Consider the following 46856-nt stretch of genomic DNA (forward strand, 5'->3'; position numbering starts at 1 on the left):
CCGAGGATTTCCAGGGCCCGGTTGGCGATGACCTCGTTGGCGTTCATGTTCGAGGAGGTCCCGGCGCCGCCCTGGATGACGTCGACGACGAATTGTTCGCTGAGTTTGCCGTTCATGACCTCGGTGCAGGCTTGCCCGATGGCGGCGGCGCGCCCGGCGTCGAGCAGTCCGAGCTCGTGGTTGGTGCGGGCGGCGGCGAGTTTCACGGCGGCCAGGCCGCGGACCAGGTGCATGTTGGAGGACAGTGGCTGGCCGGTGATGGGGAAGTTCTCCACGGCCCGGAGGGTGTGGACGCCCCAGTAGGCGCCGGCGGGAACATCCCGGTCGCCCAGGAGGTCGTGTTCGGAGCGGAATTCTGCGCGTTCGTCGAGCGAGGTCATGGCGGTCCCTTACAGGTCTTTGGGGGCGGGGGAGATCTTGGGGTCAGCGAGGAAATCGGTGGCCTGCAGCAGCCCTACGGGCCGGCCGCCGCCCAGCACAGGTGTGGCGGCGAGGCGCGCCAAGGGGGAGGTGTCGACGTCGAGCGCGGCCAGGACCCGGACGGTGACGGGCATCCGGGCGCGGTCTCCGCCGTCGGAAACCTTCACGGCGAGGGCGCGGCCGTCCGGGAGGCCTACCAGCTGGACGCCCTCGAAGCCGTCCTTGGCGAGCAGGCCGGGGACCAGGCGCATCAGCGCGGTGACGTCCCGGTCCTCGCCCGCAACCATCTCGGGGTGGCGGCGCATGGCGCGGCCGACGGCGGCTTCCGCTTCGGCGGCTTCCGCTTCGCCGGATCCGGTCGCGGCAGCCGCGGCCAGGCGGCCAAAGGCGCGGGCCATGCCGCGCAGCGTGAGCGCGAAGAGCGGGGTGCCGCAGCCGTCAGTGGTGGTGCGCTGGGGGTCTTCACCGGTGAGGTCCGCCACGGTCTGGGCCACCAGCTGCTGCAGCGGGTGCGCCGGGTCCAGATAGCCCTGGACCGGCCAGCCGTTGATGACGCAGGTGGCCGCCATGGCGGCATGCTTTCCGGAACAGTTCTGCGTCAGTTGGGTGGCCCGGCCGCCGCCGCCGAGCCAGTCTTCGCGTTCGCGGGCGCCGTAGGGGAGATCGGTGCTGTTCTCGAGGTCCGCTGGCGTCAGGCCGTGCAGCTCCAGGATGCGCCGGGCGCCGTCACGGTGGCTGGCTGCGCCGGAATGGCTGGCGGCGGCGAGGGCGAGCAGTTCGTCCGGGAGGTCCAGCCCGGCGCGGACCATGGCGACGGCCTGCAGGGGCTTCAGGGCGGACCGCGGGTAGAACGGGGCGAGGGGCTCCCCGGCAGTGAGTAGGATCTGGCCGTCCGCTGCGGTGGCGATGACCGAGCCGTAGTGGACACTCTCGACCAGCCCGTCCCGGGTCTGGACCGCAAGCGGGACGTGCTGCGGCAGCCACTCCGGGGCGAGCGGGGTCGGGGTGTTGTCGAGGGCAGGGGAAGTCATTGCGTCCTTTGGCGGTGGCGGTTTATGCGGTTGTGGTGGCTGGTCACTGTGTTGGTGCTGGTTTTGCCGGTGCTGACCAGATTGCTTCCGGCATTGCTGACGGAACCAGGCACCAGGCGCCTGACGTCAGGCGTTGAGGATCGAGTCGAGGGCAATGCCGACGGCGTGCAGATGCTGGCTCATGGCGATGCGCGCCGTCGCCGCGTCGCCGGCTTCGATCGCGGCCAGGATGCGCCGGTGCTCCTCGTCGGACGCGTGCTGGCGGTCCGCCACCATGTTCAGGGTCTCGGACTGGTGGGCGAGGGCGTCCCGGATGTCCGCGACGACGTTCTCGAAGACCTTGTTGCGGCTGGCCCGCGCGATCAACGCGTGGAAGCTGGAGTCCAGGCTCACCCACACTTCGGGGTCGTCCTCGCCGCTCATCGCGGCGACGATGTCGCGCAGCGTTGCCAGCTCCTCGGCCGAACGGCGTTCTGCAGCCAGTCCGGCGGCGGGAACCTCGATATGGGGACGCGCCTCCGTGAGGTCGCGGGCCGAGTAGTGGCCCAGGACCAGGTCCTTTGCCACGCGGTTGGCGACGACGAACGTGCCCCGCCCGGTCTTGGTGACCGTCAGGCCCAGGGCGGTGCAGGAGCGCAGGGCTTCCCGGACCACGGAGCGGCTCACGCCGTACTGCTGGGCAAGAGTGGCCTCGGAGCTCAGCTTGGCGCCGACGCCGAGCCTGCCGGATTCGATCTCGGTGCGGAGGACGTTGAAAACGGCTTCGGCGGCACTGAGGCGAGCCAATGGCTGTCCTGCTGTCCGGCTGTCTGACAGGTTCACGCTTTAAAATATGGCAGGGATCACACCGGGGTGTCAAGTATGACGGCGGCCCCGGGGGTCCGGGGCCGCCGTCGCCGCTCGGGCCGGAGTTCCGGCGGCGGCCTACTTGCCTGGGTTTGTGTCCGGGCTGCTGGCCGGGACTACTGGACCTTGGACGGGCGGGTGCGGACCAGCGCGGTGACGCCCGCGGCCAGTCCGATCAGCCCTGCGGCCAGCCCGATCCAGCCGGCGGCGGATCCGCCGTCACTGGACATGCCCGCTGCCGCTGCCGGGGCCGCCGAGGGTGCGGTCGTCGTGGCTGCGGCGGGGACGGCTGCGCCGTGGGCGTCGGCGTCCTTGGCCGTGGTCACGAAGGAGGGTGCCGGGTGCCCGGGTTCGGCCTGGCCCTCGACCGTCTTCTCGTCCCACTTGACGACGGTTCCATCGGTGTAGGTCTGGGCCGTCGGCAGCGTCACCGTGGTTCCCGCGTCCGGCAGGACGCCGACGGACAGTGAGAAGGCCTGGTACTCGTCCGGTCCGATCTGGTGGGCCTCGTCCGCGGTCCAGACCACGGAACTTGGGGCCTTAGTGACCGTGGCGCCGGCGATCGTGATCGGCTTTGGCAGGTCGCTTGTGGTGATGACGGCCTTCCAGCCCTCGACAGGCTTCACCGACACCGAAGTAAACGGGGTGTCCGTGGGCAGCGTGACTTCGATTTTGCTGGTCTTGGCCGACTCGGACTCGCTGGGGACATTGAACGTCAGGTGGCTGTAGCCGCCCGCGGCCGGATCATCGGTGTCGACGTGGACGTGGGCGGAGGCGGCTGCTGCGCCGGCGGCGAGCAGGCCCGCGGTCATCGTGGCGGCAGCGGCGGTTTTGAGGGTACGGCGAAGGGAGGATTTCATGGCAAGGGTGCCTTTCACTAACGGATATCAGGTGGGGAGCCGTCCGGTGCGTTGTCCTTCCGGCGGTAGCAGTGGGGTGGCCGCCTGCTGTCCCCGTCCGTATGTGAAAGGGATTGATGTCAGGCGGCGGGCGACAGCTCCGGAGGTCCGCGCCTGGTCGGCAGGCGGAGGCCAGCCCGGGCTTTGGGGAGGACCAGGTTGACCGCGCGGGGGCGGGGGACGTGCACGGGCGCGGCGGCGGAGGGCTGGGGCAGCTGCACGAGCGGGCGCAGCCAGGAAGCAAGTCCGGACAGGGCACGCTCGCTGTGGGCGAGCAACAGTGCCGTCCCGAGCGTCGCCACCGCGTGTGCGGCGAACATGGCTCCGCCCATGTCGGCCGCCGAAACCGCCATGGAAGGGTCGGACATCGCCGGGGCAATGGCAGCCGCCGAATGGCCCGGATGGCCCGGATGACCCGCAGCCATCCGGGCCTGGAGGGCCGCGGGCGCCCCTGAGGACAAGGTGCCGAAGGACCAGTGCAGCCACAGCTGCCCTGCGCCAAGCAGGCCGGCCAGGGCCGGAAAGGACAGGCGGACGCGGGTCAGTACGGCCACGGGGACCATCGCCACGGCACACAACGCCGTCACGATCGCCGGCTCGGGCAGCCGTCCGCCGCCGGCCAGGTGGCCACCGGCTGCCAGCGCCACGATGATGGATCCGATCAGGCCGGTGCGGAACAGCCGGAAGGAAGCGCGCGTCATCGTGTGCAGTCCTTTCCGGATTCCGTGGGGTCTGGTTGTCGCTTAAGTCCCTTAAATCCTACGGGCCATTGCGAACCGTCACGCCCGCGCGCGGCTGAACCGCCCAATCTGTGGAGGCAGGGCTGCGCCAGCCGTGCAGTGATGGCGGGTGCCTTCGGTCGCCGGCAGTTGCCTCTGCCTGCCCAGTGCGCCGGTACGTACGTGCCGTTATAGCCCTGTGCAGGCATCTTGGCCCGTCCTATACTGGAAATGCCTGCAAAGCGGCACGTTCGTACCGCCATGGTTCGATCCCGCAGGGTTCGATCTCACAGGTTGGTACGCACACAGGTTCGATCCCGCAGGTTCGTACGCACGAACGCCGGACCCTCGGACGTATCTTGATCAACGGGAGGTGGCCATGGGGAACGCATTTCCGGGCGAACTCGCTGCCGAGGCCCGGGCCCGGCGCGGGTCGCTCCGTCTGAGCCAGCGTGAGCTGGCCGAACTGGCCGGAGTCTCAGAGCGCTTCGTCCGGTTCGTCGAACAGGGAAAACGCACGGTGCAGCTGGACTCCCTGCTGGCGCTCCTGGACACGCTGGGGCTGGAACTCCGGGTCCAGACCCGGACCAGCGCCGCAGCCCGTGCCCTCGCAGGCCCGGTGGCCGGCCTGCGGGCCGACGGTGAACTGCGGGACGGGCCGGAAGCCCGGCCATGAGGCACCGGATCGCGGATATCTACAAGGCCGGCGTGCTGGCGGCCCGGCTGGAGCGGCACGACGGCGGCACCAGGTTCAGCTACCTGCCGGCCTATCTGGCGTCCGGGGGCCCCGCCGTCGCGAGCTCCCTGCCGCTAACGCCGGAACCCGTACTGTCCGCGGCGGGGGCAGCCCCGCCGTATTTCACCGGGCTTCTGCCGGAGGGCCGGCGGCTGAATGCGTTGCGCCGTTCCATCAAGACCAGCGTGGATGATGAGCTGTCCTTGCTCATCGCGGCCGGTGCCAACCCGGTGGGTGACGTGCAAATCGTTGGCCATGGCGAGAAGCTGGACCCGGACGAGCACGCCGTCGAGCTTGACCCCGCAACGCCCGTGGATTTCGATGCCCTGCTGGGCGACTCCGGGCTGATCGACCCGGTGGCCCTGGCGGGGGTGCAGGACAAGCTGTCCGCTGGAATGATCTCCATGCCGGTGGCCAGCGCCGGCCGGCGCTACATCCTCAAACTCAACGCGCCCGAGTTCCCGCACGTCGTCGAAAACGAGTACGCGATGTTCCGGTACGCAGCGCGGCTGCGGATCCCTCTGAGCCGGGTCCAGCTGATCCGCGACGTCGCCGGGCGGCCCGGGTTGCTCGTGGAACGCTTCGACCGGGTGCCTTTAGCCAGTGGCACTGTAGCCGGTGGCACTGTATCCGGTGGGCCTGTCGCCGGCGCGTCGGGGCCCAAGGCGGCGGCCAGGTCGCCGCGGGCCGTGCAGCGGCTCGCCGTCGAGGACGGTGCGCAGGTGCTGGGCCTATACCCTGCGGACAAGTACAACGTGGGATACGGGCAGGTGTGCCATGCGCTTGCGGCGTATTGCGCGGCACCGCTGCCCGCGGTGCGGAATTTGGCCCTCCAGGCGGCATTTGCGTGGCTGACGGGCAACGGCGACCTGCACGCGAAGAACGTTTCCATGGTGCAGCAGCCGGCCGGAGAGTGGTCCATCGCGCCGGTATACGACATCCCGTCCACGGTCGTCTACGGGGACAAGACACTCGCCCTGACCCTGGACGGCAAGCGCACAGGGATTTCCCGGAAGCACTTCCTGGGCTGGGCCGCGGGGATGGGGCTGACTGAACGTGCCGCCGTCCAGGTGCTGGAACTGGCGCTGAGGGCCTCTGAACCGCTACTGGCGGATCTTCAGGCGGGCACGGCGTTCGGCTCCATGACCGACGACGGCGCCTCGCCGTTTTCAGCGATGGTCACCCGCGACTGGGTCAAGGAACTCAAACACCGGCGCAGGCTGCTGGCCGGGTGATGCCGCCGGCGCCGGCTCGGCTTGCGCCGGATGCCGTTGCCGGACGGCGTTGCGTGGAGCCTCAGAGGTGCTGGATGCCCGCCCGCTGCATGGCGTCTTTGTAGACCTCGACGTTCTTGGCGAGGAGCTCTTCCTGCTTGGCCGGAGATACCGCGAAGGCGCGGCCGCCAAGTGCGGTGGCCTTGTAGATCTTGACACCATGATTCTTCAGCGAGGAATGGTAGGTCTTCTCGAAAAGCGTCAGGAAGGAGTGGGCGTCCGCGCCGTGGGCAATAACGGCCGAGACGCGCTTGTTGATCTTGAGGAACTGGCGGAAGGGCCGGAGGCCGTCCGTCTTCTCCTGGACGTTCAGGGCCGAGGATGCCTCCGGATCGCGGATCCACGGGTAGGCGTTCCACGGCATCACATAGCGGGGGTCCAGCTCTGCGGCCTCGTAGATGGAGGTGGCGCGGCGGGCGGCTTCATCATCGTTGAAGTGCGAGACAAAGCCCGATTCGGTGCCCTTGCCCGGGCTGATATGCAGGCTGACGATCCGGCATTCGTCCTCGTCGTGGATGGGGTCGATGTACGGGACCACGGATCCAGGCTTCTTTTCCATGAGTTCGTCACACAGCTGCGTCACGGCGGCGATGTTCGGCTCCTGCAGCAGGGTCTTCTTTTCGTCCCAGTCAATCGTCACGATTTCTCCCTCAGCACTTGGCGTCCAGAATCAGGCGGCTTCCTCCACTCTACGCTTTCGCGGCAGGGGGTGTTTCGGCCGGGACCTATTCGGCCGGGGCTGCGCGGGGGTTTGCCCTGAGTCAACGCGCCCTCTGGTGACGGCCGTGAGGCGGGCGTAGGCTTAAAGCGCCTGCAGGTAACCATCTGATGACTCCGGGTTGTTCGGGACACGGAAGTGTCCGAGCCGTCTCTTAGCGAGATCGCGAAGGTACCTGCAGGCCTGACGTCCGCCGCCGCCCATGTGGTCGGGCGCTTTTCTTTGCCGCTGACATGCTGGATGCGATGAAGCGTGGCGGAGCCGAGGGCAAGAGCCGCGAATCGAGTGCTTCGAATAGCGGCCCGTCGCCCGGCAACTGTGCCCCGAGGCCGAGCCAATGTTAGTTCGGGCCTGCACGGCAGCCAGCGGACTGGTCCCTATGCCGCCGCCCCAACTTTGGGCTTTCCACGCCTGAGCGTTTTGGCTTGGTGCCGGAGCTGGCGCCGATGGCGGGAGCCCGGCTGGGACCTCGGCTGGTCTGTGGCCGTTAGGCGAAGCGGCGTGCCCGGCAGGGGTGGCGCCGTGGAGTAGTAGCTGTGGCCTGTCGGTGTCGTCAGCTGGAGCGTGTGGCGGGGGCCGGGGGCCGGGCGTGCTTTCCAGCCGGGGGGTTTCCTTGGTGTGGTTGCAGGCTTCGCAAAGTCCGGCGGCGTTGTCCGTGGTGGTCGGGCCGCCGGTGTGCCAGGGAATGATGTGGTCCAGGTGGCGGATGGGCGCGTCGCAGTAGGGGGTGCGGCAGGTGTCGTCGCGGGCCTTGATGAAGCGGCGGTGCCCGGGTGGGAAGAGCCGGGCGCGGGAGTCCATCCCCACGAGCTCCCCGCTCCCGGGGTGGGTGTAGAGCCGCCGGAGCCAGAGGTTGAACGCGGGGTCATCGCCGCTCCCTCCGGTGCCACCCGGTCCAGGGCGACCACTGTGCCCCGGACCGCCGGACTGGCCGTCACCGTTTCTGTCCGTGTTTCTGTCCGTGTTTGGGGCCGCGGCGCCGGGTGCAGGGGGACCACTGTATCCCGGGGGACGGCCGGGTCCGGGGGGACGGCCGCCTTCACCTCTGTGTGCACCCCTTGTGCCGTTGATGAGGGTGCGGGCCCAGCCGGCGGGGACGGTCCCGTAGCCGGGCAGGACGGCCGGTTCGGAGTCTCCCTGGAAGAGGGTGCGGTCGGTGATGACGAGCTGGATCTCGACCCCGGTGATCCCGCCCGGGGTGCCGGTGGTGCGTTCGACCAGGGCATCGGCCATCAGCTGCCCGCGGCCCCTCGGGTCCCCGGCGGCACGGAGGGTGTCGGCGTGCCCGCTCAACGCCTTGTAGACGGCGACGCCGGCGGTCACGGGCAGCAGCGCGGTCAGGCAGGTCATCGCATCGGGGGCCGGGCGGAGACTGACACGCCGCTCACTGGCGGCGTGGGCGGCGCGTTCGGTGACGGAGCGGGGGTCACGCCGGTACGCGGCGGTGCGGGCCGCGGCGACCAGGGACCGGTCACCGGCCCCGGCGAACGTCCCGGCGTCGGGCGCCAATTCCTCGTCGACGGCGGCCCGGTCGGCGGCGGTCAGGCAGGCGGTTTCGCGTACGAGCAGGGTGGCGCGCCATTCGTTCAGCTGCCCGGTTTCCAGGGCGGTGAGGGTGTGCGGCATCTCGGTGATCAGGGCTTTGGCCAGGCCCAGGAGCCGGCCACCCCTGGCGGGGGATTCGTGCCGGGCCAGGGCGATCTGCGCGCCGACACCGGCGCCAAGCCTCTCGGCCGGCACGCCGAGCCGGGCTTGTTCGCGGCGCTGGAGCAAGTCGAAGGCCACGGCGTGCCGGGCCTGCCGGGCTGCCATGGCGGACTTCAGGTCCTCCAGGTCCCGGATCTCGTCGATCAGTGCGGCAGCGCTGTCCGGGGCCGGGAGGAAGGCCAGGATCCGGGCCAGTTCAGCGACGGTCCCCGCAGTTGCCGGTGCCGGGTCTGCCGGAATCGTCTCGGGCCCCTGATTGCCGTCCATGAGTTAAGTGTCCCTGCGGGCTATGACATTTATGGCCCTCCGGAGCCGTTCCACCGCTTCGGAAGCCATCGGCGACCTTCCAGATCCCAACGTCACTCCCGAAACGCTGCCCAGGAAAACGTCGAGCTGAAGACGCGTCCGCAACGCGTCGAGCGCAGAGTGAAACTCGTCAAGCCGTCGGTATTGCTCGATCATCCCGGCGCAATCTTCGGCCTGACGCAGGTCCCGGAGTACGCGGGAGCAGAATGCGAGCAAATCCTGGACGCCGCCGTCACTGCTCCCGGCGCGGCCGAGCCCGTAGTCGCCGTCTCCCGCCGGAACCACTTCGGGCCCCTGATTGCCGTCCATGAATCCAGTCTCCTCCGGGGATCGGACATTAATAGGGCAACCAGAAGGAGGCCGCGAGGTTAGCGGGATTGGTGGGATTCGTTGGCGGTTGTGGAGGTGCGGCCCCGAGATCCCGGCGTCCGAGGACCCACACCCGAGCGCACCGCCCCTGTCTCAAAAACGGGCACGGGTCCATCATGGGAGAGGGCGTTAGCTCTGCGCCCCAGGCGGAACCGGGCGGAGGATTGTCCATGAACCAGAGGGAATCTATCGCGACGAGTATCAGCTCGCTGCCTTCGGACCGCCGCTCGTTACTTAAAGCCGTCGGCGTCGGCGCCGCGGGTATAGCGGGCATGCCGCTGCTGGCCGCCTGCACGGCCCAAAGTGCCCCCGCCGGTACCGGAAGCAGTGCCTCCGGCGGCTCCGGTGTGCCGTCGGCGTCTCTGCTTCCGGCGCCGGAACCGCAGGTCAAACCGCTCCTGGACCAACAGAAGGTCAACGCCGCCTTGGCAAAGCTGGACGGGATGGTCCAGGGCGTGATGGAGAGTACCGGTGTTCCCGGAGTCGCCGTGGCCGTGGTCTACCAAGACCAAATGGTGTACGCCAAGGGCTTCGGCGTGCGGGAATCGGGCCGGCCCGAGACAGTGGACGCGGATACCGTCTTTCAATTGGCCTCGGTGTCCAAACCCTTGGCCTCCACGGTGGCGGCCGTGGCCGTGGGCCGCAAGGCCATCTCCTGGACGGAACCGGTGATCAACCACACCCCCGGCTTCGCCCTGAAAGACCCCTACGTCACGCGGAACGCCACGGCGGCCGACCTGTTGTCACATCAAGGCGGCCTCAGTACGGGGGCGGGCGATCTGTTGGAAGACCTCGGATTCGACCAGTCCTATATTCTCAGCCACCTCAACCAGCAGCCGCTGGACTCCTTCCGGTCGAGCTACAACTACAGCAACTTCGGCTACACGGCTGGTGCGCAGGCTGTCGCCGATGCCATGAACAAACCCTGGGCAGACCTCGCCGAAGAAGTCTTGTTCAAGCCCCTGGGCATGTCATCCACGAGCTATCGCCACGCGGACTACCAAAAGGCAACGAACAAGGCACTGATCCACGTCCCAGCCGGTAACAAGACCTGGGTGGCCAAATACACCCGGGATGCCGACGCCGAAGCACCCGCCGGCGGGGCCAGTTCCTCCGTGCGCGACCTGGCCCGCTGGATCCGCCTGCAGCTCGCCAACGGCAGCTTTGAGGGAAGCGAGGTCATCGACCCGGACGCGCTTGGTGTCACGCATGTCCCGCACGCCGTGTCGGGCCCACCGGCGACGCCGGGCGCCCGCACCCGCTTCTACGGCTTGGGCTGGAACGTCTCCTACGACGACCACGCCCGGCTCATGCTCGGGCACTCGGGGGCCTTCAACCTTGGTGCCGCGACCGCCGTCTCACTGCTCCCCGGCGAGCAGCTGGGCGTTGTGGCCCTGACCAATGGCCGGCCGCAGGGCATCCCCGAAGCGATCTGCGCCGCATTCCTGGACACGGCCCAGAACGGCGCCCCGACAGTGGACTGGATCGGATTCACCTCGGGCGTCTTCCAGAAGATCGATGAGTCGGAGAAGCCAAAAGTTGACTATTCCAAGGCACCGGCCCAGGCCAAACCGGCGCAGGGCAACAATTTCTACATCGGCAGTTACGCGAACTCCTACTACGGCCCGCTCACCGTCGCGGTGGAGAACGGCGTGCTGACCCTTGAGCTGGGCCCGGCCGGCAGGACCACCAAGTTCCCGCTCACTCATTTTGACGGCGACACCTTCAGCTTTGAATCAATCGGCGAGAACGCCAACGGTCTTGCCGGGGCAATCTTCGCCCCCGGCGCGGCTGCAGCCCCTGGTGCGGACGCCGCAGCCCGAGGCGGCACGGCTCCGAGCGTCAGGCTTGATTTCTACGATCAGACCGGGCTGGGCACCTTCACCCGCAGCTGAGCCCGGACTTCAGTGAGTGAGCTTCTTCCGTAAGCTTCAAAGAAACGCCACGAGCCCCGATCCAAGGAACCCATGCCCATCAACACACAGTCGCTGAAACAGGACGGCTTCACCGGTTTCCGGCCGCTCCAGGACCTTGACATCAACCGGATCCCGCAGAAGCCCGGGATCTTCGCGGTACTGCGGCCCGAGGGCTTCCGGCCCCAGTTCCTGGCCAGGAGCACCGCCGGCATCTTCAAGAAGAAGAACCCCACCCTCAAGGCGGACGCTCTCGACGCCGAATGGGTGGACGGCGCCGATGTCCTCTTCGTGGGCAAAGCCGGCCCCGGAAGCAAGGGCAACCGCGGACTGCGCCGGCAAATCCAGGAATTCGTCGACTTCGGCGAAGGCAAGCCGCCGGGCCACTGGGACGGGCGGCTCATCTGGCAGCTCGCCGTGCCCGGGGCCCTGATCATCGCGTGGAAAGAGTTGCCCGTTGAGCAACTCAACGCGGCCGAAGCCCGGTACCATGCCGCATTCATCGAAGAATACGGCCGCCTGCCGTACGCCAACTTAGTCCAGGCGCGCGTCAAAGGTGCTTAGCCGCCGTACGTGAACCGTCCCGCCACTAACGTGGCGGCCACCGGTATGGCCGCAAACTCCGCATCCGACACGGTCAGCGGGTCGGCGTCGAGCACTGCAATATCGGCGGGGTCCCCGACCCGGAGACGGCCGCGACCGCGGGTCGAGGCCGTGAGGGCCTCCTGCCGCGTGAGGGCCTGCTCGGCATGCCACGGCCCGCGGCCATCCAGCCGGGCCCGCGCCGTGGCAGCGGACATGGCAATCCACGGATCCAGTGGGGCCACCGGAGCGTCCGAGCCCAGGGCGAGAGTCGCCCCGGCGGCCAGCAATGAACGGAGCGGGAAGGACCGGTCCGTTCGCCCCGGCCAGTTCGCCTCGGCGGCGTCCCGGTCATCGAGGGCATGCGCAGGCTGGACGCTCGCGGTCACGCCCAACCGGCCGAAGCGGGCGAAATCCTCGCTCCGGACAAACTGGGCATGCTCCACCCGTCCGGCGAGGCCCGCCGCCTCAAACGCATCCAAGGCGACTTGGTTGGCCGCGTCGCCGATTGCGTGGACCGCCGGCACAAAACCCGCCTGCCGGGCCCGGACCAACAGGGCGAGCAGCTCCGCCTCGCTCACGGTCAGCAGCCCGTGGCCGCCGTTCGGATACGGGTCCACGCAATACGCTGTGCGGGTATTGAGCGAGCCGTCGATCAGCACTTTCAGGGGGCCCACGCTGAGCAGCCCGCCACTGCCGGCCACCGCCAAACCTGTCCGCAGCCCCTCTGCCACGGCCCGGTCCAGGTCCTGCGGATAGACGCCCGCTTCAACCCGCAGGGCAGCGAAGCCGCCGGAGATCCTCCGCAGCCAGGCGTCGCGGTTCCACGTCATCTCGAAGTCCACAATCCCGACCACGCCCCGCGCGGCCGCAGCCTGCCCTGCCTGCCGCACCCACGGATCCACCACCGCGTCCGGCAGCTGGCCAAGCTCCCGGGTCAGGGCGAACGCCGGTTCTTCCCGGAGCAGGCCGCCCGCATCCACCGGCATTCCGTACTGTTGGGCCGCTGCGGAGTTGAGCCAGACACAGTGGAGGTCGTGGCTGATCAGCGCCGTAGGCCGGCCGCGCGTCACGCCGTCCAGGAGGTCCAGACTGGGCAGGTCATGCCAGATGGCATCGCGGAAACCGACGCCCACCAGCGTCTGGACGGGACCCGGAGCTCCGGCGCCGCTTCCGGACCCGGTGCTAGTGTCCCCGGCGATATGGGCCCCGACGACGGCGGCCGCCTCGCGCGCCGAGCCGGCACTGGAGAGGTCAAGCCGGTTGGAGGCCAGCGCCCACTGCGTCATATGAACGTGCTCATCCCACAGCCCAGGAATGACGTAGCGGCCCTCCAGATCCACCACCCGGGTTGCAGCGGGGAGCGCACCCGGGCCCGGGCGCGACGGGATGATCGCCTGCACGGCCCCGGCGCGAAGATGAACGTCGAAGCATATTTCCTCCCCGGGGTGCCGCACGGAGGCCAGCACGAGATCCGGGGGTCGGCACGGATCGAGCGGATCAGACATAGGAACAGGCTAGGCGGGCGACGCCGCAGGACCCAACAGGCGCACACGGGACTTTCGCCCCTTACCTCTGCCACGAGCGCCCCCCAAGCTGAATGTGTGGGGAGGTTGCTGCACGGCCAGTTGGGGGACGTGTCGAGCGAAGAACCACTTCACGTAAATACGGCACGGGTCTCACCGCGAATTGGGGAAGGAAATGGCGTTTGCACTTTCCGGCTTCAGCAGGAAAAGGCAGGAGACCACGGCCACATGAGTATCCATCACCATTCGGGGGACCCTAAACTCAAGGTGCTCATCCGCCTGAACGCCGACGCCGAAACAGCCCGGATCGACGTGCATGGTGTGGTGACCGTGGCCAACGTGCGGGCACTGTATGTCGTTTGCCGCCGAGTCACAAGCAAGCTTCCCGGGTTCGAACTCGTGCTCGACCTCGCCCATGCCCGGGTGTCGGCCGCCGCGATCGAGGAACTCCGTGAGCGTGCCCGCGCCTCGTTGCTGTATTCGGGAATCGATGGCACGGAGACTCCGTGCCGTCTGCGCCTCGTGGACCCGCTGGTCATCCTCAAAACCAAGGAGCACGTATGAAAGCCCTCGTCTATGGCGGTCCCGGGGAGAAATCGTGGACCGAGGTCCCCGATCCCACAATCCAGAATCCCAGCGATGTGATCGTCAAAGTGGACACCACCACCATCTGTGGGACCGATCTGCACATCCTCAAAGGCGACGTCCCCGCGGTGGCCAAGGGCCGCATCCTGGGCCACGAAGGGGTCGGCACCATCACGGAGATCGGCGCCTCCGTGACCAGCCTCAAGGTCGGGGACCGCGTCATCATTTCGTGCATCAAGTCCTGCGGGCACTGCGCCAACTGCAAGACAGGCCTGTACTCCCATTGCCTGGGGGAGGAAGGAACCTCCGGCATCGGCTGGGTTTTCGGACATCTGATCGACGGCACGCAGGCCGAGTTCGTCCGCGTCCCCTATGCAGAGAACTCCCTGCACCTCCTGCCTGAGGGAGTCAGCGACCAGCAGGCCGTCATGCTCTCCGACATCCTCCCCACCGGCTTTGAGATCGGCGTGCAGTACGGCCGGGTCAAGCCCGGCGACACGGTCGCCGTCATCGGCGCGGGCCCCGTGGGACTTGCCGCGATCTCCACCGCCGGCCTCTACGGCGCCGCCACGATCATCGCCGTCGACCTCGACGCGAACCGGCTCGAGAAATCCCGCGAATTCGGAGCCACCGACGTGGTCCTCTCATCCGATGCCGACTGGAAGGAGCAGCTCATGCTCCTGACCGACGGGCAGGGTGTGGACGTGGCGATCGAGGCCGTGGGCGTCCCGGCGACCTTCACGATGTGCACCGACATCGTGCGTCCCGGCGGCACCGTGGCCAACGTGGGTGTGCACGGCAAGGCCGTGGAACTGCACGTCGAAGACCTCTGGATCCGGAACATCAACATCAGCATGGGCCTGGTGAACACCAACACCACCCCCATGCTGCTCAAGCTCGTGGCACAGCAAAAGATCCCCGCGGACAGTTTCGCCACCCACCACTTCACCTTTGACGAGTTCATGGAGGCGTACGACACTTTCGCCCGCGCCGCGGAGACGAAGGCCCTCAAAGTCGTGATCACGGCATGAACGCGCTCGTTGTCCTCCACGCCGGCAGTGCCGGCGCGATCGACGAAGCCAAGCCGTTCGTGATCCCGCTCGGGCGGTAGCGGCCCGGGCCGCCAGCTTCCGTTTGCCACGTCCGGCCGGGCGTGGCAAACGGACCATCTGAAAGGACGGCGGCCATGAAGGCAGGCCGGATTGTCATGCTGGTGATCGGCTCGCTGTGCGCGCTGGTCGGTTTGGGACTGTTGGCGGGCGCCGGCTTTGCGGGCTGGGTCAACTACCAACAACGTGACGGCAGGTACTTCATCACGCCGTCAGCGCCTTTCTCAGGCAATTCCTACGCGCTGACGACCCCCCGGCTGGACCTCATGACCGGCGGCGGCGTGGACGACGGCGTTCCGGTGGACATTGCGGGCAGCGTGCTGCTCCGCGGTTCCTCCACCGACCCCGGCAAGGAAATCTTCATCGGAATTGCCCCGCGGGCCGACGTCGCGACGTACCTGGCCGGTGTCCGGCGCACCGAAATCGTCGACGTCAGGTTCAACCCCTTCCGCGCGCGGTACCGCGAAGTGGCCGGCTCCCAGGTCCCGTCCAATCCGGCGCAGCAGACCTTCTGGGCCGCGACTGCCACAGGCCCGGGGGAACAGGAACTGACCTGGGACCTCCGCTCCGGATCCTGGGCAGTGGTGGTCATGAATGCCGACGGGACGTCTCCGGTGAGCGTGAATCTGCAGGCAGGGGCACGCACAGATCTGCTCCTGCCGGTGTTCATCGGCCTGCTGATCGGCGGACTTGTGATGCTGCTGATCGGCGTGCCGCTGATAGTGCTGGGCGCCGTTGGACTCGGCCGCGGCGGCCTGGGCCAAGGCGGGACGGGCAGCGGTGTCCCTCCCGGGCACTTGCCGGCCCAGCCCGGCCAGCCGTATCCCGCGGGTCCCTACCCGCCCAGGGCCACCCCCGGCCAGCAGAACAGTGCGGCCCCGCCGGGTGCCGTGGCAGCCTACGCTGCCACGCCGGGGACTCCGTATCCGGTGGCACCGGGTGCTACGACCCCATATGTGTACCCCGCCCGCCTCCACGGCTACCTCGACCCGAACCTGTCACGGTGGATGTGGCTCGTGAAGTGGTTCCTGGCCATCCCGCACTTCATCGTCCTGTTTATCCTCTGGTTCGCCTTCGGAGTGGTCACGATCGTGGCGTGGTTCGCGATCCTGTTCACGGCGCGCTACCCGCGCTCGCTGTTCAATTTCAGTGTCGGTGTGATCCGCTGGAACTGGCGTGTGGCCTTCTACGCCTTCAGCGCTATCGGCACGGATGTCTATCCCCCCTTCACCCTGGCCCGCACCGATTACCCGGCGGACTTCGACGTCGACTATCCCGAACGGCTGTCCCGCGGCCTGGTGCTGGTGAAATCGTGGCTGCTGGCCATTCCACATCTGCTGCTTATCAGCCTGCTGACGGGGACCGCGAGGACGTGGGAGTACCGGGACGGCGAGTGGGTACAGCAAGGTGTGGGCATCTCCCTCCTGGGGCTGCTGGTCCTCATCGCCGGCGTGATCCTGTTGTTCACGGGCCAATACCGGCGGGGGCTCTTCGACCTCCTGCTTGGCCTGAACCGCTGGATCTACCGCGTTATCGCCTACGTTGCCCTCATGCGGGACGAATATCCGCCGTTCCACCTTGATATGGGTCCGGTCGATCCGGGCGAGCTGCCGGTGCCTGCATACGCCGGGCCTGCGCCCGGAACCGGAGGACCCGCCGCCGGACCCGTCGGGCCTGTCGGGCCCGTCGGGCCTGGACCCGCCCCCGGACCCGCGGTCGGACCCGTCGGGCCTGGACCCGCCCCCGGACCCGCGGTCGGACCCGGACCCTCCGCCGGACCAGGACCCGGGCCCGCGCCCGGACCCGGAGGACCAGCCACCGGACCCGGAGGGCTGCCCAGAAGCTAATGCCGCGCTGCGCCCGGTCCTCTTGCCACCCGCCCTCCGCAAGAACATAGTTGAGGGAATTCACGTACTCCGCGGCACTAGGCAGGCGACCATGGTGAACATCGGGATTCCGGAAAACGGCGTGCTTCACGGCAAGACCGCCCTGATCTATGGCGGCGGCGGGGCGGTCGGCGGGGCGGTGGCAAGGGCTTTCGCGGCTGACGGCGCCACGGTGCACATTGCCGGAAGGACGGAATCGCGGCTGGAAAAAGTAGCCAATGACATTCGCGAGGCAGGCGGCACAGCCGAAACCGCCGTCGTCGACGCCCTGGACGAAGAGCAGGTGGATGCCTTCGTAAGCCGGGTGGCGAAGAAGAGCAAGAGGATCGACATCTCCTTCAACGTGATCTCATTCGGCGACATCCAGCAGCCACTCATGGAGATCGATGTGGATGACTTCACCCAGCCCATCACCCTGGCCGCGAGGACGCACTTCCTGACCACCCGCGCGGCCGCCGCCTACATGGTCAAGCAACGCTCCGGCGTCGTGCTCATGTTCGGCGGCTCGGGCCCGCAGACGATCCCCGGCCTGGGCGGTTTCAAGGTGGCGCTCGACGCGATGGAAGGACTGCGCCGGCAATGGGCCCTGGAACTGGGAAAACACGGCATCAGGGTGGTCACCATGGTCACCGGCGGCATTATCGAAACCATCCCGTGGCAGGCCGAGGGCCGCGAAGAGATCGTAGTGGAGATTGCCAGGGCCGCACATTTGAACCGGACGGCCACGCTGACGGACGTCGGTAACGTGGCCTCCTTCATCGTCTCGGACAAGGCGGCGGCCATCACGGACGCGACCGTCAACATCTCCGCCGGCGCGATCGTGGACTACTGACGCCTTCGATCCGTCGTCCGCCTCGGCGGACAAGGTCAAGGTGCTCACCGGCTACGAGGGATGCTGAGGCCTGCCCCGGGCCGCCCGGCCAGGCACGGGCCCGGCGTCTTCCAAGAAATGGTATCTATCATGAGCCCGTGCCGCCCCTTGATGTAGTCCTCACCGCCTGGCAGATCGACTGGGCCGCCGCCGCCCTGATCGGCGGCTCGGCGCTGCTGTACGCGCTGGGCCTGAGGGCCGCGGCGGCGCGCGGGCACCGCCATCCCGGGTGGCGGACGCTGGCGTTCTATGTTCTGGGCCTTGGGTCCCTGACAGTGCTGACGTGCGGGTTCCCTGGCGTCTACAGCGCGCAGCTCCGGTGGGCCTTCACGCTCAAGATTTCCCTGTTGCTCTTCGTGGTGCCGCTGCTGATCGGCCTGGGAAAACCCATTTCCCTCGCCCGTGCGGCCCTGCCGCCGCGCGGCGTCGGCCGGCTGAACAGGGCGCTCGCGCACAGTGCGGTGCGGTTTGCGGGCAACTCCATGGCCGCCCCGCTCCTGGGCCTTGCCCTCTTCTCCACCTTCCTGACTCCGGCGTTCTACACCCTCCGCACAGCCGCCTGGGCCGAGGCGCTCCTGACGGTGGGGGTCCCGCTGCTTGGCATGATGATGGCCCTGCCGATCATCGAGGACGCGGACTTCCGCCGCTCCAGCGCGTTCTTCATCATGGAGTTCGTGTTTGTTTTCATCGAGCTGCTGGTCGATGCCGTGCCCGGGATCCTGCTGCGCCTCAACGGCCAGGTGCTGGATCACGTCGCAACGACGCCGTCTGCGATGGGCTGGTTCCCCAACGCCCTGCGTGACCAGCAGCTGGCGGGGGACGTCCTGTGGTTCATCTGCGAAATTGTCGACTTGCCCCTGATCATCCTGATGTTCATCCGCTTCTCCCGCAGCGACAAACGCGAGGCCCGCGGCTTTGACGAGCTCACGGATTCCCAGCTCGATGAACTGAATGCGGAGCACCTGCGGCGCGGCCGCTAAGTCCCCGCGCCCCGGGTGGGGGCGCTATGCCACGCTGACCTTGATCCGCTGCACCACGTTGTTGCCCATGCCCTGGTAGTTCCATTCCGGTTCCAGCGGCTGGACCGCGCCGCTGGCATCCGTGGCACGGCAGGAGAGCTCGTGTTCGCCCGGATCGGCCACCCACGGCATCGACCACGCACACCACGCAAACGGCGCTGCCGGGTGCTCCAGATGGGCCGCTGCCCACTTTCCGTCGATTCCGACGTCGACGCGCTGCACGGCGCCTTGCCCGGACCAGGCCCGGCCGGTGAGCATCACCGGTCCCGGGGGCAGGATCCGGCTCCGGGTGAAGAAATCCGGGACCCCCGGGGGCATCATGAGCGAGCGGACCTTGATCCAGGTGACGGGGGTTCCGGGATCCTCGGCGTCATGCTGGTAGCGGTACGCCACTGCCTGCTGGAAACCGTCATAGGGCTTGGTCAGAACCTTGATCGAGGTCAGCCACTTCACGCTCGCCATGCCGTACCAGCCGGGCACCACAAGCCGGAGCGGATAGCCGTGCTGAGGCGGCAGGTCTGCGCCGTTCATCCGGTAGGCGAGCACGACGTCGGGGCGCAAGGCCTCCTCGATCGGCAGGCTGCGCGCGTACTGCTGGGCGACGCCGCCCTGGCTGCCGGCGTCGGCCCCGGTGAAGAGCACCTCCACGGCGTCGTCCTCCACTCCGGCCCGCGTCAGCAGGTAGGCGAGCGGGACACCGGTCCACACGGCGGTCCCCACGCCCTCGAGTACCCACGGCTGGCTCAGTGGGCGGGGCCGCAGGAGGGACCGGCCGTTGCCGGCGCACTCCAGGGTGACCGGGAGGGTGATGCTCGGTGCCCGGAGCAAGGCCCGCAGGCTCAGTTCGAAGGACCGCTGCACGGCGCCGCCGATCCACAGATGCCAGTGATCGGCGTCGATGAACGGGATGTCGAAGTGCGTGAGCACGTAGTGCAGTCCGGGCGGTGTGGTGTCGCTCCGCAGGGCCTCGAGCGGCATGGAATGGTTCCGCACGGCGAGCTGGAGTTCCTCCGCCGTCAGCGGGCCGTGGCTCGGTTCGCCGGGATGCGCCCGGGGTTGTCCGGCCTGCCGGCGCGGACTCTTCAGGACAGAAGAGTGTCTGGACATTTGCTTTGGCATGGCATGCCGCGATTCTTTCCGGACCGGCCCGGTCCCGCTCCTGTGAAGGACCCGCCGGTTTTAGTAGGTATCACTTGGTCTCAGGTCTACGCCGCAGCCCGGAAACCGTCAACACCGGGACGCGCCGGTCCCGTCCCTTCCGGTCCAGTCTCTTCCGGTCAAGGGGCTACAGCGTGTGCGCCTCGGCCAGGAACTGCGCCAGGCTCAGCGGTTCCCGGCCCGTCAGCTCATGCACTGCCGACGTCGGACCGGCGAGTTCGCCGGCGGCGATGGCCGTGTAGGTGCTCACCCAGGCGTCCACCTGCCATGGCGGGGCGCCGTACGAGGCACGGGACCCGTAGGCCTCCGCCAGGGTCTCGTTGTGGAAGGTGATGGCCCGGCCGGTTCCGGCGGTCAGGAGTTCGGCGGCGCGGGCCAGCGAGATGTCTTCCGGGCCGGTCAGGTCATAGGTCCGTCCCACATGCAGGGACGGGTCCCGCAGTACGGTGACGGCCGAGCGGGCAATGTCTGACCGCGCCACGGCAGCCATGACGCCGTCTCCGGCGGGGCCGCGGATCACGCCGTCCTCGCCGGCCAGCAGCGGCAGGAAGTCCAGGTAGAAGTTGTCCCGCAGGAACGTGTAGTCCATGCCGGAGGCCTTGATGCGCTCCTCCGTCGCGAAGTGGTCCCGGCCCAGCGTGAACGTGGAGTCCGGCGCCGCGCCGAAGAACGAGGTGTACACGATGTGCTGGACGCCCGCTGCGGCCGCGGCATCGACGAAGGCGTAGTGCTGCTGCAGCCGGTCCTCGGCCTCGGCTGCGGAGACCATGAACAACGTTTTCGCCCCGGAAAGCGCCGTCTTCGCCTGCTCCGGCTCGGCGTAGGTGGTGACGAAGGGGACGGCGCCTTCGAGCTCAGGTGCCCGGGCGGCGTCCCGCACCAGGAGCCGTTGCTCGCTGCCGGCCTGGGCCAGCAGCCTGGCCACCAGGGCGCCCAGCTGGCCGGTGGACCCGGTGACGGCAAGCTCAGGAGCGTTGGTCATGGCCTAGGCCTCGCGGGAGGCGGGCGACTTGGTCTGCGCGGGGTCGCGTTCGGCCAGTGAGCCGATGACGGCGTCGATCTTGTCCATGATCACCGCGTCCAGCTTCACGCCGGCTGCCGCGACGTTTTTCTCGATCTGCTCCGGCCGGGACGCGCCCATGATCGCGGAGGCCACGTTCTTGTTCTGCAGCACCCAGGCGATGCTGAGCTGCGCCATGGTCAGCCCGGCCTCCTCCGCGATCGGCTTGAGCTGCTGGACGCCGGTGAGGACCTCGTTGGACATCCAACGCTCGATCATCCGCGAACCGCCCTTGGAGTCCGTGGCGCGGCTGCCCTCAGGGGCAGGCTTGCCGGGGTGGTACTTGCCGCTCAGCACGCCCTGGGCAATCGGGGACCAGACAATCTGGGACAGGCCCAATTCTTCCGACGCCGGAATCACCTCGGCCTCGATCACCCGCCACAGCATGGAGTACTGAGGCTGGTTGGAGATCAGCTGGAAGCCCAGTTCCTTGGCGAGGGCATGGCCGTCGCGGATCTGGTTGGCCGTCCACTCGCTGACCCCGATATACAGGGCCTTGCCCTGCCGCACGATGTCCGCGAAGGCCTGCATGGTCTCTTCCAGCGGCGTCTCGTAGTCGTAGCGGTGTGCCTGGTAGAGGTCCACATAGTCGGTCTGCAGCCGGGTGAGGGAGCCGTTGATGGATTCCATGATGTGCTTGCGGGACAGGCCGAGATCGTTGTGGCCCTTGGGCCCGGTGGGGCCGAAGACCTTCGTGAAAATTTCCAGCGACTCGCGGCGCTCGTCCTTCAAGGCTGCTCCGAGGACCGTCTCCGCCGCTGTGTTGGCGTACACGTCGGCCGTGTCGAAAGTGCTGATACCGGCGTCGAGCGCGGCCCGGACGCACTGGGTGGCGACATCGTTCTCCACTTGGGAGCCATGGGTCAGCCAGTTGCCAAACGTGATTTCTGAAATCTTGAAGCCGCTGTTCCCGAGGTATCTGAATTCCATGGGTTCCAACGTAGCGGACTTGCCTGCCCGGGGTAAGGGCTCAGCCGGCCTTGCGTTCCTGGACCGGCTGTTTGGCCTTCCCGGCCGGCGGAGTGCCGCGCAGCGCCACGAGCGATCCGGTGTCCAGCAGGGACTTCGCTGCGGGCATGGGCGGCTTTTTGAACGCCCGCGGGACGGAGCCAAGTGTTCCATTGGTGTCCGTGGCAGACTGCACGAGGGCAGAGACTTCCGTGATGTCCTGTGCCGGTGCAAGGGGGTCGGGCAGGTCCCGGACGGTGACCCGTACGGCGGGTCCGGCCTCTGCCCTGGCCCTCGCGGCGGCGCGGGCATCTGCCCGGGCCACGGCGGCCGCCCACTCCGGGGACAGTGCCGGTTCCTTTTTGGCTGCATTCCGGGCGGGGCGTGCGGGCTTCGCGGCCTTGGCCGGCCGGTGCGGCGCCGGCTCTTCCCCAGCCCCATTTTCCCGTGATACCGGGGTTCCGCGGACGAGCCCGGCGACGGCCAGGACAACGACTGCCGCCAGCCGGCCGATCCCTGCGAGCACGAGGGTGGCGGCGAAGACCAGGAAGAGGCCGAGGAACATGAAGAACGCCACGCCGAGGGTCCCGAAAAAAGTCAGGTTCAGCGCAATGGTCGTTGGATCTTCCATGTCACCTCTCCTTGCCGGCCTGCTTCAGCGTGGTCCCTGCCGCAAGCACACGGCGGGCAGGAGCCCCCTTAACAATACGTACTTTTCGCTGGCCCCGTGCCGCCCCCGGCAGTCGTGGCGAATATGTGTCAAAGCCGTTATCCGCGGGCGGGGCACGGGCACCGCCGGCCGGGCGTCTATAGTCGGAGACAGCCCCGCCGGCGTCGTCCGGCCCGCCGGAAGGACACCTTGTGACGCACGCCGCAGCAGCCGATTCCGAGCCCGCCGGAGCATCTGGCACGGACCGCTCTGTGAGTATTCCGGAAGCGGCATATTTCGCGCCGTATGAGGGGAACTGCCCGTGCCTGTCGGGCGAGGCGTATGTGCACTGCTGCGGCCGGTTCCATCGCGGGGACGCCGAGGCGCCTACGGCGGAGCAGCTTATGCGCTCCCGGTACAGCGCCTTCGTGGTCCAGGACGCGGGATACCTGCTCCGGACCTGGCACCCGGACACTCGGCCCGCTGAGCTGGAGTTTGATTCCGGCATGCAGTGGCGACGCCTGGACATCCTCTCCACCAGCCGCGGCGGCCCGCTGGACAGCGAAGGCACGGTGGAATTCGCGGCGCACTACCGGCACGAGGGCGAACGCGGCCTGCACCGCGAAACCAGCCGCTTTGTGCGGTTGGACCGGCGCTGGTACTACGTAGATGGCGTCGTTGCCGGCTGAGCCTTCCGGGGCTGACGCCGTCGCGGCTAGGGGCGCCCGGCTGAGTTGTCCCTGACGGGGTGGTTCTCAACCGTTGCTGCCGGGCTGAAGCCGGCCCGATCCACCCTGCGGTGGAAACGCATTCCCGCGAGGCCGCCCAGCACTGCGCCCACCAAAGCCACCGCGGCCACGACGATCGCCGCGATGATGCTCAGGGTGTTCAATTCGCCCTCGTTGATCGGGATCCGCGGGAAGCTGTTCAGGTTGGCCAGGATGTTGAAGCGCTGCCCGGCGACCAGGCCCAGCACGGCGACGACGATCGCGGCGATCAGGGCCCAGATCCAGACCATGAAGCCCTGCCTGGCGCCGTTGAAGCGGGCCATGCGCCCGGCGACGTATCCGCCGCAGTAGTAGGCGACCAGGAGGATCACGAGCAGCACGATGATGCCGGTCAGCCCGACCGTCTGATTGCTGGAGGCCTGGTCGACGGCGTCGTTCACATCGGTGTTGGTGGCCAGACCGACGGCGGTACCGCCGGCAGCGACCAGCGCGGTGAGCAGCACGGCCGTACCCGTGGCCGTCAGCCAGCCGAAGAATGCCGAGCCGACCTTGATGCCGCCGAACTGTTCCTTCTCGCGGGCCACTACCGTCTCGCGCGTGGGGATCTCTTCCACGACAGTGTCGTGAACAGCATCGCGGACCGATGCGTCGCGGACGGGGTCGTCGTGGCGGACTGCTGTCACCGGGCGGGTTGTGGCGTCGTCCTGCGCGGCGTGTTGTGTCGTCTTGTCGTCGGGGCCTGCGGTGCTGCTCATGAGGGCTGCTCACTTTCGCTGGATGACCGGCCACACTGGAGACGCCGGTCTGGCGTCAACCTAACCACGGCGGAATCCGGTTAGCAAGGATGCTTACTATCCGTGGCGGCGGCCCGTCAGCGGTACTTGCGGTGCAGGTCCTCCCGGACGGAGGCGCGCCGGCTGGCGTCCGCGATCCATGGACCGGTCCCTTCAGACTGGTCGAGGATTCCGGCTTCCAGCCAGGTGTAGTCCCCGGCCAGTGTCTTGCGGGCCAGGGCATGGTCGGCGTCGTCGGTGTTCCGCCACAGCCGGTCGAAATATTCGTCGACGCGAACACGGGCCTGTTCGCAGTACGCCTCGGCGAGTTCGTACGCGGAGGCGCCGCGTTCCGGCTGCGTCCGCAGCAGCATCTCGGCGCGCGAACAGCAGGCTGCCATGGCAAACAGCTCCGCACCGATGTCCACGATCCGGCCCAGGAACGCCTGCTTGTGCTCAAGTTTGGCCTGCCAGCGGCCCATCCCGTAGAAGGTCTGCCGGGCGAGGCGCCGGGAGGAGCGCTCCACGTAGCGCAGCTGTTTCGCGAGCCGGCCGAAGTCGCTGTAGGAGCGCGGGTCCATGCCGGCGCCGGCCACGAGTTTGGGCAGCCACTTCGCGTAGAAGCCGGAGGCGCCGACGGCGGCCTTCGCCTTGTCGGAGAGGCGGGCATCCTCCGAGGCGAGGTCTCCCGCGGCCGCCAGGTGCGCGTCCACGGCCTCGCGGGCGATCAGCAACCTCATGATTTCCGAGGACCCCTCGAAGATCCTGTTGATTCTCATGTCGCGGAGCTGCTGTTCCGCAGCGACGGCGCGCTCGCCGCGGGCTTCGAGGGAGTCCGCCGTTTCAAAGCCCCGGCCGCCGCGGATCTGCACTAGTTCGTCCGCGATGAGGCAGCTGATCTCCGTGGACCACAGCTTGGCCAGGGCCGCCTCGATCCGGATGTCTTTCTGCCCGGCGTCGGCCATTTCCGCAGAGAGTTCAAACACGGCGTCCAGGGCGAAGGCGCTGGCGGCGATGAAGGCGATTTTCTTGCCCACTGCCTCATGCTGGCCGATCGGCCGGCCCCACTGGGTGCGGGCGTCGGACCATTCGCGGGCGATCTTCAGGCTCCACCGGCCTGTGGCGACGCACAGCGCGGGGATGGAGAGCCGGCCCGTGTTCAGTGTGGTGAGGGCGATCTTCAGGCCCTGGCCTTCCCGGCCCAGCCGGTTGGCAGCGGGGACCCTGACCTGGTGGAAGCGGGTGACGCCGTTTTCGATCCCGCGGAGCCCCATGAAGGTGTTGCGGTTTTCCACGGTAATGCCAGGGGTGTCCATTTCGACCACGAAGGCGCTGATGCCGCCTTTGTGGGCGGTCCCGTCCGCATCGGTGTGCGGCGGCACGAGGGCCATGACCACGACGAGCTCGGCGATAACACCGTTGGTGGTCCAGAGCTTGACGCCGTCCAGGAGGTACGACTCGCCGTCGTCGGAGAGGACGGCCGTGCTGCCCATCCGGGCGGGGTCGCTGCCGACGTCGGGCTCGGTGAGCAGGAAAGCGGTGACGGCGCCGGCGGCGCAGCGGGGCAGGTATTCGCGCTTCTGGGCCGGAGTGCCAAAGACCTTGACGGGCTCCGGTACGCCGATCGACTGGTGCGCGGAGATCAGGGCGCCAAGGCTTGGGTGCACCGAGCCCAGCATGGCCAGTGCGCGGCCGTAATACACGAGCGTGAGGCCCAGTCCGCCGTATTCGCGGGGAATCTTCATTCCGAACACACCGAGCTCCGCGAGCCCTTTGAGATAGTCGTCCGGGATCCGGTCGTCGCGTTCGATGGTGCGCCCGGACATCGTGCGGCAGTAGTCGGCCAGCCGGGCCATGAACGCGTCGCCGCGTTCGACGTCGTCGGCGGGGGCCTCGGGCCACGGGTGTATCAGCGACAAATCGAAGCTGCCAAGGTAGAGGCCCTTCGCGAAGCTGGGCTGGGTCCAACTGGTTTCGCGGGCGGCCTCGGCAATGGCGCGGGCGTCGGCGGCCGTCGCGTCGGGGCCGACGTGCTCAGCGTCCCCGTCGGCCGCCGGAATCGGAATGCCTGATGTTGGAGAACCTGACGCTGGAGTACCGGGTGTGGTGGCGGGGTCTTCGATGGCGGAGCTCACGGGGCATCTCCTCTAACCGGGTGACCGGCTTGAGCCCTGGATCCGCCGCGGGTGGAGGACCCTTCAGCTGTCCCGCAATACTACTCGCGGGTAAGTGCCTGTGCTAGGGGAGGCCTGGCCCGGAAAGTCGGACCGGAAGTCCGTGCCGAAGTCGACCTGGAAATCGGCGGGCATCTCCACCGTTGAGGCGTGGTGGACCAGCCGGTCCCAACCGTGGTTGATGCCGTGGACCAGGCCCACCAGCGCGCCGGCCACGAGGTACCAGGCGAGCCGGCCGACACCGACCAAAACCATGGCCGCGAACGCGGACACCATCATGAAGGCGCCGATTATCACGGCAAACACGAGGGTTCCAATGACCACCATCGTGCCGGTTTCCACTGCGCTTAGGTCGAACTGCATTCTTCCCCCTGCACCATTGCTCCGGTTGAACCAGTAGCCCGAGCGTAGGGTGCCGTGGGCGGGCTGAACTAGGGTCCTTGGACGGTGGCGGCCTCTTGATACGGGATCGAAATGCTACCGGGGCGTAGGTCACGGCGGGGTTGCGGCACCCTCACCGATCGCGGGGGTCGCACCGTTTGTCAGTGCCGGGAGGCTGCCCGGTGTCAGTCTTCGTCGTGTTCAGGGGCGCTCTGGCTCATGACCCGGAAGTCCGCGCCGAGGGCGACTTCGACCTGGGACCCGTCGTTGAGGCGTACCTCGACCTCGTAGGCCGCGCCGGAGTCGTCATCGCGCTCCACTTCGGTGACGCTGCCCTGGCCCACCTTCGCCAACGCGGCCTGTGTTGCCATGGCACGGTCGGCGTCACTGAGCGCCGGTCCATCGGAATCGTCACCGATCTCAAAGTTCCCGATCTTGGCGGTGAGGGCGCCCGCACTTCCGGACCAGACATCCCTGGCCTGAGTGGCCCCGGCCGCAATTGACGCTCCCCCCAGCACCACCGCTGCAGAGGCCGCCCCCGTGATCCAGACCGTTCTCTTGCGCATGATCGTCTCCCTTCGGCTGGTCATTCCAGTGTGCGCCGACATAGGGGCGCAGACAACGATGAATGCGGACGGGGCCCTGCGTTAACCTTGTAGCTGGCAGTTTTTAGAATCCGCTGCCCCGCAACGCCACCCCAAACCATCCCCTGGCAGCCGAAGGAGAGCGCGTGTCCCGTTCCGCCGTGTCATCAGCCGACGCCATCAGCACCCGGCTCCGGGACCTTGAGCTCCTTACCAAGGGACCTGCCTGGGCGCTGACGCGTTCGGCGCCTTGGGTGATCGCCGTGCTCCAGGCTTCCTTCACCCGCACGCGCGCGCAGCTGCCGCTGGAACAGTTCCACGCCGACGTCGACGCCTTCCTCGAGCAGCTCCGCCGGCAGGCCCCCGGCACGGGAGAGCAGCACAGCGGCTCGGCCAACGGCACACTTTCCGGAAAGAAATACGCGGACGAATGGACCCGCAAGAACTTCCTGACCCGCCGGAACCAGTCGGGCCAGATCGTTTACGAAGTAACGGAGCCTGCTGCCCGCGTCCTGGCTTTCCTGGACAGCCTCTCCAGCGAGCGGTCCACGCTGAACGGCTCCCGGCTCGGTACACTGCTGGGCGACGTCGAGAAGCTCGCCAACGAGACCAACCCGGACCAGAGCGCACGCATTGAATCCCTCGAGGAGGAGATCGACGAGCGCCGCCAGCTGATGGAAGACATCAGCTCCGGCGATTTCGACGGGCTGCTCGACGACGACGAGGCCGTGGAGGCGGCAGGCAACATCCTCGATCTCGCGGCCAGCCTGCCCGCGGACTACAAGAAGATGCGTGACCGGATCGAAGAGCTCGTGGGGGAGCTGCGCAACCAGATCATCGAAGAATCGCTCAGCAAGGGCGCCACCATGGCCCAGGTGCTCGAGGCCGACAAGCGGCTGCGGCAGAGCCCCGAAGGCCGGACGTTCCGCTCCTTCACCGCGTTCCTGGAGGACCCGCAACAGCAGCTGCGCTTCCGGTCGGCGATCGGCGAAGTCCTGAGCCGGCAGTTCGCGGACGAGCTCAGCCACGATGAACGCGAGACGCTCAAGAACCTTGTGGCCGAACTCCGCACCCAGCACAGCCAGATCCAGCGGATCTACGGCAAGCTCAGCGAGAGCCTCAACACCTACGTCCAAAGTGACGACTTCCGGCAGTCGGTCCGGCTCCGGAAGGTCCTGCGCGAGGCTGAGCAGGCGATCCGCACCCTGCCGTACGAGCGCGAACGGCCCGGCCTGGTCCGCGGCCCGGTGCTGTTCAGCGCCGGTTTCGAGTCCCTGGCCATGGTCAAGCTCTTCGACCCTGACGAATTCGCGGCTCCACCCAAGCTGGCCGACCCCATCGCGTTCTCCGACTCGGACCGGGCGCGCTCGCCCCGGACCGCCAAGGCCAAGCCGGAGGCCATCCGCGCCGCGCTCGCGGGGGCCTCAACCCTTACCGAGGCCTGGGCGCAGCTGCCGGCAGAGGAACGCCACATCAACTCCATCCGGGCCCTGTTGTCGCAGACCCTCCACGAAGGTGCCGGCTTCGACCGGGGGACCTGGGGCCCCATCGAATTCGAACAAATCGACGGCACCACCCGCACCGCTTACCTGCCCGTCGTCACGCTCGCGAAGGATTGACCATGACTGAAGAGACTGTGACCGAGACCCTGACCGAGACCCTGACCGAGACCCTGACCGAGACCGCGACCGAGACCCTGGCAGAGACCGCGGCGGCGGACCCGGAGTCCGCGCCCGAGTCTGCGCCTGCGGACAGCGATGGCGCCCACGTCCGGAGCGACCCCTTCATCGTCACCCCCCGGGACACGTTCGTCGACGGCGCCGCGCTCTTCCCGGGCGACACCGGCGTGCTGCCCATGAAGGTGCGGCAGGCGCTCGTGAAGCTGCTCAAAGGCCCTTACATCGACGGCGGCCGCGACGAGAAGCTGTGGACCACGCTCCTGGACAACCAGCTGATCCTGCGCAGCCGCCTCTCCGAACTCTTCCTGACGCTGCAACTGGACCACGAGCGCAAGGTCGCCGTCCTGCGCCCGGTTGACCCCGAGGCGATCGGCGGCAGTACGCGTTCCAGTATCCTGCGCCAGCAGCGTGCCCTGAGCCGGGTCGAGACCATCGTCCTGCTGCGCCTGCGCCTGCTCCTGGACCGGCACGTCACCGCCCAGACGGACCCGACGATCACGCGCGAGGAAATCGCCGAACTCGTCGCCCACTACCAGCCCACCGGCCAGCAGGACGCCCTGCGCGATGCCGACGTCGTCAATCGCGCTATCACCAAGCTCCTGGCCCGCCAGCTCCTGCTCGCCACGGGCCTGGACGAGGTCTACACCATCTCCAACGCCCTCCCGCTGGCCCTGCCGTTCGAAAACATCGGCGACATCCCGGCCCAAATCGAAGCCCTGGTGGCAGCCAGCACAGACCAGTCGGGAACGGAGCCGCTCCTGGAGCTCGACACAGACACCTCGGCAAACGCGGAGGAAGACCCGGACGACGACGGCGCTGCCGCCACCGAAGGTGACCCGGCATCGCCGTCGTCGTCACCCAGCCACACTGAAGAAGCCGAGGAGACCAAGTGAGCATCGCAACCATGCTGCCCATGGGTGAGCTCACGAACCCCGGCCAGATGCGCCTGGCCCTGGTCCAGGTGGTCAACTGGGGCACATTCCATGGCGCCCACACGATGCACGTGGACCGCAACGGCACACTGCTGACCGGCAATTCGGGCGTCGGAAAGTCCACGCTGTTCGATGCCATGCTTCGGGTCTTCGACGCCCGTCCCCGCTCCAACGAAGCGGCTGCACAGCGGGCAGGCGGCGCTGTCGAGGACAAGCGCACCACGTTCACGTACATGCGCGGCAAGGTAGGCGACAAGGCCGTGGGAGAGGGCTCGGCGAGTGCGTTCCAGCGCCCCGGCGCGACTTGGTCTGCCGTCGCGCTGACGTTCGACAACGCCGCCGGCACGCGGGTGACGGTTTCGGCGCTTTTCGACCTGCCCAAGAACGGCACGGAATCCAGCGTCGGCCGGTACTACGTGATCGATAACAAGCCGCTGGACCTCGCGGCGATCGAGGGCATCGCGGAGAAGCGGTTCACCAAGTCGGCGCTGGACGCGATCTTCCCGGACGCCCAGATCTTCGACGTCCACAAGGCCTTCGCCGAACGATTCCGCCGGCTTCTCGGCATCAACTCGGATCAGGCCCTTCCGCTGCTGCGCGTTATCCAGGCCGGCAAGGGTCTCGGGGGCAGCGTCAACACCTTCTTCCGCGACCAGGTCCTCGATGCCCCTGCCACGCTGGCCGCGGCGGATGACGTCGTCGAGGAATTCAGCAACCTCATGTCCATCCGGCAGCGCCTCGAGGACGTCCGGCAGCAGCGCGACCAGCTGGCCCCCGTCCCCGGGCTGAACAAGGAATACGCTCAGGCGCTCCTGGACGCGAACCGGCTGCGGGACCTAACAGGTGAGGAATTCGAGGCTTACAGGCAGCAGCTCGCGGTCACCGTCCACGAGAAGACCCTGGCGCGGCTGAAGGAGCTGGCCCAGGCGAAGGCCACGGACCTGGCCGCCGAACGCGCTGTCCGTGACGGCTTCGCCAAGGAACTGCGCCAGCTGGAGGGCGAGTACAACAACCAGGGCGGCAACGCGATTTCCGCGATCGAGCAGTCCCTGGAGAACGCCCGGGTGGGGCTCAAGCTCCGGCAGGAAGTCGAGGCATCGACCCGCAAGGCGCTGACCGACGCCGGGCTGGAACTGCAGTGGTCGGCCGCCGGCTGGGATCAGGCCCACGAGCACGCCGCGGCACGCTCGGCTGAGCTCCAGGACGATTCCGAGGCGCTCAAGGAACTGCGCTTCGAAGCCTTTGATGGCCACGCCACCCGGAAGCGCGAACTCGCCGCGGCCCAGCAGGAGCTCGTCTCGCTGAAGACGCGCAAATCGTTGCTGCCGCCGTCGAGCATTGAAAACCGGAGCGCCATTGCCGCTGCCACGGGCGTGCCCGAGGAGCAGATGCCTTTCGGCGGCGAGCTGATCGACCTCGCCGAGGGCCAGGAACAGTGGCGCCCGGCTGCCGAGCGCGCGCTGCGGAGCCTGGCCACCACGCTGCTGGTCCCGGGCGAGCACTTCGCGGCAGTCACCCGTTACCTCAACGACCATTCCGTGCGCGGAGCGCTGCGTGCCGTGGACGTCTCCCGGCCCCTGGCCGGCGGCGCGCTGGCCGTCGAGGACGTGGCCGATCGCGACCTGCTGACCAAGCTCAGTTTCCTCACCGATGCCGGGCTGCCGGCCGGGCCACACGCCCAGGCGCTTGCGCAGTCCAGCGCCTGGCTCCGCGAACGGATTGCCCTCGACTTCGCCTACCCGTGTGTGGAAAACCCGGACGAGCTCGCCGGCCTGGACAAGGGCCTGAGCCTGGGCGGTGTGGTCAAGCGCAACCGCCACACAGTGGAAAAGGATGACCGCTTCACGTCCCGCCAGGACTACGTCCTCGGGTTCGACAATGCCGCCAAGCTCGAACTGGTGGCGGCCCAGGTTGAAGACCTGCAGCAGGAGCTGGCCAAGGCCGCCGAGCTGGCGCAAAGCCGGGAAGAGTCGCACCAGGGCATGACCCGGCAGCTTGAAGCCTTGCGCCGGGTGGCCGAGGACCACCGGCCCTGGGAACAGGTCTCGGCCGCCGTGGCCGGCGAGGAGCTCGCCCGCATCGAGCAGCGCCTCAAGGACGCCCTCGCCGCACAGGCCGACCTCGAACCGCTGCGGGCCAGCATCGAAGCCGCGCGGCACAAGCACCAGTCCAGCACCGAATCCGCGGCCGTGCTGCAAAGCGAGTACAAGGCCCTCGATGCGCGCATGACCGCCGCTGGTGCGCTGCTCGATGCCGCACGCACCCGGCTGGCGCAGGCACCGCCGTCGGACGCCGGCGTCGCCGCGCTGGAACCGTACTTCACCGGCTTCGGTGACGTCCTGGAGATGCACGAACTCGACAACCTCGCCAACCAGGTCCGCACCAGGCTCTTGGCCGAACTGCACGTCGCCGAGTCCCGCGGGCAGGCCACCTCGGAGCGCCTCACCCGCATTTTCGAGGGCTTCGTCCGGGAGTGGGGCACGGCGATATCCGCGGACCACGGCACCTCGATCGGCGCCGCGGGGGAGTTCGAATCCCGCTACCACGCGATTGTCAGCGACGGGCTGCCCGCCCAGGAGGCCGAGTTCCGGCAGTTCTTCAACCAGCGGACGCACGAATCCTTTTCCACCCTGCTGCACCTGCTCGACGAGGAGCGGCGCGCCATCACGAGCCGCATCCTGCCGCTGAACGGGATCCTGTCCGAGGTCAACTTCCACGAGGGCAGCTTCCTGGAACTCGACATCAAGCAGACGCTGCCGGCGACGGCGAAGCAGTTCAAGGACGCCATCCAGAACGCGCTCAAGGTCCGGCACACCCGGCCCGGGAAGGCGGTTACTGCAGCGTCCGCTGCGGCGTCCGCTGCTACGTCCGCTGCTGCGTCCGGGGCGGAGGGGGACGACGACGCCGAGCTCACCACCCGCTACAAGTCGCTCGAAACGCTCGTGAAGCGGCTCGGCTCGCAGACCCCGGAGGACCGCCGCTGGCGGGCCGAAGTGCTGGACGTCCGCGGCCACCTGTTCATCCAGTGCAAGGAACACCGCGAAGTCCAGGGTGCCAGTTCCAAGGGCGCCGGTGCCAAGGGGGCAGCGAAGGGCGCGAAGAAGACCGAGGTCTACATGCACGCGGACACCGGCTCCATGTCCGGTGGCGAGCGGCAGCGCTTCACCGCATTCATCATGGCGGCGGCGCTGAGCTACCAGCTGGGCATCGCCGAGCAGGGCTTCACCACGTACGGCACGGTCATGATGGACGAGGCGTTCGTGCTCGCCTCGGAGGAATTCGCCGGCGCGGGCATCAAGGCGCTGCATGAGTTCGGCTTCCAGCTCCTGCTGGCCGCGCCGGAGAACGTCATCGACCTCTCCCGGCACCTTGGCTCGGTGACGGAGATCCTCCGGGACAAGCGCACCAACCGTTCCGGCGTCCTGACGGCTCCGGTGATCGCCGCACGTCCGGGCAGGGAGGGCACCTGGCGCTCCGAGGCGAACCCCGTGGACATCGTCCTGCGCTGACCTCACCCCTCTCCCATGGAGCAACGCGGGGTCATTTACGGCCCATAAACGCCACCGTAATGGGCCGTAAGTGACCCCGCGTTGCTTGGGTCGGGGCTAATTGCCTTGGACGCGCTCCACGAACTGGGCCGTGCGGGCCACCAGCCCTTCGATCTGCCGCAGCACGACCGCGGCCGGGTCCGGGTTGATCTCGTTGGCCGCAGGCTCCACCCTGACATTGCGGCAGCACAGGAAATCGGCGCAGATCAAGGTGCCCAGCGTGTTGCCGTTGCGGCCGGACTGCCCGGCGCGCTTGGCCACCCACAGCAGGACGTCGTCCTTGGAGAACACGTCCCGGCACAGCTCGCAGAGCACGGAACGGTTCTTCTTGGCCCCGCCTTCAGGGGCCCGGAGCATGATGCCGGTGGGACCCTTCGGCCCCTGCACCACGAGATAGCCGCGGAGGGGCATCTTCGCGTCCCGCCAGGCCAGGAAGTCCAATGCTTCCCAATCCAGGGTGTCGAAGCTCTTGGGCAGATTGAGTTTGGCGGCTTCTGAGCGGCTCGCGTTGATGAAGGACGAGCGGATCTGCTGCGCCGTGAATTTTTGCATGACGGACACTTTCGAAAATCGGATGGCTCCGGCCAGACGGGCGCGCGGCGCGCCAGGCGGATTGTGGGCAGAAGACTGCCAGCCTGCAACTCCGGTGTGGGGCAAGGCGTCTCGCGGGACTAGTCCGTGCTGGTCCGGGACTTCGCGGGAAGGGCCTGCGCGGGCGGGGCTGGCAGGAGCGCGGGCGCGTAGCAGGCCACAGCGGCCACCCCGCTGACCGTGGCAACAGTCATCGTCGCGATGTCCATGCCCACTTCCCCCGTCCCAACACATCACCGGTTCCGATTATCCGGCGAGCCCATCCTTGCAAAGCCCGGGATTCGTGTCCAGTTCGCATTCCGCACCCGGCGGCTGGGCCTTGAGTAGTGCAACGAGGGGCGCATCGATGCTCCGGTGCACTTCAAAGGGCAATTGAGACAATTACGTTACTCAAAGCTTTCTTAATTCTACAAAGGATAGGCTAGCCTTACTTAGGTTTGCATCACTTACCTAAGGAGTTCCGTGGCTTCCGCCCTTTTCACCCGTTCAGGCGGCCGCCCCGCCGGCCGCCGCCTCCGCAAGAGCGCAGGGCGGGCCGCAGCCCTCCTGGCCGCCGTCGCGCTGACCCTGACCGCCTGCTCTACCGGACCTGCCGGCTCGGCGGCGGCGGACGCTCCCTCCCAGCCGGCCAGCACCGTCTTCCCGGTGACCATCAAGCACGTCTTCGGCGAGACCACCATCAAGGAACAGCCCAAGCGCGTAGTCACCGTTTCCTGGGTCAACGACGACGTCGCGATCGCCCTCGGCGTGGTTCCCGTGGGCGTGCCTAAGAACGAATGGGGCGGTAACGACAAGGGCTCCACACCGTGGAAGGACGCCGCACTGGAAGAGCTCGGCGCCGGGTTCGGTTCCGCGAAGGCTCCCGTCCAGTTCTCCGAGGCTGACGGCATCAACTTCACCGAGATCGCCAAGCTGAACCCGGACGTCATCCTCGGCGCCTACTCCGGCCTAACGGAGGAGGACTACAAGAAGCTCAGCGAGATCGCCCCCGTCGTGGCGCACCCGGAGCTGGCCTACGGCACGCCGTGGCAGGACTCCACCACCATCATCGGCAAGGCCCTTGGCAAGGAAGTCGAAGCCGCCAAGCTGGTCTCCGACACCGAGGCCACGATCAAGGACAAGGTCTCCAAGTACCGCCAGATCGCCGGAAAGTCCTTCATCTACGGCAACCTGGAACCGGACAAGAGCGACGGCGTCAACGTCTACACCGCCAACGACAACCGTCCCCGCTTCCTCAACGAAATCGGCATGAAGCTCGCATCCGTTGTCGAGGACAACTCCAAGGGCTCCAAGGAATTCTTCATCCCGTGGTCCGCCGAAAAGGCCAACGAACTCACCTCGGACATCTTCGTGACCTGGGTGCCGGATGCCGCCACCACCGACTCCATCAAGGCTGACCCGCTGCTGGGCCAGATCCCGGCCGTCAAGACCGGTGCGCTGGTTGCCGACTCAAACAACACGCTGACCCTGTCCATCTCCGCTTCCTCGCCGCTGAGCCTGCCGTGGTCCCTGGATACGTTCCTGCCGCAGCTGGCCGGCGCCGCGGACAAAGTCGCCGCCGCAGCGAAGTAACACGCTTCCATGACAATCAGTACGGCGACGGCGGCCGCCGGCAGTGTGCCCGGCGCACCTGTCGCCCCCGCCGGGAGGAAACCCGCCGCCAAGCAGGCCGCCTGGCTGCCGGCCGCCGTCGTCGTCCTTGTCTTGGTCTGCGCGGCGTCCCTGGCTGTGGGTGCCCGCGGAGTGCCGCTCGGCACCGTCTGGCAGGCCCTGACGCAGTTCGACCCCGCCGACGGCGACCACGCCGTCATCCACGCCCGCATCCCCCGCACCGTGCTGGGTCTGTTGGCCGGCGGCGCCCTCGGACTGGCCGGCGCGGCCATGCAGGGGGTGGCCCGCAACCCGCTCGCGGACCCGGGGATCATCGGTGTCAACGCCGGCGCGGCCCTCGCCGTCGTCACCGGGATCTACGTCTTCGGCGTCTCGTCGCTGACCGGCTACATCTGGTTCGCGTTCATCGGCTCCGCGGCAGCCGCCGTCGTCGTCTACCTGATCGCGTCACTTGGCAGGGAAGGCGCGACGCCGGTCAAACTGGCACTGGCCGGCGCGGCCCTGAGCGCGGGGCTGTATTCGCTGATGAACGTCGTCCTGGTCTCCAGCCAGGACACCCTGGTCCGGTTTCGCTTCTGGCAGGTGGGAGGGATCGCCGGCCGGGACTGGTCTGTGGTGCTGCCCGGGCTGCCGTTCCTGGCCGCCGGGGCGCTGATTGTGCTGTTCGCCGGACGGATCCTTAACAGCCTGGCCCTCGGGGATGACATCGCCCGCGGCCTGGGCCAGCGCGTCGGACTGGTCCGCGCCGTCACCGCGCTGGGCATTGTGCTGCTCTGCGGCTCGGCCACGGCGCTGGCCGGGCCGATCGGATTCGTCGGCCTGGTGGTTCCGCACGCCGTCCGCTTCCTGACCGGCCCGGACTACCGCTGGATCCTGCCGTTCTCGCTGGTCCTGGCACCGGTGCTGCTCCTGCTGTCGGACGTGGTGGGCCGTGTCATCCTGTTGCCCGGCGAAGTCCCGGCGGGCATCATGACGGCGCTGGTGGGTGCGCCTGTCTTTGTGTGGCTGGTCCGCCGCGGGAAGGGGGCAGGGCTGTGAGCAAAGCAGACCTCGCCAACGTCAGGCGCGAGCTGGGGGAGAACGCACCCGCCGAGCGCGAACTGGCCGAACCGGCCGGCCCGGTCCGCGCCAATGTGGGGCCGCTGCGCAGTGCGCTGATGGGCCGTGTGTCGATGGGCCGTGTGTCGATGGGCCGGACGGCCTTGCTGGCCTTCGCCGTCGTTGTGCTCCTCGCCGTCAGCATCCTGCTGGGCAGCTACACCGTCACCGTCCCGGACTTCGTCAGGATCCTCACGGCCCACCTCACCGGTGGCGAGAGGATCCCCGGCGCCAGCTTCATCGTGATGGAAACCAAGCTGCCGCGGGCAGTCATCGGCACCATGATCGGCATTGCCTTCGGGCTCTCGGGCACCCTGTTCCAGACGATGCTGCGCAATCCACTGGCCAGTCCCGACGTGATCGGCATCAGCTACGGGGCCAGCGCGGCCGCCGTCACCGCCATCGTCGTTTTCGGCGCCTCCGGAGCGGCGGTGTCCGGCGCGGCACTGTGCGGGGCCGTGGCGGTAGCCGGCCTGATCTACACAATCTCGCGCAGCGGTTCCCTCGGATCTGGCGGCGGCAATCACTCCAACACAGCCGGAAGCCGGCTCATCCTGGCCGGCATCGGCATCGCCGCGGCACTGAACGCCGTGGTCAACTTCCTCATGACGCGGGCCGATATCCGCACCGCGGCCGAGGCCCTGATCTGGCTGAACGGATCCCTGAATTCCGCCAGCTGGGACCGTGCCGGAGTGCTGGCCCTGGCGCTTCTGGTCCTGGTGCCCGCCGCCGCCCTCCTCGCCGGCCCGCTGCGGATCCTGGAACTCGGAGACGACGCCGCCGCCGGGCTCGGCATCCGGGTGGGCATCACCCGGCTGGGCGTGGTGGCCGTTGCCGTCACCCTCGCCGCCGTCGCCACTGCAGCCGCCGGGCCCGTGGCCTTCGTCGCCTTCCTGGCCGGCCCCATCGCGCGCCGCTTCACGGGCAAGGCCAGTCTTCCGGCCGGCGCGTTCGTCGGCGCCCTGATTGTCCTGGCCGCCGACTACTTCGCCGCCAACATCGCCCCCCTGCTGCTGGACGGCACCGTCCTTCCCGTCGGTGTGGTCACCGGCGCGCTGGGAGCACCGTTCCTGCTGTGGCTCCTGGTCACGGCCAACCGAAAGGACGCCTGACATGGCAGTTCTCAACGCCAAGGACCTGACGCTGCAGTACGACCAGCGCCGGGTGGTGGAAGGCCTCACGGCGGAGATTCCCGAGGGGAAGGTGACAATGATCGTGGGCGCCAACGCCTGCGGCAAATCCACGCTCCTCCGCGGCCTGTCCAGGCTGCTGAAGCCGGCCGGCGGCACCGTGACCCTGGACGGCAAGGACATCCATTCCCGCCCGGCCAAGGAACTCGCCCGCATCCTCGCCCTGCTCCCGCAGCACCCCACCGCCCCCGACGGCATTCTGGTCCGGGATCTCGTGGGCCGCGGACGCTACCCGCACCAGGGGTTCTTCCGCAGCTGGAGCGCGGGTGACGATCTCGCTGTGCACCGTGCGCTGGAAGTCACCGAAACCCTGGAGCTCGCCGAACGCAACGTCGACGAACTCTCGGGCGGGCAGCGTCAGCGCGTCTGGATCGCGATGGCGCTGGCCCAGGAAACCGACGTTCTGCTGCTCGACGAGCCAACCACCTACCTGGATCTGGCCCACCAGGTGGAGGTCCTGGACCTGATCACGGACCTGAACCGGCGCCGCGGCACCACCGTGGCAATCGTCCTGCACGACCTGAACCTGGCGGCCCGGTATGCGGACCACATCATCGCCATGAAAGGCGGACGGATCGTGGCCGAGGGCACCTCCGCCGACGTCGTCACCGAGGACCTGGTCCGAGACGTCTTCGGCCTGGACTCGCGGGTGCTGCCCGACCCCATTTCCGGCACGCCGTTGATCATCCCGCTCGGCCGGCACCACGCCGAGTTCCCAAAATCAGAAACAGCAACCCTGGAGTTGGTCCCATGAGGGCAGTTAACAGCAGTGCAACAGCCGGCAGTGCAACGGGCGGCACTGCAGCAGGCAGCAGCCAGTCGCGGATACGCCGTACTCCCTCTGGCGTAAGCAGCCAGCCGCCCAGCCAACCAATGACCCTGGCGTTCGACGTGACGGTCGCCGCGGTGCAGGAGCTCAGCCCCAACTTCCGCCGGATCACCTTCGGCGGATACTCCCTGCGTGGCTTCGGCGTCCACGGCGAAACCCTGGACCTGCGCGTGAAGCTGATGATCCCGTCCCTTGCCGGGGACAGCACCCAGCTGCCGCTGCCGGTGTTCCACATGGAGCAGTCCGGCTGGTACCAGGAATGGCTGGCCATGGATCCCGCGATCCGTGGCTCCATGCGCACCTACACAGTGCGGCAGGAACGCCTCGACTCCGTGTATCCGGAGATCGACGTCGACTTTGTCATGCACTTCGACGCCGCCGGAAACGGCGGGCCCGCCGCGAACTGGGCCCTGAACGCCAGGCCCGGCGACGCCCTCACCCTCATTGGACCCAACAACCGGGCCGCGCACTGTGTCACGGGGGAGACCTACTCCGGCATCGAATGGCGGCCGGGCCTGGCCCAGCGCGTACTGCTTGCCGGTGACGAGACCGCTGTCCCGGCCATCAGCGCCATCCTGGAAAGCCTCCCGTCGTACATCAGCGGACATGCGTTTCTGGAGGTCCCCGAGCCCCGCGACTTCCTGGATCTGAGGTCCGACGCCGACGTCGAAATCACCTGGCTGGCACGCGGCGCCTCGATCGGCCGCTCACGTCCGCACGGCGAACTCCTGCAGGAAGCCGTCCGCGCCGCTGTTCCCGAACCCGGCTGGGTCGGCCTCCGGCCGCCCTCTGATTCTGCGGCCGGCGGCGGGGCAGGGCCCGAACCCGATGACGTGAACGTGGACCAGGACATCCTCTGGGAGACCCCCGCCCGGATGGACGCCGCGATGATCGGAGCCGGCAAGAACCCGGACAAGCCCGCCGGGGCACTGCCGTTTTACGCCTGGATCGCCGGCGAAGCGGGCACCGTCAAGGAGTTGCGGCGGTACTTGGTGCGGGACGTGGGGATTGACCGGAAACAGGTCGCGTTCATGGGGTACTGGCGGCAGGGGAAAGCCGAGCTCTAACCGACGCTCCCGCAGGTCCTGCGGTTCTTGCCCCGACGCTCCCGCAGGTCCTTCCGGGCTTACGCCCGCCACCGCTGCTTTGCCGTCGCTCCCGTTGTGCAGGTTGCTGTGCGGCTTCGCCCGCAATCGCTGCTTTGCCGTCGCTTAGCGGTTGGACCCTTCCCAAACTTCGCAAGCTCAGTTCGGGGCCCTCGGGTCCGCCCTTCCTCCCGCCGCCTCGTTCGGTCGCGGGCGGCCTCCCTCGGCTCTGGTCGGCGATGCGCTCCTTTGCAAAACTGCGATTGCGGCCTTGGGGGCGGCTCACCTTCGCAAAGCATCGGCAGCGGTCGGGGGGCTCACCTTGGGTGCGTCCCATCTGTCACGTTGAGACTCATCTGTTGCGGTTGCGGCTCGCTCGGCCGGGTCATCTTGGGTTAACTCTCCCTTTCCCTGGCCGCTTTTTGCGGGGGTTAGTTTGGACGGATGGGTTCAGTTCCTTTGCTTCCGGATCGAGGTGGGCGGCGGGTCTTTGTTGCCTTGGGGGATTCCTTCACCGAGGGCGTGGGGGACTACGATCCTCGCTTCCCCAACGGCGTGCGGGGCTGGGCAGACCGGGTTGCGGAGAGGCTGGCCAAGGCGCAGCCGGGGTGGGAGTACGCCAATCTGGCCATCCGCAGCAAACGGCTGCGTCACATCGCCGGCGAACAGCTTGGTCCCGCCGTGGCCATGGAGCCGACCCTCGTCACGCTGTACGCGGGCGGCAACGACATCCTGGATTTCGGCACGGACATCGGGGCCCTCATGCGGGACTACGAGTCCCTGGTGGCTGCGCTCGCCGGCACTGGGGCAACCCTGGTGCTCTTCACCGGCTTCGACGTCAAGGTCTCGGCGCTGCTGGAGCCGCTGAAGAAACGCAACGCCTTCTATAACCGGCGCGTCCGCGAGATCGCCGGCCGCTACGGCGCGGTGCTGGTGGACTACTGGTGCTTCGACGCCTTCCATGACCCGCGGATGTGGGATTCGGACCGGCTGCATATGTCCAAGGCAGGCCACAAATACCTCGCCTCACAGGTCCTGGACCACCTCGGCGTGCCGCACAAGATCAAACCCAGGGAATGGGAGCCGCCCGTGAAACCGGGCCTGCGGGAGTGGGAACGCCGGCAGCGCCGCTGGGTCCGCGACTGGGTATTGCCGTTGTTCGGGCGGAAGCTCCGCGGCGTAACCCTCGGCGATCAGCTCCGGCCGCGCTGGCCCGAACCCGTGCGGGTCCCGCGCAAGGGCGGCCTGAAGAAACTGCTGCCCGACCAGCGCGCCAGCGGCCAGCCCGGCGCCGGGTAGCCGCCGGGACTCAGCTGTCCAGCAGGTTTTCGTAGCCCGGAGCCACCCTGTTGGCGTGGAACTCCATGACCTCGAATTCAGCCACACCGTTGACGTAGAACGGGTCCTTGGCCAGGGCGGCGTCAAGGCTGGCCCGGTCCGCGTTCGAGAGCAACAGACCGCCGGTGCGGGGGATTTTGCGCCCCGCGACCATGAAGACGCCGTCGTCGAAGGCTGCCTGCAGCCACGTCACGTGCGCCGGAAGATGGAACTCCACAATGTCCTCGGGGACTTTGTATGTCAGGGAGACTACGTACATGCGGCCAGCCTACCGGTAGCTGGCCACGGACAGGCGGGAAGTTTTCCGGAATTGCCCCCGCTGAAGTTGAATCGTCAAGCTTCCAGTCTCCTAGAATGTAGCCATGACAGAACCCCGCTGGCTCAACGCCGACGAACGCCGGGCCTGGCTGGCCCAGCTCAGCATCAACACCATGCTGCCGGCCGCCCTGGACACCCAGCTCCACGCCGCGGGCAAGCTTTCCCTGTTCGACTACAACGTGCTGGCGATGCTTTCCGAGGCCGAAGGGCGCTTCCTGCCCATGAGTGAGCTCGCCGCGCGCACCAGCGCCTCCCTGTCCCGGCTCTCGCATGTGGTCACCAAGCTGCAGAACCGCGGCTGGCTGGAGCGCAGGCCGCACCCGGGCGACGCCCGCGTGACCACGGCCCACCTGACCGATGCCGGAATGCAGACGATTGTGAAACTCGCCCCGGGGCATGTCGAGGCGGTCCGCTCACTGTTCCTCGACGCCCTGAGCCCCGAGGACGTCGCGGACCTGGCCCGGATCGGCGAAAAGATCGTGGCCCGACTCGACGACGACCACTGGATCCTGCGCGACATCTAAGCGCGACAGCCGAAGGTGCCGCAGTCCGACGTCGGGCATCACCGTCTTTGTTGCTCACGGCAACTGCTGGCAGACTGGATCCATGGATTTCACGTCCCGCTACGTTGCCCTTGGAGACTCCTTTACGGAAGGCGTCGGCGACGACGACCCTACCCGGCCCAACGGTGTCCGGGGCTGGGCGGACCGGGTGGCAGAGGGGCTTGGCGCCGCCGATCCCGGCTTCGGGTACGCGAATCTTGCCATCCGCGGACGGAAACTCCGCCAGATCCTGGCCGAACAGGTCGATGCCGCCGTCGCCCTCAATCCCACCCTGGTCAGCATCTACGCTGGCGCCAACGACATCCTCCGGCCCAAGGTCGACATCGATGACCTGCTGGCCGAATACGATGCCGGAATCCGCAAGCTCACGGCCACCGGCGCCACCGTGGTGATGTTCACCGGCTTCGATGCACGGGGTTCCAAGATTTTCGGCACCATGCGCGGCCGTACGGCCATCTACAACGAACTGGTTCGCGGCATCGCCGGGGACCACGGGGCCCTGCTGGTCGACTATTGGCGTTTCAGCGAGTACTACGACTGGGGCATGTGGGCCACGGACCGGATGCACATGTCTGCCGCCGGCCACGCGAACATGGCCAAGCGCGTCCTCACGGTGCTGGCACACGAGCACTCGATTGACGTCCCGCCCATGACGCCGGTTCCCGAGCTGAGCCGGGTGGACGCCCTCCGCGCGAATGCCCGGTGGGTCCGCGAATTCGCCGGCCCGTGGGTTGTCCGGCGCGTCACCGGCAAGTCGTCCGGCGACGGCCTGGAGCCGAAGTACGGCCAGCTGACCCACCTCTAGAACGGCACCCTAGGCGCGGAACCCCGGCGTCGCGAGCAGGTCCCCGTCGCGGCGGACGGCGAGGACATCGATCTCCCAACCGTCCGTGGCCCGGTGCAGCATCGCGGTCCCGCCGGCCACGATCGCCGTCGCGAGCACATCGGCGGTGACAATGTCTGCCGCGGCCACGGAGACCTGGGCGAACCCGGCGCCGGAGGAGCCCGCAGTCCGGCTTCCGGCTCCTGCTGCCCAGATATGGTCACCCCGCTCCGCTGAGCCCGACGTCGCAAGGGCGCACCGGGGGCCAGGTCCGCCCAGCTCGTAGGCGGCAAGCAGCGCCGAGCGGTCCAGCGGGTCAACGACGCCGGCCGCCCACGCGGTTCCGCTGCCCGGCACGGGCGAGCCCATCACCAACACGTCGCCGCCGGCATTCAGGCACCAGTCGGTGATCCCGCGGCTCCGCAACGCCTCACCGGCCTGCCCGATCGCGTAGCCCTTGATAAGCCCCGAAAGGTCCAGCGCACCGTCGGGCCGCTCCGGGGAGAACGCGCCCTCCGTCCTGAGCCGCCAGCCGAGCGCCTCCGCGTAGCGGTCCCGCATCGCGGCGGATGAGTCCCGCAGGGAAAGCACGCCGCGCGCCAGCCGGCTCGCCTCCGAATCGGGGCGGTACAGGCTGAAGGTTTCGTCCAACCCGGCAAAGACGCGCTCGACGGCGGCGCTTGCGGCGTCGAGCCCGCCCTCCCCGCCCACAGTTTCCGGGACGGCCCCCGCTGGAACGGTCAGGCTGATGACTGTGCCCATCGAGCCAAACGTCCTGGCCCGCAGGGCAGAGAAGCCCAGCTCAGAGGTTGGCTGCATCGAGGGCCGCCTGCAGGGAGTTCAAGTACGCCTCGGAAGTCACCGTGGCACCACTGATGGTCTGCACATCCGCGGATTGGGATTGGAGCACTTCGGCGCGCAGGAGCGGGGCGGCCCGGTTGCTGATCTGCACGGACTTGCGTTCAGCATCGGTCAGCTGCAGCGCCGTGACGTCGGTGATCTTTCCGGCTTGAACCGTGATTTGCACCTGCACGGAGCCGAACCGGGTCTGGACGACCGAGCCAGGGTACGTCCCTACGGCCTTGGCCGAGGCCCCTGTGGTGCCCGCACCCGACGCGCCGGACGAAGCTGTTGAGCCGGACGAACCCGTGGAGCCGGACGTTCCGCTTGAGCCGGACGAACCCGTGGACCCGGTGGTCCCGGCGGCCGCGCTTGCGACGGAGCTGCCGGTATCGGCTACATGGACGCCGGACTGCCAGCCGGCGATGAGGATGCCGGCGGAGGCCAGGGCGGCTGAAACTGCTGCGCGGGTTCTCACCAGTCGAACCTTTCGTAGTGGATTTGGTCTTCCCGGACGCCGGCTGCGCGGGCGTCTTCAAGCACGTTGTCTGCCCAGGCGGAGGGGCCGCAGACGTACACGTCGGCGTCGGCGATCTTCGGGTCATAACTGGCAAGCCGGTGGCCGGCACGGGCGGCGTGCTCCGGAAGCCAGGTCTGGATGCCGGCCGGGCGGGAGCCGGTCAAGTGGAAGAGCGTGGCGCCGCGGCGCCGGCAGAGATCGAGGATCTCCTCGCCCAGGTAGAGCTCGGATTCACTGTGGCCGCGGAGGATGACAGTGGCGTTGCCGGGCTGGAATGGCGTGCTCTCCAGCAGGGCACGAACCGGCGTGATGCCAATTCCGGCTCCCACCATGACCACATGGGTGCGGCTCCGCGCGGACGTGCTGAACAGCCCGTACGGTCCCTCCACTGCCACCTTGGTGCCGGGCTTCAGCGACGCCAGCTGGGATGACCCCTTGCCCAGGTTGCGGACAGTGATCCTCAGCGTGCCCTGGCCGGCGGCGTCGAAGTGGACGGGTTCGGCGGACAGGCTGAACGGATGCGGATGCCACCACAGGCCCGGAGCCAGGAACCGCCAGATAAAGAACCGGCCGCCACTGCCTGTCAGCTCGTCCAGTCGAAGACCGGACATTTCAATGCTGACCACCCCGGGGGCCACCCGCACTACGCGCTTGACGGTCAACTGGTGCCTGAGTGTTGCCACCACAGGCTGGACCACCCGGTAGTAGAGGAGCGCGGCGCCGGTCGCGATGCAGAGGGCCAGCCAGTACCAGCGCTGCCAGGTTCCCTCGGCAAAGAGAGCGCCCACGCTGAACTGGTGGGGGAGCGAGGTCAGGACGGCCGCGTATGTCAGGAGGTGGACGGCGTACCAGAATTCGTAAGGGAACCGACGTCGGACGGCTACCAGGGAGGTGACGACGACGGCGATGAACAGGAGCATGGAAATGTAGGCCAGCCACATGTCAGGCACAAGGACCCAGAGGGCAACCGACTCGCTGACGGGGTCCAGCCCTTCCGCCATGCCGTAGCCGATCGCAATGAGGACTCCGTGCGCCAGCAGCAGGTATAGGGCCGGTTTGCCCAGCTTGCGGTGAAACTCAAGGGCGCGGTCGTGGCCGACTGTCTGGTCGATGAGTGGGATTCGGGCCGCCAGCAGCAGCATGAGAAGCACCAGGTCCATGCCGGCGAGGCCGGCTACAATCCCCAGCGCGGTGAAGGAACCGGCTGGAGTCGAGAAGCCGGCCATTCCGCCGTCGGCCAGCCACAAGGCGACCGCGCCGGCCAGCGACGTCCAGAAAAGGACCGTCAGCAGATCCGCTCTTAGCAACCGCCGGCGGTACTGCGCCCTGAAGGGGTTCACAGCGCCGCCGGAGCTGCGGCGAATCCCGGGACGGTTCGTCAGAAGTTGTGTGTTCATGGATCCAGAATTGCCCCCCTGCCTATCATTTCGCTGTGAAAAGCCTTCGTCGGGCATATGACTCGGGAGGGCACCGGCCCGACGCCTGCACTGGCTGTGGGGCGCTACCCTATACACCATTCAGCGCCGGATTGGTCTTTAAATCGCCGAACTCGTAGACTTGGTAGGCGCTAGGTGGCGCGGAGCGTGCGCAATTGCTCCGGTTGGCAGGACCCGTCTGAAAAATCGACGGTCCTGGAGGCCGGTAGTTAGGGGCTCAAGTTGCGCGCATTCCTGTATTCGCCCAGCATCCCGGCACTTCGCAATGACGGTCCAACAGATCGCCGGCGCCAGGTGCCCGTGGCCCACAATCTTCGCCGCAGTGAGGAAGCAGACGGTTTGTGCCGTCTGAATCCCGCGGACAACGACGGTTGGGGGAGGGAGCCGGATGCGGACGCCGCCCAACGCACGGTCAACGGGAACTCCGTTAGCCGTTTCATTTATTTTTTGAGGAGAGTCGTCATGGCAGCACACTGCCAGGTGACCGGAGCCGAGCCGGGCTTTGGACACAGCATTTCGCACTCGCACCGTCGCAACAAGCGCCGGTTCGACCCGAACATCCAGAAGAAGCGCTACTGGGTTCCGTCCCTGCGCCGTAATGTCACGCTGCAGGTTTCTGCTCGTGGCATCAAGACCATCGACGTACGCGGCATTGACGTAGTCGTCGCCGCCATCCTGGCACGAGGAGTGAAGCTCTAATGGCAAAGGATAAGGACGTACGTCCGATCATCAAGCTGAAGTCGACCGCGGGCACGGGCTACACCTACGTGACGCGCAAGAACCGTCGTAACGACCCGGACCGTCTGGTCCTGAAGAAGTACGACCCCAAAATCCGCCAGCACGTCGAATTCCGAGAGGAGCGCTAAACACATGGCTAAGAAGTCAATGATCGCTAAGAACGAACAGCGTAAAGTCATCGTCGAGCGTTACGCTGCAAAGCGCCTCGAACTGAAGAAGGCTCTGGTTGATCCCAACTCAACCGACGAAGTACGCGAAGCTGCTCGCCTCGGCCTGCAGAAGCTGCCCCGCAACGCCTCACCGGTACGTCTGCGTAACCGCGACATCATCGATGGCCGTCCGCGCGGTACCTTCCAGAAGTTCGGCATCTCCCGTGTTCGCTTCCGCGACATGGCTCACCGCGGTGAGCTCCCGGGCATCACGAAGTCTTCCTGGTAATTCAGTACTCCTGAAGCCAGTGGCTTGAAGAAGGGCCGGCAACCATTTGGTTGCCGGCCCTTCTCGCGTTTAAGGACTTGGCGGCTTCACGGCCCCCACTGTTCCCTTCGGCCGTGACGCACCACACACTGCTGGCTTACGACGCCGGCGGGCCTGGTTGGGTGGTTTTGGGTTGTGGTGGCGGGGTTTTTGGGTGGTGGGGTGGGTGTGGGGGGTGGAGTTGCGGTGGGGGCGTGGTGGGTGTATTGTTTTCTAAGTCGCCGCGAGGGAGACCAGCGGAAATGCTGGGAACCGGAGGCGGCCAATCC

Annotated in this window: 47 protein-coding genes; 24 read left to right on the forward strand and 23 right to left on the reverse strand. The window is 67.7% G+C overall.

The window, feature by feature from the left end:
• The 5 genes from AC1DDH_RS19560 to AC1DDH_RS19580 form a co-directional block, all read right to left on the reverse strand.
• Nucleotides 1-380: lyase family protein (locus AC1DDH_RS19560; RefSeq protein WP_476956110.1), on the reverse strand; the 380-nt coding region annotated here is incomplete at its 3' end.
• Nucleotides 381-389: 9 nt separating this feature from the next.
• A complete protein-coding gene (locus AC1DDH_RS19565) occupies nucleotides 390-1451 on the reverse strand; it encodes an asparaginase (protein WP_476851856.1) in 1062 nt (353 codons plus the stop codon).
• A gap of 126 nt (nucleotides 1452-1577) precedes the next feature.
• Nucleotides 1578-2273 carry a FadR/GntR family transcriptional regulator gene (locus AC1DDH_RS19570; protein ID WP_476956111.1) on the reverse strand — a complete coding sequence of 232 codons (696 nt, stop codon included), beginning with the start codon at nucleotides 2271-2273 and terminating at the stop codon, nucleotides 1578-1580.
• Nucleotides 2274-2413: 140 nt separating this feature from the next.
• Nucleotides 2414-3157 carry a YcnI family copper-binding membrane protein gene (locus tag AC1DDH_RS19575; RefSeq protein ID WP_476956112.1) on the reverse strand — a complete coding sequence of 248 codons (744 nt, stop codon included), beginning with the start codon at nucleotides 3155-3157 and terminating at the stop codon, nucleotides 2414-2416.
• Between the two features lie 119 nt (nucleotides 3158-3276).
• Entirely contained in the window at nucleotides 3277-3897 is a 621-nt protein-coding gene (locus AC1DDH_RS19580; protein ID WP_476947338.1) for a hypothetical protein, read from the reverse strand.
• Between the two features lie 397 nt (nucleotides 3898-4294).
• Here AC1DDH_RS19580 and AC1DDH_RS19585 point away from each other — a divergent pair, with 397 nt between their 5' ends.
• Both AC1DDH_RS19585 and AC1DDH_RS19590 read left to right on the forward strand, forming a co-directional pair.
• On the forward strand, nucleotides 4295-4591 hold the full coding sequence (locus AC1DDH_RS19585; RefSeq protein WP_223914978.1) for a type II toxin-antitoxin system Y4mF family antitoxin: 297 nt from the start codon (nucleotides 4295-4297) through the stop codon (nucleotides 4589-4591).
• Nucleotides 4588-5886, forward strand: coding sequence for a type II toxin-antitoxin system HipA family toxin (locus tag AC1DDH_RS19590; RefSeq protein WP_476956113.1), 1299 nt, complete (start codon nucleotides 4588-4590; stop codon nucleotides 5884-5886). The genes AC1DDH_RS19585 and AC1DDH_RS19590 overlap by 4 nt, the downstream gene beginning before the upstream one ends.
• A 61-nt stretch (nucleotides 5887-5947) precedes the next feature.
• Here the strand turns inward: AC1DDH_RS19590 and AC1DDH_RS19595 are convergent, their stop codons facing one another.
• The 3 genes from AC1DDH_RS19595 to AC1DDH_RS19605 form a co-directional block, all read right to left on the reverse strand.
• On the reverse strand, nucleotides 5948-6565 hold the full coding sequence (locus AC1DDH_RS19595; RefSeq protein WP_028276890.1) for a uracil-DNA glycosylase family protein: 618 nt from the start codon (nucleotides 6563-6565) through the stop codon (nucleotides 5948-5950).
• 162 nt (nucleotides 6566-6727) lie between these two features.
• Nucleotides 6728-8617, reverse strand: coding sequence for an HNH endonuclease (locus tag AC1DDH_RS19600; protein ID WP_476956114.1), 1890 nt, complete (start codon nucleotides 8615-8617; stop codon nucleotides 6728-6730).
• Between the two features lie 3 nt (nucleotides 8618-8620).
• Nucleotides 8621-8965, reverse strand: coding sequence for a hypothetical protein (locus tag AC1DDH_RS19605; RefSeq protein WP_230007308.1), 345 nt, complete (start codon nucleotides 8963-8965; stop codon nucleotides 8621-8623).
• Between the two features lie 230 nt (nucleotides 8966-9195).
• Between AC1DDH_RS19605 and AC1DDH_RS19610 the strand changes: the two genes are divergently transcribed.
• Together AC1DDH_RS19610 and AC1DDH_RS19615 are read left to right on the forward strand one after the other, a co-directional pair.
• Complete coding sequence (locus AC1DDH_RS19610; protein WP_476956115.1) at nucleotides 9196-10920, forward strand: serine hydrolase; 1725 nt, start codon at nucleotides 9196-9198, stop codon at nucleotides 10918-10920.
• Between the two features lie 72 nt (nucleotides 10921-10992).
• Entirely contained in the window at nucleotides 10993-11502 is a 510-nt protein-coding gene (locus AC1DDH_RS19615) for a hypothetical protein (protein ID WP_476858087.1), read from the forward strand.
• Here the strand turns inward: AC1DDH_RS19615 and AC1DDH_RS19620 are convergent.
• Nucleotides 11499-13028, reverse strand: a complete 1530-nt coding sequence (locus AC1DDH_RS19620; protein ID WP_476956116.1) for an amidohydrolase — start codon at nucleotides 13026-13028, stop codon at nucleotides 11499-11501. The genes AC1DDH_RS19615 and AC1DDH_RS19620 overlap by 4 nt on opposite strands.
• Before the next feature lie 246 nt (nucleotides 13029-13274).
• Here AC1DDH_RS19620 and AC1DDH_RS19625 point away from each other — a divergent pair, with 246 nt between their 5' ends.
• The 5 genes from AC1DDH_RS19625 to AC1DDH_RS19645 all read left to right on the forward strand — a co-directional run bounded on the left by AC1DDH_RS19625 (nucleotide 13275) and on the right by AC1DDH_RS19645 (nucleotide 18477).
• Entirely contained in the window at nucleotides 13275-13610 is a 336-nt protein-coding gene (locus AC1DDH_RS19625) for a hypothetical protein (RefSeq protein WP_028276886.1), read from the forward strand.
• The gene (locus tag AC1DDH_RS19630) at nucleotides 13607-14662 is read left to right on the forward strand and encodes a zinc-dependent alcohol dehydrogenase family protein (RefSeq protein ID WP_018776072.1); all 1056 of its coding nucleotides are present in this window, start codon (nucleotides 13607-13609) and stop codon (nucleotides 14660-14662) included. The genes AC1DDH_RS19625 and AC1DDH_RS19630 overlap by 4 nt, the downstream gene beginning before the upstream one ends.
• 155 nt (nucleotides 14663-14817) lie before the next feature.
• Complete coding sequence (locus AC1DDH_RS19635; protein WP_476956117.1) at nucleotides 14818-16587, forward strand: DUF4389 domain-containing protein; 1770 nt, start codon at nucleotides 14818-14820, stop codon at nucleotides 16585-16587.
• A gap of 91 nt (nucleotides 16588-16678) precedes the next feature.
• Nucleotides 16679-17458 (forward strand): SDR family NAD(P)-dependent oxidoreductase, encoded by a 780-nt coding sequence (locus AC1DDH_RS19640; protein ID WP_223915002.1) that lies wholly within the window; start codon nucleotides 16679-16681, stop codon nucleotides 17456-17458.
• 137 nt (nucleotides 17459-17595) lie between these two features.
• A complete protein-coding gene (locus tag AC1DDH_RS19645) occupies nucleotides 17596-18477 on the forward strand; it encodes a cytochrome c oxidase assembly protein (RefSeq protein WP_476956118.1) in 882 nt (293 codons plus the stop codon).
• A gap of 24 nt (nucleotides 18478-18501) precedes the next feature.
• Here the strand turns inward: AC1DDH_RS19645 and AC1DDH_RS19650 are convergent, their stop codons facing one another.
• From AC1DDH_RS19650 to AC1DDH_RS19665, 4 genes are all read right to left on the reverse strand, one after another.
• On the reverse strand, nucleotides 18502-19623 hold the full coding sequence (locus AC1DDH_RS19650; protein WP_230007269.1) for a sulfite oxidase: 1122 nt from the start codon (nucleotides 19621-19623) through the stop codon (nucleotides 18502-18504).
• A 178-nt stretch (nucleotides 19624-19801) separates the two neighbouring features.
• A complete protein-coding gene (locus tag AC1DDH_RS19655; protein WP_223915018.1) occupies nucleotides 19802-20656 on the reverse strand; it encodes an SDR family oxidoreductase in 855 nt (284 codons plus the stop codon).
• Between the two features lie 3 nt (nucleotides 20657-20659).
• Entirely contained in the window at nucleotides 20660-21664 is a 1005-nt protein-coding gene (locus tag AC1DDH_RS19660; RefSeq protein WP_223915020.1) for an aldo/keto reductase family protein, read from the reverse strand.
• Nucleotides 21665-21704: 40 nt separating this feature from the next.
• Nucleotides 21705-22313, reverse strand: coding sequence for a hypothetical protein (locus tag AC1DDH_RS19665; protein ID WP_230007271.1), 609 nt, complete (start codon nucleotides 22311-22313; stop codon nucleotides 21705-21707).
• A gap of 290 nt (nucleotides 22314-22603) precedes the next feature.
• Here AC1DDH_RS19665 and AC1DDH_RS19670 point away from each other — a divergent pair, with 290 nt between their 5' ends.
• Nucleotides 22604-23020 (forward strand): YchJ family protein, encoded by a 417-nt coding sequence (locus AC1DDH_RS19670; RefSeq protein ID WP_476956119.1) that lies wholly within the window; start codon nucleotides 22604-22606, stop codon nucleotides 23018-23020.
• A 26-nt stretch (nucleotides 23021-23046) separates the two neighbouring features.
• Here the strand turns inward: AC1DDH_RS19670 and AC1DDH_RS19675 are convergent, their stop codons facing one another.
• The 4 genes from AC1DDH_RS19675 to AC1DDH_RS19690 all read right to left on the reverse strand — a co-directional run bounded on the left by AC1DDH_RS19675 (nucleotide 23047) and on the right by AC1DDH_RS19690 (nucleotide 26953).
• Entirely contained in the window at nucleotides 23047-23814 is a 768-nt protein-coding gene (locus AC1DDH_RS19675; protein ID WP_476956120.1) for a hypothetical protein, read from the reverse strand.
• Nucleotides 23815-23930: 116 nt separating this feature from the next.
• Nucleotides 23931-25892 carry an acyl-CoA dehydrogenase family protein gene (locus AC1DDH_RS19680; RefSeq protein ID WP_230007275.1) on the reverse strand — a complete coding sequence of 654 codons (1962 nt, stop codon included), beginning with the start codon at nucleotides 25890-25892 and terminating at the stop codon, nucleotides 23931-23933.
• 138 nt (nucleotides 25893-26030) lie between these two features.
• Nucleotides 26031-26369 carry a hypothetical protein gene (locus AC1DDH_RS19685; RefSeq protein WP_459385844.1) on the reverse strand — a complete coding sequence of 113 codons (339 nt, stop codon included), beginning with the start codon at nucleotides 26367-26369 and terminating at the stop codon, nucleotides 26031-26033.
• 203 nt (nucleotides 26370-26572) lie between these two features.
• Nucleotides 26573-26953, reverse strand: coding sequence for a PepSY domain-containing protein (locus tag AC1DDH_RS19690; RefSeq protein ID WP_476956121.1), 381 nt, complete (start codon nucleotides 26951-26953; stop codon nucleotides 26573-26575).
• Between the two features lie 164 nt (nucleotides 26954-27117).
• Here AC1DDH_RS19690 and AC1DDH_RS19695 point away from each other — a divergent pair, with 164 nt between their 5' ends.
• From AC1DDH_RS19695 to AC1DDH_RS19705, 3 genes are read left to right on the forward strand one after another with little or no spacing between them, the layout of a single operon-like run.
• The gene (locus AC1DDH_RS19695) at nucleotides 27118-28590 is read left to right on the forward strand and encodes a DUF3375 family protein (protein ID WP_243178016.1); all 1473 of its coding nucleotides are present in this window, start codon (nucleotides 27118-27120) and stop codon (nucleotides 28588-28590) included.
• A 2-nt stretch (nucleotides 28591-28592) separates the two neighbouring features.
• On the forward strand, nucleotides 28593-29543 hold the full coding sequence (locus AC1DDH_RS19700; RefSeq protein ID WP_476956122.1) for a DUF4194 domain-containing protein: 951 nt from the start codon (nucleotides 28593-28595) through the stop codon (nucleotides 29541-29543).
• Nucleotides 29540-33091: an ATP-binding protein gene (locus tag AC1DDH_RS19705; protein ID WP_476956123.1), complete on the forward strand. Its 3552-nt coding sequence runs from the start codon at nucleotides 29540-29542 to the stop codon at nucleotides 33089-33091. The genes AC1DDH_RS19700 and AC1DDH_RS19705 overlap by 4 nt, the downstream gene beginning before the upstream one ends.
• 96 nt (nucleotides 33092-33187) lie before the next feature.
• On the opposite strand, the gene AC1DDH_RS19710 is transcribed toward AC1DDH_RS19705, so the two are convergent.
• Together AC1DDH_RS19710 and AC1DDH_RS19715 are read right to left on the reverse strand one after the other, a co-directional pair.
• A complete protein-coding gene (locus AC1DDH_RS19710; RefSeq protein ID WP_476851702.1) occupies nucleotides 33188-33682 on the reverse strand; it encodes an FBP domain-containing protein in 495 nt (164 codons plus the stop codon).
• Between the two features lie 119 nt (nucleotides 33683-33801).
• Nucleotides 33802-33930, reverse strand: coding sequence for a hypothetical protein (locus AC1DDH_RS19715; protein WP_476851701.1), 129 nt, complete (start codon nucleotides 33928-33930; stop codon nucleotides 33802-33804).
• Between the two features lie 253 nt (nucleotides 33931-34183).
• On the opposite strand from AC1DDH_RS19715, the gene AC1DDH_RS19720 reads away from it, so the two are divergent.
• From AC1DDH_RS19720 to AC1DDH_RS19745, 6 genes are all read left to right on the forward strand, one after another.
• A complete protein-coding gene (locus AC1DDH_RS19720) occupies nucleotides 34184-35293 on the forward strand; it encodes an iron-siderophore ABC transporter substrate-binding protein (RefSeq protein ID WP_476956124.1) in 1110 nt (369 codons plus the stop codon).
• Between the two features lie 9 nt (nucleotides 35294-35302).
• A complete protein-coding gene (locus AC1DDH_RS19725; protein WP_476956125.1) occupies nucleotides 35303-36370 on the forward strand; it encodes a FecCD family ABC transporter permease in 1068 nt (355 codons plus the stop codon).
• Between the two features lie 134 nt (nucleotides 36371-36504).
• Nucleotides 36505-37542 (forward strand): FecCD family ABC transporter permease, encoded by a 1038-nt coding sequence (locus AC1DDH_RS19730; RefSeq protein ID WP_476956129.1) that lies wholly within the window; start codon nucleotides 36505-36507, stop codon nucleotides 37540-37542.
• Between the two features lies 1 nt (nucleotide 37543).
• Nucleotides 37544-38374, forward strand: a complete 831-nt coding sequence (locus AC1DDH_RS19735) for an ABC transporter ATP-binding protein (RefSeq protein ID WP_476860471.1) — start codon at nucleotides 37544-37546, stop codon at nucleotides 38372-38374.
• A 119-nt stretch (nucleotides 38375-38493) separates the two neighbouring features.
• Entirely contained in the window at nucleotides 38494-39516 is a 1023-nt protein-coding gene (locus AC1DDH_RS19740) for a siderophore-interacting protein (RefSeq protein ID WP_476956126.1), read from the forward strand.
• Nucleotides 39517-39978: 462 nt separating this feature from the next.
• A complete protein-coding gene (locus AC1DDH_RS19745) occupies nucleotides 39979-40833 on the forward strand; it encodes an SGNH/GDSL hydrolase family protein (RefSeq protein ID WP_476860473.1) in 855 nt (284 codons plus the stop codon).
• A 10-nt stretch (nucleotides 40834-40843) separates the two neighbouring features.
• Here the strand turns inward: AC1DDH_RS19745 and AC1DDH_RS19750 are convergent, their stop codons facing one another.
• Nucleotides 40844-41131, reverse strand: a complete 288-nt coding sequence (locus AC1DDH_RS19750; RefSeq protein ID WP_018776102.1) for a YciI family protein — start codon at nucleotides 41129-41131, stop codon at nucleotides 40844-40846.
• A 103-nt stretch (nucleotides 41132-41234) separates the two neighbouring features.
• Between AC1DDH_RS19750 and AC1DDH_RS19755 the strand changes: the two genes are divergently transcribed.
• Together AC1DDH_RS19755 and AC1DDH_RS19760 are read left to right on the forward strand one after the other, a co-directional pair.
• Entirely contained in the window at nucleotides 41235-41714 is a 480-nt protein-coding gene (locus AC1DDH_RS19755) for a MarR family winged helix-turn-helix transcriptional regulator (protein WP_223915074.1), read from the forward strand.
• 82 nt (nucleotides 41715-41796) lie between these two features.
• Nucleotides 41797-42558: an SGNH/GDSL hydrolase family protein gene (locus AC1DDH_RS19760; RefSeq protein ID WP_476851695.1), complete on the forward strand. Its 762-nt coding sequence runs from the start codon at nucleotides 41797-41799 to the stop codon at nucleotides 42556-42558.
• Between the two features lie 9 nt (nucleotides 42559-42567).
• Here the strand turns inward: AC1DDH_RS19760 and AC1DDH_RS19765 are convergent, their stop codons facing one another.
• The 3 genes from AC1DDH_RS19765 to AC1DDH_RS19775 are packed head-to-tail and all read right to left on the reverse strand — an operon-like array spanning nucleotide 42568 to nucleotide 45333.
• Nucleotides 42568-43338 carry an FAD:protein FMN transferase gene (locus tag AC1DDH_RS19765; RefSeq protein WP_476956130.1) on the reverse strand — a complete coding sequence of 257 codons (771 nt, stop codon included), beginning with the start codon at nucleotides 43336-43338 and terminating at the stop codon, nucleotides 42568-42570.
• 40 nt (nucleotides 43339-43378) lie between these two features.
• On the reverse strand, nucleotides 43379-43894 hold the full coding sequence (locus tag AC1DDH_RS19770) for an FMN-binding protein (RefSeq protein WP_476956127.1): 516 nt from the start codon (nucleotides 43892-43894) through the stop codon (nucleotides 43379-43381).
• Nucleotides 43891-45333, reverse strand: coding sequence for a ferredoxin reductase family protein (locus AC1DDH_RS19775; RefSeq protein ID WP_476956128.1), 1443 nt, complete (start codon nucleotides 45331-45333; stop codon nucleotides 43891-43893). Before AC1DDH_RS19775 ends, AC1DDH_RS19770 begins: the two co-directional genes overlap by 4 nt.
• A gap of 501 nt (nucleotides 45334-45834) precedes the next feature.
• Here AC1DDH_RS19775 and rpmB point away from each other — a divergent pair.
• The 3 genes from rpmB to rpsN are packed head-to-tail and all read left to right on the forward strand — an operon-like array spanning nucleotide 45835 to nucleotide 46548.
• Nucleotides 45835-46071, forward strand: a complete 237-nt coding sequence (gene rpmB, locus AC1DDH_RS19780; RefSeq protein WP_011693744.1) for a 50S ribosomal protein L28 — start codon at nucleotides 45835-45837, stop codon at nucleotides 46069-46071.
• Nucleotides 46071-46238, forward strand: coding sequence for a 50S ribosomal protein L33 (gene rpmG, locus AC1DDH_RS19785; RefSeq protein ID WP_003798558.1), 168 nt, complete (start codon nucleotides 46071-46073; stop codon nucleotides 46236-46238). The genes rpmB and rpmG overlap by 1 nt, the downstream gene beginning before the upstream one ends.
• A gap of 4 nt (nucleotides 46239-46242) precedes the next feature.
• Entirely contained in the window at nucleotides 46243-46548 is a 306-nt protein-coding gene (gene rpsN, locus AC1DDH_RS19790) for a 30S ribosomal protein S14 (RefSeq protein WP_026266887.1), read from the forward strand.
• Nucleotides 46549-46856: the final 308 nt, after the last annotated feature.

It is taken from the genome of Arthrobacter sp. 10T425 (assembly GCF_056393985.1).

Coding starts and splice junctions, on each gene's coding strand:
- AC1DDH_RS19725 (WP_476956125.1), top strand. CDS start 35,303: ATGACAATCAGTACGGCGACGGCGGCCGCCGGCAGTGTGCCCGGCGCA.
- AC1DDH_RS19580 (WP_476947338.1), bottom strand. CDS start 3,897: ATGACGCGCGCTTCCTTCCGGCTGTTCCGCACCGGCCTGATCGGATCC.
- AC1DDH_RS19565 (WP_476851856.1), bottom strand. CDS start 1,451: ATGACTTCCCCTGCCCTCGACAACACCCCGACCCCGCTCGCCCCGGAG.
- AC1DDH_RS19745 (WP_476860473.1), top strand. CDS start 39,979: ATGGGTTCAGTTCCTTTGCTTCCGGATCGAGGTGGGCGGCGGGTCTTT.
- rpmG (WP_003798558.1), top strand. CDS start 46,071: ATGGCAAAGGATAAGGACGTACGTCCGATCATCAAGCTGAAGTCGACC.
- rpmB (WP_011693744.1), top strand. CDS start 45,835: ATGGCAGCACACTGCCAGGTGACCGGAGCCGAGCCGGGCTTTGGACAC.
- AC1DDH_RS19600 (WP_476956114.1), bottom strand. CDS start 8,617: ATGGACGGCAATCAGGGGCCCGAGACGATTCCGGCAGACCCGGCACCG.
- AC1DDH_RS19710 (WP_476851702.1), bottom strand. CDS start 33,682: ATGCAAAAATTCACGGCGCAGCAGATCCGCTCGTCCTTCATCAACGCG.
- AC1DDH_RS19760 (WP_476851695.1), top strand. CDS start 41,797: ATGGATTTCACGTCCCGCTACGTTGCCCTTGGAGACTCCTTTACGGAA.
- AC1DDH_RS19735 (WP_476860471.1), top strand. CDS start 37,544: ATGGCAGTTCTCAACGCCAAGGACCTGACGCTGCAGTACGACCAGCGC.
- AC1DDH_RS19590 (WP_476956113.1), top strand. CDS start 4,588: ATGAGGCACCGGATCGCGGATATCTACAAGGCCGGCGTGCTGGCGGCC.
- AC1DDH_RS19635 (WP_476956117.1), top strand. CDS start 14,818: ATGAAGGCAGGCCGGATTGTCATGCTGGTGATCGGCTCGCTGTGCGCG.
- AC1DDH_RS19685 (WP_459385844.1), bottom strand. CDS start 26,369: ATGCAGTTCGACCTAAGCGCAGTGGAAACCGGCACGATGGTGGTCATT.
- AC1DDH_RS19610 (WP_476956115.1), top strand. CDS start 9,196: ATGAACCAGAGGGAATCTATCGCGACGAGTATCAGCTCGCTGCCTTCG.
- AC1DDH_RS19625 (WP_028276886.1), top strand. CDS start 13,275: ATGAGTATCCATCACCATTCGGGGGACCCTAAACTCAAGGTGCTCATC.
- AC1DDH_RS19650 (WP_230007269.1), bottom strand. CDS start 19,623: ATGTCCAGACACTCTTCTGTCCTGAAGAGTCCGCGCCGGCAGGCCGGA.
- AC1DDH_RS19575 (WP_476956112.1), bottom strand. CDS start 3,157: ATGAAATCCTCCCTTCGCCGTACCCTCAAAACCGCCGCTGCCGCCACG.
- AC1DDH_RS19665 (WP_230007271.1), bottom strand. CDS start 22,313: ATGGAAGATCCAACGACCATTGCGCTGAACCTGACTTTTTTCGGGACC.
- AC1DDH_RS19585 (WP_223914978.1), top strand. CDS start 4,295: ATGGGGAACGCATTTCCGGGCGAACTCGCTGCCGAGGCCCGGGCCCGG.
- AC1DDH_RS19675 (WP_476956120.1), bottom strand. CDS start 23,814: ATGAGCAGCACCGCAGGCCCCGACGACAAGACGACACAACACGCCGCG.
- AC1DDH_RS19700 (WP_476956122.1), top strand. CDS start 28,593: ATGACTGAAGAGACTGTGACCGAGACCCTGACCGAGACCCTGACCGAG.
- AC1DDH_RS19765 (WP_476956130.1), bottom strand. CDS start 43,338: ATGGGCACAGTCATCAGCCTGACCGTTCCAGCGGGGGCCGTCCCGGAA.
- AC1DDH_RS19655 (WP_223915018.1), bottom strand. CDS start 20,656: ATGACCAACGCTCCTGAGCTTGCCGTCACCGGGTCCACCGGCCAGCTG.
- AC1DDH_RS19605 (WP_230007308.1), bottom strand. CDS start 8,965: ATGGACGGCAATCAGGGGCCCGAAGTGGTTCCGGCGGGAGACGGCGAC.
- rpsN (WP_026266887.1), top strand. CDS start 46,243: ATGGCTAAGAAGTCAATGATCGCTAAGAACGAACAGCGTAAAGTCATC.
- AC1DDH_RS19620 (WP_476956116.1), bottom strand. CDS start 13,028: ATGTCTGATCCGCTCGATCCGTGCCGACCCCCGGATCTCGTGCTGGCC.
- AC1DDH_RS19730 (WP_476956129.1), top strand. CDS start 36,505: ATGGGCCGTGTGTCGATGGGCCGGACGGCCTTGCTGGCCTTCGCCGTC.
- AC1DDH_RS19690 (WP_476956121.1), bottom strand. CDS start 26,953: ATGCGCAAGAGAACGGTCTGGATCACGGGGGCGGCCTCTGCAGCGGTG.
- AC1DDH_RS19775 (WP_476956128.1), bottom strand. CDS start 45,333: ATGAACACACAACTTCTGACGAACCGTCCCGGGATTCGCCGCAGCTCC.
- AC1DDH_RS19630 (WP_018776072.1), top strand. CDS start 13,607: ATGAAAGCCCTCGTCTATGGCGGTCCCGGGGAGAAATCGTGGACCGAG.
- AC1DDH_RS19740 (WP_476956126.1), top strand. CDS start 38,494: ATGACCCTGGCGTTCGACGTGACGGTCGCCGCGGTGCAGGAGCTCAGC.
- AC1DDH_RS19640 (WP_223915002.1), top strand. CDS start 16,679: ATGGTGAACATCGGGATTCCGGAAAACGGCGTGCTTCACGGCAAGACC.
- AC1DDH_RS19755 (WP_223915074.1), top strand. CDS start 41,235: ATGACAGAACCCCGCTGGCTCAACGCCGACGAACGCCGGGCCTGGCTG.
- AC1DDH_RS19715 (WP_476851701.1), bottom strand. CDS start 33,930: ATGGACATCGCGACGATGACTGTTGCCACGGTCAGCGGGGTGGCCGCT.
- AC1DDH_RS19615 (WP_476858087.1), top strand. CDS start 10,993: ATGCCCATCAACACACAGTCGCTGAAACAGGACGGCTTCACCGGTTTC.
- AC1DDH_RS19750 (WP_018776102.1), bottom strand. CDS start 41,131: ATGTACGTAGTCTCCCTGACATACAAAGTCCCCGAGGACATTGTGGAG.
- AC1DDH_RS19660 (WP_223915020.1), bottom strand. CDS start 21,664: ATGGAATTCAGATACCTCGGGAACAGCGGCTTCAAGATTTCAGAAATC.